This is a genomic window from Pseudomonas sp. S3_E10, assembly GCF_054667615.1.
The window spans coordinates 691,073-748,743 of sequence record NZ_CP162743.1 but is presented as its reverse complement, the minus strand read 5'-3'; the positions used below and the strand labels follow the sequence as shown (position 1 = coordinate 748,743).

Genomic DNA, 57,671 nt, shown 5'->3' with positions numbered 1-57,671 from the left:
AGGCATTACCGCCGATTACGCCGCGCTGATCGGGCAGGCGCTGAATGTCACGATTGAGGTGCGCCGATACGATACCCGTGACGAAGTCATCGAAGCCCTCAAGACCGGTGCCGTGGATTTCGTGGGGTCGTCCAACGGTTATGAGGCAGCCGATCCGCAATTGCTGCTGTCGCGCTCCTACGCCAACGATCAGCCCGTCTTAGTGACCCGCGCCGGCGAAAATCACGCGCTGAAAGCTGATCTTTCGGGCAAGCGCGTTGCGATGCTCTACCACTACATGCAGCCCAATACTGTCCAGGCGTTTTATCCCAAAGCGCGGTTGCAGTTGTTTGGCTCGACCTTCGAAGCCATCGGCTCCGTTGCATTCGGCCAGGCGGATGTCTACCTGGGCGACGCCATCAGCACTCGCTACCTGATCAACAAGAACTATTTGAACAACGTGCGCATGGCGGATTTTTCCGCGCTGGAGGTCAACCCCTTCGGTTTCGCGTTCGCCAAGGGCGATGCGCGTCTGTTGAATATTTTCAATGCCGCACTGGCGGTGGTGCCGGTCAACCAACAGATGGAAATCCTGCGTCGCTGGAGCGCCGGCAGCAGTGGTTTCCTGGAGGCCGGGCGGCTGCGCTTGAGTAACAGCGAACAGCGCTGGCTGGAGAAGCACCCCTGGGTGAGGGTGGCTGTGCTCGATAAATTGGTACCGCTGTCGTACTTCAATGAACAAGAGCAATTCGAAGGGCTGAGCGCCGAAGTGCTGTCGCAGATCAGCTTGCGCACCGGGTTGAAGTTCGAGGTGGTACGCGGCAGTTCACTGCCTCGGCAACTGGATGATGTGGACGCCGGCCGGGTAGATATGGTGGCGGCGATCACGCCGAGCGTCGAGCGTGCCGACAAGATGCGCTTTACCCGGCCTTACCTGTCCAACCCCTACGTTCTGGTGGTGCGTGCCGACAATGACCGCCTGATCACCCTGGAAGACATGGCTGGCAAACGGCTTTCGCTCATTCGCAGCAATAGCCTTGCCGCGCAGATCGCCCGGGATTATCCAGACATCGGGTTTGTCGACGTCGAGAATCCTGAGCAGGCCCTGGAGTCGGTTGCCAAAGGGCGGGCCGAGGCCGCGCTGTTGTCGCTGATCAGCGCACGCTACATGATTGCGCGTAACTATCGGGACCGCCTGCGCATCACCAGCACGGTGGGTACGGAGCCTGCGCGGATTGCGTTTGGTGTCAACCGCGGCCAATTGGAGTTGTACTCGATCCTCGACAAAGCACTGTTGAGCATAACGCCCGAAGAGATGGACGAACTGACCAACCATTGGCGCAGCGAGATCCTCATCGAGGACAGCTACTGGACGCGTCACCGCAACGTTATTATCCAGGGCTTTGGCTTGGCCGCACTGTTGCTGCTGATCACCCTGGGCTGGGTGCTTTACCTGCGTAACCTGATCCGCAAGCGCGCCCAGGCCGAACGGGCCTTGAGCGACCAGATGCGCTTTATGAGCGTGCTGATCGACGGCACGCCCCACCCGATTTACGTGCGTGATCGCCTGGGCCGATTGATGGCTTGCAACAACGCTTACCTGGACGTCTTTGGTTTCAAGTTAGAAGACGTCATCGGCAAGACCGTGGTGCAAACCGATACCGGCAACCCGCCCCAGGCCCGGTCGTTCCATGCCGACTACTTGCGTCTGATGGAACAGGGCGAGCCGCAGATTCATGACCGCATTCTCAAAGTGCCCAATGGCGATGTGCTGACTATTTATCAGTGGATGTTGCCGTACCGCGATGGCGACGAGAAAGTGGTGGGCATGATCGCCGGCTGGGTGGACGTGAGTGAGCGCCAGCGCTTGTTGGGCCAGTTGCAGGAGGCCAAGGAGGAGGCCGACGCCGCAAACCGTGCCAAGACGACCTTCCTGGCGACCATGAGCCACGAGATCCGCACGCCCATGAACGCGGTGATCGGCATGATTGAGCTGGCCCTGAAAAATGCCGAGCAAGGGCGCGCAGACCGCGATGCGCTGGAGGTGGCGTCGGTGGCGTCCCGGAGCATGCTGGAGTTGATCGGCGATATTCTCGACATTGCGCGGATCGAATCCGGCCACTTGTCCCTGAGCCTGGAGGCGGCCAATGTGCATGAGCTGCTGGCCTCGGTGGCGCGAGTGTTCGAGGGGCTGGCGCGGGACAAGGGGCTGGTCCTGCAAGTGGAATTGGACCCCTTGATCGACCGCCTGGTGTTGATCGACCCGCTGCGCTTTAAACAAGTGATTTTCAATGTGCTGGGTAATGCGATCAAGTTCACCGCCACCGGCCAGATACGCCTGCGCGCCCAGGGCGTACCGGCATTGTCCGACGACCATCTGAGCCTGCGGGTCTGGGTGGAAGACACCGGGATGGGCATAAGCGCTGAAGATCAGCAGCGTTTGTTCAATCCGTTTATCCAGGGCAGCAACAATGAACAATCGGCGCGCAGCGGCTCAGGCCTTGGTTTGGTGATCAGCCGCAACCTGTGCGAGATGATGGGTGGCCAGTTGCACCTGAGCAGCGTGCTGGGCAAGGGCACGCGGGTGGATCTGATGTTGACATTGGCGCTGACCACGGCAACGCCGGCGGCCCTGACCGTTCCGTCTCTTCCGCCGGCTCGTGCGTTAAGCATCCTGGTGGTCGATGACTACCCCGCCAACCGCCTGTTGCTGGAGCGGCAATTGAGTTTCCTGGGGCATCGCATCGTCACGGCGCAGGACGGCATTCAAGGGCTTGCCCTGTGGCAGGCCGGGCAGTTTGATGGGGTGATCACCGATTGCAATATGCCCCTCAAGGACGGTTATGCGTTGGCGCGTGATATTCGCGCGCAAGAGCGCAAGCGCGGCCTGATTCCTTGCCTGTTGCTGGGCTTTACCGCCAACGCCCAGTCAGAGGAGGCTGAGCGCTGCCGCCAGGCGGGCATGGATGGCTGTCTGTTCAAACCGACCGGGCTTGAGGACTTGCGCTTGGCCTTGGCATCGCGCACGACCGCCACGGCCACCGCTGAATCGGTCATTGATTTAAGCCTGCTGATTGCGCTGACCGGGGAGGACACGGCCGCGCTCGACGAATTGCTGGTGCCCTTGCTCGCCAGCCTGGAAGAGGACGGCGCGTTGTTGCCGACCCTGCAAAACCCGGTGAGCTTTGCCAAGCTGCATGACTTGGCCCATCGGGTAAAAGGCGGCGCGCGCATGGTTAAGGCCGAGGGGCTGGTGGTTTGCTGCGAGGCCTTGGAGGGTGTATGTGAACGGCGGGATGCCGAGGCGTTGGGCGTTTCGGTTGAGGCGTTGGGCGTGGCCATTGCGCAGGTGCATCACAGCCTGCTTCGGCAATGCAATCGGGCTTGACGGCAGTAGATAGCCATTTGGCGATTTTGGGATAAGTCCTACGCGAAGGGGGAACATCGCTGATTTTGTCTGCGGGATATGTCTGGAAAATGATCGCCTCTTACTGACGAGCGCTGCCAGCCCAGGGGTTTGCCATGCCGAACAAAGCACTGTCTATCCTGATTGCCGATGAACAGCACCTGCAACGACTGCACATCGAAAAAATGCTCAACCAGTTGGGGTACCACCGGATTGTCCCGGTACAAACCTTTGAAGAAGTCCAGATACTCACCGCCATCCCCGCTGAGCGTTTTGATGTGCTGATCATCAATGCGGGCTTGGCGGTCAATGCCTGTGAGCCGCAACCCCAGGTCCGCCACGTGCTGGTCTACGACCATCTGGACCTGGGCAAGCCTGCCGGTGCAACGCCGGCGGTGCTGGTACGCCTGCCCGGCGTGCCGGACAACGTCACCCTTGAACACTTCATGGACATCATCGACCCACCCGAGGCCACCAAGGGCCTGCGGGTGTTGCCGTGGCTGCGGGAATTATCCCGCAGGCCCGTGGCCGGGGTTTAGTCCCGCGTCGGTGCGATGGCCTTGGGGCTGAGCCAGCGATGGCCGCGCTCAAGCTCGGTTTCCCTGGCCATCAGCCCTGAGCCCGCAAGCGCTCGGCGGCACTGCGCAACAGCTGCTCGGTACCTGCCCAGCCCAGGCAGCCGTCGGTCACCGACACGCCGTATTTCATCGAGGGGCTCAACGGTTGGCAGCCTTCGAACAGGTGGCTCTCAAGCATCATGCCGATCAGCGAAGTATCGCCTTGCAGGCGTTGTTCGAGCACGTCGTTGAACACCGCCGGTTGGCGCAACGGGTCTTTGCCGCTGTTGGCATGGCTGCAGTCGATCATGATCCGCGGCGTGACCTTGGACGTGGCCAGGTCCTGCTTGATCTGCGCCACGCTCTTTGCATCATAGTTCGGCCCACGGTGACCGCCGCGCAGCACCAGATGTGTGTCGGGGTTGCCCGGGGTCTGGATGATCGCCGGGTGGCCCTGGCTGTCGACGCCGAAGTGGCGGTGCGGGTGCGACGCCGAGCGCATCGCGTCACAGGCGATTGAGACGCCGCCGTCGGTGCCGTTCTTGAAGCCCACGGGCATGCCCAGGCCGCTGGCCATTTCACGGTGGATTTGCGATTCGGTGGTGCGTGCGCCAATGGCGACCCAACTGAGCAGGTCATCGAAGTAGCCGGCGGCCATGGGCTGCAACAGCTCGGTGGCGACCGGCAGGCCCAGGCGCAGCATTTCGCGCATGAGCTCGCGGGACAGCGTCAAGCCGGCGGCCATGTCGTCACTGCCATCCAGGTGCGGATCGTAGGCCAGGCCTTTCCAGCCGATAGTGGTGCGCGGTTTTTCGACGTAGGCGCGGATCACCAGCAGCATCTGGTCGCTGACGTCGAGTGCCAGTTTCTTCAGGTTGCGAGCGTATTCCATGGCCGATTCCGGGTCGTGGATCGAGCACGGGCCGACAATCACCAGCAAGCGTGAATCTTCACCCTTGAGGATGGCGCGCACGGCCTGGCGATGGGCGTGGATCTGTTCATTGAGGAACGGGCTGAGGGGCAACTGATGCTTGAGCTCAAGAGAGCTGGGCAGGCGCTGGGTCAGGGCTTCATTGGCGCTGATCAGGTTCGAAACGGGCAGAGCGGCGATGGACGAGTTCATATTCAAGGCTTCCTGGGCAAGCGGCGGGTTGTTCCCGCGCGCTTGGCCTACTGGGGTGTTCGACAATTGGCCGTACTGGCCTGGTGTGTTGGCTTGCCACCAATAGGTGACCGATCGGAGGCGGCAGGCTGTCCCGAGCGGAGCTGGCTAAATCGCCATGCAGTGGAGGTGTCGCAGCGGTAATAGGTGGCGTAGTTCATGTCGTGAGTCCTTTTAAGTGTTCTTGATCAAACAAAATGTTCAGGGGCCTGGAAAAACAAAACCCCCGGTCGGGGAGCCGACCGGGGGTTAGATTTCTCTGGCAGGCGACCCCTTGAATGGTGGGCGCCGATTTCAGGTATCAGGCGCGCCAGTGGCTAAACCAATACCCAAAATAAAAGCTGACAGCTGCGCTCGAACCGTTCACACGGCTGGCCGACACCGAGCGCGGGGCGCTGGCGGCAGGGCAAACCTGAGTGTGGGTGAGTTGCAACATGGTGTGTCTCCAAATGATGCGGGGAGCTTACTAGAGGCACGCGGGGAGATTCAATCAGTAATTTCTATTGCGTGAAGGGACTTACGGCTATGGGGTGAGTGTCGATATGCTGGTCATACTTAGTTACCGATTGCTTGGACGCGACCATGACTGCCTTCACTGTTGCTGCAGCTCAATCCATCTCCATTGCGGGCGATGTGCGGGCCAATATCCAACGCCACTTGGCGTGTATGCGGGCGGCGGCGGCCGAGGGTGTGCAACTGCTGGTGTTCCCGGAGTTGTCGTTGACAGGCTATGAGCCGGCGCTGGCCGCTGCACTGGCGATTGCGCCAGAGGACCGGGTGCTGGCGCCCCTGCGCGAAATGGCGCAAGAACTGCGACTGACGGCGGTGGTGGGGATGCCGATTCGACTGGCGCCGGAGGCGGGTGTGTTTATTGCTGCACTGGTACTGGGTGCGGATGGCTCCCTGGCGGTCTACACCAAGCAGCATTTGCACGACGGCGAAGAGACCGCGTTTGTCCCAGGGCAGGGCGGTGCGGCCCTTGAATTCGAGGGGGAGCAGGTTGCACTGGCAGTGTGTGCAGACTTTTCCCATGCCAGCCATCCGCTTGCTGCAGCGCAAGCGGGCGCTACGGTGTATGCCGCCGGAGTGTTGATCAGTGAGGGAGGGTACGCAACGGACAGTGCGCTGCTCCGAGGCTATGCAGCTGAACATGCCCTGTTGGTGTTGATGGCCAACCATGGCGGCCCGTCGGGCGGTTGGGCGTGTGCCGGTCGCAGTGCGATCTGGGGCACCGATGGCGGTTTGCTTGCCGCTGTGCCAGGGCTGGGTGAGGCGCTGCTGATCGCCCGTCGCGATGGCGAGCGTTGGGCCAGCGAAGTGGTCGCCCTGTAAATGGCATTTTATCTACGCGCTGCGACGGACCAGGACCTGCCCTTTGCGCGAACGCTGACCCACGAGGCCATGACCCGTTACTACGTAGAGTACGGGTTGTGGTGGTCCAACGATGGCTTCGATACCGCCTGGGCCGGTCGGGAAAACTGGCTGATTTGCCGGGGCGACGTCGTTTTGGGATTTGTCAGCCTGAGCCGCGACAGCCGCGCGCTGTATATCCGCGAGTTGCATATGCTCGAAGCGTATCGTGGGGGTGGCGCAGGGAGCTGGGTATTGCAGCAGATGGCGCTCAAGGCGCAGGCGCTTGGCCTGTTGCGCCTGACGGTATTCAAGACGAACCCGGCGAAGCTGCTCTATGAGCGCATGGGGTTCAGTAACGTTGGTGAAGAAGACTACTTCTGGCGAATGGAGCGTGTCTGCCGCTCAAGCTAAACCCTGCGCACAGGCCGAATAAGCGCATACAGCTCTCAGGAGCCGACTTCCTGATCATTGTTTTGGCCATCAGCCTCAGCAAGGATGATCCCTTCTTTCATACCCAGAAGGACCGGGACCTTATGGGCCTCTCCACGCCGTCCCTTTTTGCGCCCCGCGAGCACTTGATAGGTGGTAGCCGGATCAACGCCATGCTCACGGGCGAACGCTTGAACTGACTTTCCTTGATGTTCCAGCCAGGCCTTGGCTTGTGCGGCAGTACGGATTCCGGGCATAGTTCAAAACCGTTCAAGTTTGTTTAATAAAGAGATGAGTGTGTCACCTCTTGGGGTGTGCCAGACAGGATAATACATCCAAATGAGTGGAATCGGTTCGCGTTTGAGGCAAGAAAGAGAGCGACTTGGCTTGTCGCAAAAAAGTTTCGGCGAGATCGGCGGCGTTGAAGCCAACGCACAAGGGAAATACGAAAGTGGCGGGCGCGCGCCTAAAGCGGACTATTTGTCTCGCGTCGCTGAACGAGGTGTGGATGTGTTGTACGTGTTGACCGGCACGGCCACGCCCATCCAACTGGAAAACCTGAGCCAGATCGAAGAAAAGGTGCTCGGCGATTACCGTGCGATGTTCAAGGAAGACCAGGATGCGATCCGTCGCCTGACGTCGACCTTGGCCAAACATTGCGTTGCTGTGAATGAAAAGGCCAAGCCGAAAGCCCAGGATTCCTGACTCTTCGCCCAACAAATTGAGCCGTCTGCCTCCCGGCGGATGGCTGCCGCTTACCCAAACTCCATATATATGACGCTTGCAGCTAGGTCTGCGCCTTGGTTTTTTGCTAAGGTGTTCAGCAACCTATAAGACCATTTCGCGAGGTGTCTGCTTGATTAGGGTGCTAGTAGTCGATGACCATGATCTCGTTCGTACAGGCATTACACGAATGCTGGCTGACATCGATGGCCTGCAAGTAGTCGGCCAGGCCGAGTCGGGGGAGGAATCCCTGATCAAGGCCCGGGAGTTGAAGCCCGATGTGGTGTTAATGGACGTCAAGATGCCTGGGATCGGCGGTCTTGGTGCCACGACCAAATTGCTGCGCAGCCATCCGGATATCAAAGTCGTGGTGGTGACCGTGTGCGAAGAAGACCCGTTCCCGACCCGTCTTCTACAGGCGGGCGCTGCGGGTTACCTGACCAAGGGTGCAGGCTTGGCGGAGATGGTGCAGGCCATTCGCCTGGTGTTCGCCGGCCAGCGCTATATCAGCCCGCAGATTGCCCAGCAATTGGCCATCAAGTCTTTCCAACCCACCAGCGACTCGCCATTCGACGCGCTGTCGGAGCGGGAAATCCAGATCGCCCTGATGATTGTGGGTTGCCAGAAAGTCCAATCCATCTCCGACAAGCTGTGCCTGTCGCCCAAGACCGTCAACACCTACCGCTATCGCATTTTCGAGAAGCTCGCCATCAGCAGTGATGTTGAATTGACCCTGCTCGCGGTGCGCCACGGCATGGTGGACGCCAGCGCCTGACATGACTACGCCGTTTGATCCGAGTGCCTTCCTCTCAACCTGCAGTGGCCGCCCCGGCGTGTACCGCATGTTCGACAGCGAGGCGCGCCTGCTTTACGTCGGCAAAGCCAAAAACCTGAAAAACCGCCTGGCGAGCTACTTTCGCAAGACCGGTCTCGCGCCCAAAACCGCCGCACTGGTGGCGCGTATCGCTCAGGTTGAAACCACCATCACCGCCAACGAAACCGAAGCGCTACTGCTTGAGCAGACGCTGATCAAGGAGTGGCGGCCGCCCTACAACATCCTGCTGCGTGATGATAAATCCTACCCCTACGTGTTTTTATCCGACGGCAACTTCCCACGGCTGAGTATTCACCGTGGTGCGAAGAAGGCGAAGGGCAAGTACTTTGGCCCTTATCCCAGCGCCGGGGCCATCCGTGAAAGCCTGAGCCTGTTGCAAAAAACCTTTTTTGTGCGCCAGTGTGAAGACAGTTTCTACAAGAACCGCACGCGGCCGTGCCTGCAATACCAGATCAAACGCTGCAAGGCACCTTGCGTGGGCCTGGTGGAGCCGGCGGAATACGCCGAGGATGTGCGCCATTCGGTGATGTTTCTCGAAGGACGCAGCAATGCGCTGACCGATGAGCTCTCCGCGGCCATGGAAGAGGCGGCCGGCACCCTGGATTTCGAGCGGGCCGCTGAGTTGCGCGACCAGATCTCCCTACTGCGTCGTGTGCAGGACCAGCAAAGCATGGAAGGCGGCACCGGCGATGTCGACGTGATCGCCGCCTTCGTCAATCCAGGTGGCGCCTGTGTGCACCTGATCAGCGTGCGCGGCGGGCGAGTGTTGGGCAGCAAGAACTTCTTCCCGCAAACCGGTATCGACGAAGACGTGGCTGAAGTGATGGCCGCGTTCCTCGGCCAGTACTACGTCAGCAGCCCCGAGCGCGACCTGCCGTCGGAGCTGATTGTCAACGTGGTGCATGAAGACTTCCCCACGTTGATCGAAGCGATCCACGAGTTGCGTGGCCGCGAATTGGACATCAGCCACCGCGTGCGTGGCACCCGCGCCCGCTGGCAGCAACTGGCCGTCACTAACGCCGAGCAGGCCCTGAGCGCGCGCCTGGCCAACCGACAGCACGTCGCCGCACGCTTTGATGCCCTTGCCGAAGTGCTCAACCTGGACGAGCCGCCACAGCGCCTGGAGTGCTACGACATCAGCCATTCCAGCGGCGAGGCCACCGTAGCCTCCTGCGTGGTGTTCGGGCCGGAAGGGCCGATCAAGTCCGACTACCGGCGCTACAACATCGAAGGCGTCACCGCCGGCGATGACTACGCCGCCATGCATCAGGCACTCACGCGGCGCTTCAGCAAATTGAAGGACGGCGAGGGCAAGTTGCCGGATATCCTGCTGGTGGATGGCGGCAAGGGCCAGTTGTCCATGGCCCGTGACGTGCTCAACGAACTGGCGGTGCCCGACCTGATCCTGCTCGGCGTGGCCAAGGGCGCCACGCGCAAGGCTGGTTTCGAGACGTTGTACTTGAATGATGCCGCCCATGAGTTCACTTTGAAGGGCGACTCCCCGGCACTGCATTTGATCCAACAGATTCGTGACGAAGCCCACCGTTTCGCCATTACCGGCCACCGTGCCCGTCGCGGCAAAACCCGGCGAACCTCAACCCTGGAAGGGGTGGCGGGGGTAGGCCCGACACGGCGTCGTGACTTGCTTAAACATTTTGGTGGCTTGCAGGAGCTGTCCCGTGCCAGCATTGACGAGATAGCCAAAGCACCCGGTATCAGTAAAAAGCTTGCTGAGTTGATTTATGCGAATCTGCACAGCGAATAGAATGCCTTTCCACCTCGTAGCCAGTTGTGCCGATGAATATCCCTAATCTGATCACCGTTCTACGCGTCCTGCTCATCCCGATCTTTATTTTGCTGTTCTATTTACCGTACGAGTGGAGCTACCTGGCCTCCAGTTCAGTGTTCGCCTTTGCGGCCGCCACCGACTGGCTTGACGGTTACCTGGCCCGCCGCCTGGAGCAAAGCACGCCCTTCGGCGCGTTCCTCGATCCGGTGGCCGATAAACTCATGGTGGCCGTCGCCCTGGTGCTACTGGTACAGGAACACGGCAACCTGTGGCTGACCCTGCCGGCTGCGGTGATTATCGGCCGCGAGATCGTCGTCTCGGCCCTGCGCGAATGGATGGCCGAAATCGGCGCCCGTGCCCACGTCGCCGTCTCCAACATGGGTAAATGGAAAACCGCCGCGCAAATGCTTGCGCTGGTCATCCTGCTGGCTAACCCGTCTGACTTCTCCTTCTGGGTCCTGCTGGGCTACGCCTTGCTGCTCGTCGCTGCGGGCCTGACCCTGTGGTCCATGCTCCAGTACCTGCGCGCCGCCTGGCCGCATCTGCGCACCACTGTTGAAAAGAAATAAAACTTTTTTGAATCAAGAGCTTGACGGGTGCGCTGGATTCTATAGAATGCGCATCACCAAGCGGGAATAGCTCAGTTGGTAGAGCACGACCTTGCCAAGGTCGGGGTCGCGAGTTCGAGTCTCGTTTCCCGCTCCAAGTATTAAAAAATGGATCTCTGAAAAGAGGTCCATTTTTTTCGTCCAAAGAAAAGTCTCCCTTTGACTTTTGCCGCGCCGTCCCGTGAAAACACTATCGGCGTATGAAGCGCAATGCTGGGCGCCTGACAAAACCTCCAGGAACAGAAGTGGCCAAAGCTGCCCACCTGTAGCGGGAAGTTCACAAAGATGCACTTCGGCGTTGCGTGCTACGTTTCGTAGCGTGGTGTTACGGCATACCGAATACCATAAGACATCACGATATTTCTGATATCGCTCTATCCCGCCGCTTTCCGAGCCTTCCGATATTATGGCGTGCATATTACTTGTCTGATGGGACTTACCCCAAGAGTCTACGTCATGGTCAGTTTCGCATTTCGACCCGGCATAACGTGCATCAGCCTACTTGGCTGGGCAACGTTAGTCCCGTGCGGAGCCATGAAGAACTTTCTACGTCGTTCGGTTGCGCCTTCCCATGTGACTCTGAAGCGTCTTCCCTCCTGCGTTGCCGCCAAGCAAAACGGCTTTTGGCAAATAGTCAGATAGTCCTTCCTAGAGAATATTTCTCGTACTTTCCGTAGCCCGCGATTGCGGTGCCTGCGCCTGGTTATTCATAGCTATCAGCGAGCCTTGCGGCTATTGCCTGGTACTCTGCAATTGGAAGAAACCTGATGACCCAAGACACGGCTTTGCTCGTGATCGACCTTCAGAAAGAAGACGGCTTCCCTCTGGAGCGGTTCGATCAAGTAATCAAAAACGCAACAGCGCTGGTTGATTGCGCTCGAAAAAACAACATCCCTTTGTTCTACACCCGTCATGTCAACGATGCCCAAGGTTTCGGCTTGGCGTTGGGCGAGCCCGTAGATGCCGAGGGCAAACCGACAAGCTATCGCGCTGGCACATCTGCCATAGAGATCATCGATGTGTTAGCCCCACAAACCGGCGACGTTGTCATTGATAAGCAACGCTACAGTGCTTTCCACGGTACTCGGCTGACTCCGATGCTGAAGGAGCGCGGCATCAAACATCTCGTGGTGATGGGCGTGCTGACTGACGTCTGTGTGATGAGTAGCCTGTTCGATGCCTATCAGAACGACTTCCACTTGAGCCTCGTGGCCGACGCTTGTACGGCGACAACTTCCGCAGCCCATTACTCGGCCTTGTTTATTCTCTCCAACTGGCTTTACGGACTGGACATGCTTTCTACCGAACAGCTGTTGCGGCGCTGGAGGGGCGAGCCAGCACCTTCACTTCGTACGATGGAACCAGACCACCTTGCCTTCCAGCCGGAAGAGTTTATGCAAGCCATTGCGCGCCTGGAAAGCTGCCTCGTTGCCAAGACTGAGCGGAGAGCATGATGAACGTAGAAAAAAGAAGCATCGATTTCATCCCGGAAACCGAACGTCACGGCGAACCCCGTTCTCTGTTCTTCGTGTGGTTTGGGGCGAACGCCAACATCACCACGATTGCGGCCGGTGTGCTGCCGGTCAGCCTGGGACTGAATCTGTTCTGGAGCGCTTTATCGATCCTGCTTGGTTCCTTGATCGGGGCGGTATTCATGGCTTCGCATTCTGCCCAGGGGCCGAGGTTGGGCATCCCGCAGATGATTCAGAGTCGTGCGCAGTTTGGGGTATTTGGAGCCATTGTTCCGCTGTTGTTCGTCATGCTCATTTACTTGGGTTTTTTTGTGAGTAATACCTTGTTGGCAGCCCAAGCGGTCGCCGCCTCAAGCCCCCTCAGCAGTGAGGCGAACATTGTGCTGCTTGGTTTACTCTGCTTTCTGGTAGCGCTGTTTGGCTACACGCTCATCCACCGCCTGCAAAAAGTGCTGTCGTTGGTTTCGGTTGTTTTTTTCGGGATCGCGACCCTGCTCGCCCTTGCACTGCCAGTCGACGCGGACCAATGGACGGCGCAGGGCTTCAATTTGGCGAGCTTCCTCGCCTCGGTGAGCATTGCGGTGACTTGGCAACTGTCCTACGCCCCTTATGTGGCCGACTATTCTCGCTATTTACCTACCTATACTTCTGCACGCCAGGTCTTTTGGTACAGCTACACGGGCACGGTTATTGGTGGAAGCTGGATGATGCTGCTGGGTGCGGTATTGACCAAGGGCGTCACAGGTTTCTCAGATAACGTTGGCCTCCATTTGCTCGGTGTTCTGGGGGGGAGCACCTTGCTGGCCGTGGCCTTCGTGCTCTATGGTCAGATCGCCATCAACGTGTTCAACCTCTATGGAGCCTTCATGTCGACGGTTACCGTTATCGAGCCTTTTGCTGCGCTCAAGGTCACTCCGAAGGTGCGCGCCAGCTTTATGCTCGTTATCTGTGCTGTTGCAACGGCGTTATGCACCATGGCTCAAGATGACTTCATTCAATTTTTCCTGAATTTCATCTTTTTCATGAGCTATTTTTTAATCCCTTGGACGGCAATCAACCTGGTCGACTACTACGCGCTACGCAAAGGCGTATACAAGATTGCGGATATCTTTGACCCGTCGGGGATTTACGGTCGGGTGAACGGGATTGCTATCTGCGTGTTCCTCGCGACCATCGTGTTGGAAATTCCATTCATGAATACTTCCCTCTACGTCGGCCCTATTGCCTCCGCACTGCAGGGTATCGATCTGGCGTGGCTTGTTGGTCTGCTGTTCCCGGCATGCGCTTACTACGGATTAATGAGTCGGCGCAGTATTGGGGTGATCAAACCAACCCATTGACGCCCATCGCCCGGTTGCGCAGTGACACCGTGCAGCTCAACCCCTCGCAGCGTGACGGAACATCCACTTCATGCCCGTCACGCAATGCGACCACCGAGCACTTCAGCCACCCAGTCGGCAATGTAGTGACCCGCATTGATACTGTTGTCGAAGCTCGAATGCTGCACGCCACCCTCGCGTTCGGTGAAAATTTTCAGTTCGCGCTTGGGACTGTTGACCAACTGCTCATAGGTGCGGTGTGCCCACTTCAAGGGAATCTGTGAATCCTTTTCACCGTGGGTGACCAGGAAAGGCACCTTGATGCGATCCAGGATGCCGTCCAGATGAACATCTTCGGCGATGGTCATGAATTCGTCGGTGTCCTTGGCGCCCCATACCCATGAGACGTGCGACCAGTAATGCGGAACCGGGAAGCTGCCTTCCTTTTCCAAGCGGCGTTTCTGCACGTCGCGCCAGTCATGGTTGGCTCCCCACACGACACCGCACGCGAAACGCGGCTCGAAGGCTACCGCGCGCGGGCAGTAGTAGCCCCCAAGCGACACACCTTCCAGACCAATGCGTTTGACGTCGACGTCGTCGCGGGTTTCCAACCAATCCACCACGCGACTGGCCCAATGTTCGCTGTCAAAACGCGCAGTCAGGTTATGTAGCCGGAGCGCTTCGCCTGTCCCGGGCTGGTCGATGATCAGCGACGACACGCCACGTTTGGCCAGCCAGGCGGGCAGGCCGACGCGGTATTTCATTTCTTTGGTGGAGTCGAGTCCATTGACCTGCACCAGAATCGGCGCCGGGCCGCTGACACCTTCGGCACGCACCAGCAGGCCGGAAATATGTTTGCCTTCGTAAGGGATTTCCACGCGCTCGCAGTTTTCTCGTGCCAGTTCGATACTGCGCTGGAACGTCTGCAGAAAGCGCTGGTACAGCTCCGTGCGGCCTGGGGCGCCATGGGCCTGCAGGCGTTCGCAGCTCAGGTAATACGTTGCGGCGCGGTTATATTTTTCACCGGCGGACAGCATCCGCCCCTTGCCTTCGTCTTCTTCCGCCAGGCTGCACAGCTTGTCGGCCATGTTTGCCCAGGTTTCACGGAAGGCCTTGCTACCGGCGGCGTCCGGTTGTTTGGCGGCCTCTTGCAGTGGCGCGCACATCTCTTCGATTTCGCCGATACGGGCGCCCATTTCAATGGCCAGGTCGACTGAAAGATTCCACACGTAATTGGTCGGGAAGTAGCGAAACATGATTGTTATTGTCCTTGTGCAAGCAAAGGCAGGCGGCCAGGTTCTGAACGGGAATCGCTAGACCTGACGGTTCGAAGCAGGCTAAGGGCAGTCCCATAGTTTGGCTAATCGCAAGTCGGGATGGGAGGTATTGCGAATGGAGATAGAGTCGACTACTGCTCCAGCTCATTGATGATCTGACTGATTTTTGCCCGCAGCCAGCGGTGCATCGGATCCCCCTCCATGGTCCGGTGCCAGAGCATGAACTCACGCATCACCGGGATTTTCACCGGGGGTTGCACGATGCGCAGCGGCAGGTAATTGGCGTATAGCCTGGCCATGCGCTGGAGCATGGTGGCGACGCGTTGGGTGCCGACGATCAACTGCGGCAGGGTGTTAAAGTCGTGGGTCACAACTTCCATGCGGCGCGTAAAACCATACTGGCCCATCAGCCATTCTTCGACGCTCAGTTGCCGGTTGCGCCCAAAAATCACCGAGACATGGCCCATCTCGATGTACTGATCGAGGCTGATGCTATCGCCAACCAACGTGTTGCCATCCCACACCACGCAAACGTGCTCTTCCTCAAACAGCAGTTGCGAGGGGTGACCTTCAATGAGGTAGTGCTCAGGCACGATCATCATGTCGGCCTCACCGCGCATCAGCATCTCGGTGGACGTGTCGCCGGGGCCCAGCAGTTCGAAGGTGATGTGCGGCGCTTCCAGGGAGATTTTCTGGATCACCCGGGCAAACAGGACGCTGATCAGATAGTCCGACGTGATCAGGCGAAAATGGCGCTTGCTGGTGGCGGGGTCGAACACCGGTTTGGCGGTGATCGAGGACTGGATCGTCAGCAGCACCTGGCGCACCGGCGCCGCCAGTTCACGGGCATAAGGCGTGGGCTGCATCTTGCGTCCGACCTGCGCCAGCAGCTCATCTTCGAAGTAGAGGCGCAGCCTGCCCAGTACACCGCTGGTGGCGGATTGGGTCATATGCAGGCGTTCGGCGGCGCGGGTGATGTTCTGCTCTTCCAGTAACACATCCAGCGCCACCAGGAGGTTGAGGTCCAAGTGGTTAAAACGCATGGCGGTCTCGATTTTTGTATTTATTTTGTAAATACCTTCCGACCTTCCCATCGCGGCGTCAAGAGGCGTGAATGGGCGAATCGGGCGGTCCGTGTTCGATTTTCAAGCCCTTTGCGCTTCGCGGCCAGGTATCGCATTTGCCGATAGGTCACATCCTGACAAGCGATTAGTCAGTGAGTTTTTAGCCCTTCACTATCAGCCCACAGTCGGTTGGCCGTGGCGCTTTATCGGCTCCAAGACCCGCCTCGGCAGCGTACCGCCGGGCACTGCTCCCATAGCGGGACGCCAGGCCTGCGCTGAATAATGACAATGGAGTGGTAACTCAATGAGCATCATTGGCCTAGACGCGCTTATTTTTGGTGTCGACGACATTCAAGCCTGTACCGATTGCCTGCGTGACTACGGCCTGCTTCCTGTCGATGTCGACAGCGAGGGGGGCCGTTTTGAAGCGCTGGACGGCACTGCCGTGATTATCCGCCGGGCAGACGATGCCAGCCTGCCGGCGGCCATCGGGCCGGCGCCTTCGATACGTGAAACGGTGTATGGCGTGGCCAGCGAGGCTGATCTTGAGGCCATCGCTGATGAGCTGGGGCGCGATCGCCCGGTGACCCGCGGTGCCGATGGCTCCGTGCACAGTGTGGACGATATGGGCTTTGCCCTTGCTTTCCAGGTCAGCGTGCGGCGTGCGTACAGCGCGCCAGCCGATCTGACCAATGCGCCGGGCCATGCGCCTCAACGCCCGGTCAACCAACCTGGCATCAATCCCGACATGCAGGCGCTGCCACGGACCCTGTCCCACGTGGTGTATTTCGTGCCGAATGCAGCTAAGGCCGAGGCTTTTTACAAACGCTTGGGTTTCGTCACCACCGACACCTTTGTCGGCGCCGGCCCGTTTATGCGGCCGGCCGGTTCCGATGACCATCACTGCCTGTTCATGATCCAGACGCCGCCGCACATGAAAGGCTGCGAGCACTTCACCTTCCACATGGGCAGCGGTACGGAAGTGCTGCTGGCCGGGCGGCGCTTCGAGCAGCAGGGCTGGACCAGTTTCTGGGGGCCGGGCCGCCACCTCTTCGGTTCCAACTGGTTCTGGTACTTCAACAGTCCGCTGGGCTGTCACATCGAATACGACGCCGACATGGACAAGCACGATGACGCCTGGCAAGCGCGCCAGGCACCGTTGTCGGCGGATAACTCGCAACTGTTCCTGTTCACGTCCCGGGAAAAATGGTTCCCGAGCGGCCCGCCGCCCAAGCAGGGCTGAATGCGGAGGTCGTCCATGAGCCACGACGCGATGGTTCTCTGTCGCCTGGATGAGTTGCTCGAAGGGCAGGCTCGCGGGTTCGACCCTCTGGAGTCGGGCAAGGACAGCGTATTTGCCCTGCGCCATGACGACCAGGTGCGGGTGTATCGCAACAGTTGCCCGCACTTGGCGGTGCGCCTGGAGTACCGCAAGGATCGTTTCCTCAGCGCCGATGGCCGCCAGATCGTCTGTTACGCCCATGGTGCGCGGTTTCTTCCCGGCACAGGCCTGTGCGTCTACGGGCCGTGCCTGGGGGAACGCCTGAGTGCGCTGAAATGGCGTGCCGAGGCCGATTGGCTGGTGCTCGAAGCGGGTCAGCTGGGGGCCGATGCATCGTGATTAACGTATCGCGGTTGCTGATACATCGTATCCCTACATGCGATTAGTCAAACGCCTGCTTTGCCGAGAAAGTGAACACAACGCGTTAGCGAGTGCGTGCAAACACAGCCGGTGGTGAAGCCTGGGGTTGCCCCGGCAGAACGCTGGCGTGAATAACAAGAATAAGAGTGAGACAAGCATGAACGCAGACGGATTCTCGACGTCACGGCTGCGCCCATCTGAGGCGCCGACAAACCTGAAACTCACTCTCCCATAGATGCTTCATGCCTGTGCAGGCTTGGCCCGGTTCGACTGCGGGCGCCGTTTCACCAGAAGAGCTGACATACAACAACAATAAGAGGGTTACTTCGATGGCTACTCGCAAGTTCGCTGCGTCGCGGCGCGTCCCCTTCACCCTGACCCTTGCGGCAAGCCTGGGGCTTGGCGCTTCGGCAGCCCAGGCGTTTCAGATCGACACCGGCAATCCCGATCTCAGCTTGCGCTGGGACAACACGCTCAAGTACAGCGCGGCCTGGCGCCTGAAGGCGCCCAGCAGCAAACTCAGCGAGGGGCAAACGGCCCTGAACCAGAATGACGGTGATCACAACTTCGGCAAGGGGTTGATCTCCAATCGCCTGGATATTCTTTCCGAGCTGGACATCGGTTTTCACAACTTCGGTGCCCGTGTGAGCGGTGCCGCCTGGTATGACACCGTCTACCAGGAACGCAACGACAATCACGACGCGGCCAGTGCCAACCAGCGCTCGGTGGGCTTCGATGAATTCACCAGCGATACCCGTCAACTGCACGGTGGTGATAGTGAACTGCTGGATGCCTTTGTCTACTGGAACGGTGAACTGGCCGACCGTGCCTTGTCGGTACGTGCGGGGCGCCACGGTCTGATCTGGGGCGAGAGCCTATTCTTCGGCGGCAACGGCATTGCCGGTGCTATGGCACCGGTGGACGTGGTCAAGGCGCAATCGGTGCCCAACACGCAATTCAAGGAAATCACCCGGCCGGTCAACCAACTGTCTACCGCCTACCAACTGACCGACGATGTGTCGTTGGGCGCCTTCTATCAGTTGGAGTGGGAAGCCACCCGCTTGCCGGGCGCCGGCAGCTATTTCTCCACCAGCGATACCATCGGTGATGGCAATGAAAGGCTGATCACCGGAGCGCCGTTCCCGGATTTCCTGGGCGGTAATGCCAACAGCCCGGCTGCGTTTTTCCATGGCAAAGACAAGAAAGCCAGGAACTCCGGCCAGGGCGGCCTGCAGCTCAAGTACAACACCGGGACGACGGATTACGGCCTGTACGCGCTGCAGTATCACGAAAAAACGCCCACGTTGTACTTGAAGCCGAATGCCACCGGGCCGAACTTCAGTACCGGGCAAATCGGCGAATATTCCTGGGTCTACCCGGAAGACATCCGGGTTCTGGGCGCCAGTTTCGCCACCTCCGTGGACGAGTACAGCTTTGCCGGCGAGGCATCGATGCGCTGGAACATGCCGCTGGTCTCCAACGCCCAGACCGTCCTGGCGGGTGTCGACGCGGACAACAACGATGACGCTCTGTACGCCGTCGGCCGAACGGCTCACGTCAACCTCAACGTCCTGGCATCGCTGGGGCCTTCCTTCGTCGCCAATGAAGCCAGCCTGACAGCGGAGGTGGCCTGGAACCGCCTATTGGCCGTGACCCGCAATCGCGCAGCCCTGGACCCCAACGCCACCGATGACGGCCTGGGCTTGAAGCTGGTGTACACGCCAACCTACCGCCAGTTCTTCCCAGGCATTGATATCAGCCTGCCGGTGGGCATCAGCTATTTCCCCATGGGCAAGTCGGCGGTGATCAGCGGGTTCGGCGCCGACAGAGGAGGGGACATGAACATCGGCGTCTCCGCCACCTACCTGGACCAAGTGACCGTGGGGCTGACCTACACCCACTTCTACGGTCCCGAGGACACCAGCCTCAACGCCGCCAACCAATTCAATTACAAGCAGTCGTTGAAGGACCGGGACTACCTGGCTTTCTCCGTCAAGACCACGTTCTAAGAGGATTTGCGCATGACCATTCAGTTCACTCTAAAGGCCTTGTGCTTAACCCTGCTGGTCGCCGCCGCGCCGATGGCCTTGGCCGCCAGCGCCGAACAAGCGGCCGCGCTGGGCAAGACCCTGACGCCCTTCGGTGCCGAGAAAGCCGGCAATTCCGACGGCAGCATTCCGGCCTGGGACGGTGGCTACACCAAGGTCGATCCGGCTTATGTTCCGGGCGGCAAGCGCGGCGATCCGTTTGCCGCAGACAAACCCTTGTTCAGCATCACCGCCCAGAACCTGGCCAAGTACGCCGACAAGCTCAGCGACGGCACCAAGGAGCTGTTCAAGCGCTTTCCGGACACCTATCGCATCGACGTGTATCCGACCCGGCGCACGGCGGCCGCGCCGCAGTGGGTTTATGACAACACGCTGAAGAATGCGACCCGCGCCAAGCTGGTCAATAGCAGCGCCGGCCTGATCCCGGATGGCGCCTATGGCGGGATCCCGTTTCCGATTCCACAAAACGGTACCGAAGCCATCTGGAACCATGTGCTGAACTGGCGCGGCACTTCGGTGGCGGGGCATTTTCGCCACTATCTGATGACGGCCGACGGCAACCAGGTGATGACCAGCGACGGCCTGTTGACCCAGGAAATGCCCTACTACTTCCAGGAGGGCGGCCCTGAAAACTACTCGGGCGACTACTGGCAGGTGCACTTTGTCAATCTCGGCCCGGCGATTCGTGCCGGCGAGCAAATCCTGGGGCGCGAGAACATCAACGGTGACAAATCCCAGGCCCATGTCTACCTGAGCGGCCAACGCCGGGTACGCACGCTGCCCAACGCTTGCTGCGACACGCCGACGCCGTCCACCGCTGGGGTCATGTCCTTCGATGAGTTGAGTGTGTGGGGGGGGCGTACAGACCGGTTCGACTGGAAGCTGGTGGGCAAGCAGGAGATGTATGTCCCCTACAACACCAACAAGGTGCAAAACGCTGCCCAGCCGCAGGACCTGCTGGGCAAGCACCATCTGAACCCCGATTACGTGCGCTGGGAATTGCACCGCGTCTGGGTGCTTGAATCGACGGTGGCCGCCGGCAAGCGTCACCAGCTGCCCAAGGGCCGTTACTACCTCGATGAAGACACCTGGCAAGCGCTGCTCGGCGATCGTTGGGATGCCAGCGGCCAACTGGCCAAAACCCTCTGGTCGCTGCCGTCGGTATTGCCCGACCTGCCGGGGCTGGTGCAGCTCTCTTCAGGTTTTTATGACCTGACGTCCGGTGCGTGGTTTATCCAGAACCTCTATGCAGGGTTGCCGGAGCAGTACCGCGCGGTGGATCGCTACAAGGCCTCGGAGTTCTCGCCGGCAGCGATGGCGGGGCGCGGCGTGCGTTAGACCTGAGCCGAGCGTGAAGGGCAGGCCGGTCGCCTGCCTTTGGGATACGAGTGTTTGTCCGAGGTAGGTTATGAACAGAATCAATCAGGCGAGCGCGTTGCTCCTGGCCCTGTATTTGCCCTTCGCCACGAGCGAGTGCCTGGCCGGGTCGGCTGCGGTGGGCGTGCCGCTCAATACCCCGGCCATGCGGGTACCGGTTGCACAAAACGGCGTGTTGATCGACCTGGCGCGTGCCGGCACACGTCTGGTGGCCGTGGGCGAGCGCGGCCTGGTGCTGTTCTCCGACGACAACGGGCAAAGCTGGCAACAGGCTGGGGTACCGGTTTCGGTCAGCCTGACGGCGGTGCGCTTCGTGGATGCGCAAAAGGGCTGGGCAGTCGGTCACGCGGGCGTGGTGCTGGCGACGCTGGATGGCGGCGAGCACTGGACGCTGCAGCTCGACGGCGCGCGCGTGGCACAGCTGGAGCTGGACTCCGCCAAGGCGGAGCAAGCCACGGCTGCCGACCCGGATGCCGCCCTGGCGCGGGTACAAAATGCCGAGCGTCTGGTGGCCGATGGTCCGGACAAACCCTTTCTGGCATTGGATTTCGTCGACGCGCACCGTGGGCTCATCGTCGGCGCCTACGGTGTGGCGCTGCAGACCACCGATGGCGGTGCTACCTGGCACTCGCTGATGGGGCATATCGCCAACCCGAACGGGATGCACTTGTACGCGATCAGTCACCAGGGCACCCGCTGGTTCCTGGCTGGCGAGCAAGGTTACCTGGCCCGTTCGGACGATGACGCCGTGTCGTTCAGTCAGTTGGACAGCCCTTACGAAGGCAGCTATTTCACGCTGCAACGTCGTGACGATGGCGCGCTGGTGGTTGCCGGGCTGAAGGGCAATGCCTTTGTCTCCCGCGACGCCGGCGTCAGTTTCCAGCGTCTGTCGGTGCCCGTACCGATCTCCTTCAACGATGCCACCCGTTTGGCCGACGGCCAGCTGTTGCTGGTCAATCAGGGCGGCATGCTGTTTCGCCACAGCGAGCAGACCGGCGCGGCGATGCTGCCGTTGGGAGCGCCCTTGGGCAAACCTGTTTCAAGTGTGATCGAGGCCGCCGATGGCAGCCTGATCGTTGCCGGTTTCACCGGGCTGCAGCGTCTTGCGCGGCCAGCCACTGCCGCTTCGGAGTGAGGTTATGACGTCTCCTGGTAAGTTTTTCCAGCCCCCTGCCAATGCGCTCGATGATTTTGATCCGCGCTCCGGTTCGATGCTCGAACGCGCATTGTTCAACCATCGTCTGTGGGTGTTGCTGCTGTGCCTGGCGACCACGCTGGTGCTGGGCTGGCAGTCCGCTCGCGTTGAACTCAATGCCAGTTTCGAAAAAATGATCCCCACCCATCAGCCCTACATCGCCAACTACCTTGAGCACCAGAAGGAGTTGAGCGGGTTGGGTAATGCGGTGCGCATTGCGGTGGTCAACAAGCAGGGCGACATCTACGACAGCGCCTACCTCAAGACCCTGCAGGCGTTGAGCGACAAGATCTACCTGCTGCCCGGTGTCGACCGGGCGTACATGAAGTCGCTATGGACGCCGGCCACCCGCTGGGTGGCGGTGACCGAGGCGGGCCTGGAGGGTGGGCCGGTCATTCCGGATAACTACGATGGCGGCGCAGCGAGCCTTGCGGCATTGCGGCGCAACGTGCAGCTGTCCAACGAAATCGGCCAGTTGGTGGCGTTCGACCAGGCCTCGAGCATCATCCAGGTACCGCTGTTGCAGCGCACCCCCGACGGCAAACCCTTGGACTACAGCCAACTGTCGCAACAGTTGGAATCGCTGCGCAGCCAATACCAGAGCGACAGCATCGACATCCGCATCACCGGTTTCGCCAAGAAAGTCGGTGACCTGATTGCCGGCCTGCGGCAAATCCTGATGTTCTTCGCCGTGGCGATCCTGATCACCACGGTGGTGCTTTATTGGTACACCCGCTGCATTCGCAGCACTCTGTTGGTGGTGTTCTGCTCATTGGTGGCGGTGGTTTGGCAGCTCGGCTTGCTGCCGCTGCTCAATTATCAACTGGACCCCTATTCGGTGCTGGTGCCGTTCCTGGTGTTTGCCATTGGCATGAGCCACGGCGCACAGAAGATGAACGGCATCATGCAGGACATCGGGCGCGGCATGCACCGGGTGGTCGCCGCACGCTTTACTTTCCGCCGCCTGTTCCTTGCCGGGCTCACCGCGCTGCTGTGTGATGCGGTCGGTTTCGCGGTGCTGATGATCATCAAGATCCAGGTGATCCAGGACCTGGCGATGATCGCGAGTATCGGCGTGGCGGTGTTGATCTTCACCAATTTGATCCTGCTGCCGATATTGCTTTCTTATGTCGGGGTCAGCGGCCGCGCGGCGCAACTGAGCCTGAAAAGCGAGCACGCCGAGCTGGCTGGCCACAATCGCCACGGGTTCTGGCGCTTCCTCGACCTGTTCACCCAGCGCCGGTGGGCGGCGCTGTGCATCGCGCTGAGCCTGGCGCTGGCGACGCTCGGCTTCATCGTCAGCCTGCAACTGAAAGTGGGTGATCTGGACGCCGGCGCGCCCGAGCTGCGGGCCGACTCGCGCTACAACCAGGATGATGCATTCCTGACCCGGCATTACGGCGCCAGCAGCGATCTGTTCGCGGTCATGATCAAGACCCCCGCCAGCGCCTGTTCGCGCTATGACATCCTGAACAAGGTCGATGCCCTCGATTGGCAGTTGCGCACCTTGCCAGGGGTGGATTCGACCAATTCCCTGGCACTGCTCAACCGCCGCATGCTGGTTGGCCTGAGCGAAGGCAGCCCGAAGTGGTATGAGCTGCAGAACAACCAGGCAATGCTCAACATGGTCACCGCCGGGGCGCCGCGCGGGCTGTACAACGAAGATTGCAGCCTGCTGACGCTGTACGTCTACCTCTCCGACCACAAGGCGCAAACCCTGAACCGTCTGGTGGATCACGTCGAACAATTCGCCGCGGCGAACAATACCGACGAGGTCCAGTTCCTGCTGGCCGCGGGCAATGCCGGGATCGAGGCCGCGACCAACATCGTCGTCAAGCAGGCCAATCGCGAAATGCTGTTCTGGGTCTACGGCGCGGTGATCCTGCTCTGCTTGATCACTTTCCGATCCTGGCGCGCCACGATTTGCGCGGTGATTCCGCTGATGCTTACGTCGATCCTCTGTGAGGCGTTGATGGTCTGGCTGAACATCGGCGTCAAGGTCGCGACCTTGCCGGTAATCGCCCTCGGCGTGGGCATCGGCGTCGACTACGCGCTGTATGTGATGAGCATCCTGCTCGGTCATATGCGCCAGGGCACAAGCCTGTCGCAGGCGTATTACCGGGCACTGCTGTCCACCGGCAAGGTGGTGATGCTGACCGGTGTGACCCTGGCGATCGGCGTAGCGACCTGGATGTTTTCGCCGATCAAGTTCCAAGCTGATATGGGCGTGCTGCTGGCCTTTATGTTCGTCTGGAACATGGTGGGCGCGCTGGTCCTGTTGCCGGCCCTGGCTCACTTTCTGTTGCCGAGCAAGCGGATAAGTACAGGGCCGGCCGAGGCCAACCCCAGCCATTCGACGAGCTTGCCGCTGATGCCTGCCGTAGCCGAGGAGGGGGCTTGCGTGAAGCACTCGCTACGCCTGACTTCAGAGCACGATCAAACGATAAAAGACGCCAATCCCGTCGCGTCATAACAACAAGAAAGGACGTTCCCATGCCTCGTGTGCATTTGTTCCAGCGGTCCCTATGGCTTGACCTCTTCGCCGGTCTGAGCGCCTTTGGCATGGCGTTTTGCGCGGCGCAACCTGCGGAGGTGCACGATGAGCGTTGAGCGCCAGGCAGGTTTGCCACAATCATTGTTGCTGTTGCTCGGCAGTTGCCTGCCAGTGCTCGGTGCGGTGCTGCTGGCCCCCGTCCTGCCGCTTATGCAGCAACACTTCGCCGACACACCGGGTGTGGCCGTGCTGGTGCCCATTGCCCTGACGCTGCCGGCGTTGATGATTGCGTTGTTGGCTCCCGTGGCCGGAATCATCGCTGACCGACTGGGGCGCAAACCGTTGTTGATCGGTGCGATGGTGCTCTACACCGTCTGCGGCGTGCTGCCGCTATGGCTGGAGTCGCTGCAGGTCATCGTGATCAGCCGCGCCGGCATCGGTGTGGCCGAAGCGGCGATCATGACCTGCTGCACCACGATGATGGGCGACTACTACAGCGGCGCGCGACGTGAACGCATGTTCGCCCTGCAAATGGTCGCGACCTCATTGTCGGCGGCGATCTTCATTGCCATCGGTGGAGTGCTCGGCGAGCACGGCTGGCGTACCCCGTTTGCCCTGTATGGGCTGGGGCTGGTGTTCCTGCCGCTGATGGCATGGTTGCTGTGGGAGCCGCGTGCGCAGGCGGCCACCCTCACAACGGCGGGCAGGGCATTCCCCTGGCGCCCGCTGGCACCGTTGTATGCCCTGGCATTCCTGGCGGGCCTGAGCCTGTTCATCGTGCCGGTACAAGTCGGTTACCTGCTTAACCTGCTGCATGTCGAAGGTTCGCAGCAGATCGGCCTGACCATGGGCGCCAGTCAGTTCGGCGTACTGGTCGGCGCCCTGAGTTTTCGTCTGTTGAGCGGTGTGCCGGCGCAGCGGCAGATGCTCCTGGCCTTCGTCGCGGCCGGGATCGGTGGCGGGCTGCTGGCGGTAGCCGACAGTCACGGGCTGGTGGTGATCGCCGTCCTGATCAACGGTCTGGGCATCGGCCTGATGATGCCGACCCTGCTCACCTGGATCATGAGCCAGGTCGACTTCCAACAGCGCGGCCGCGCCGCCGGCGGCTTCACGGCGATGTTCTTTGCCGGGGAGTTCGCCAGCCCGCTGGTGGTGCTGGCGATCACCGGCGGCGTAATCGGCGCCTTGCCAGCGGCCTTGGGCATCGTCGCGGGCGTTCAATTGATGGTAGCCCTGGCCTGTCTCCGGTTGCGTGGCAGCGGGTCTGTTTTTGCCACGGCGGTGGCCGCAGACCCTGAGCACTGACCTGCCCATTCGACGCTTCAACACAATAAGAACAACGAGGAGAACCGCATGAGTTATTTGCTCAATACCTGGTACATCGCTGGATGGGCAGACGAGCTGGCGCAAGGTGGCATGCTGGGCAGAACCATCGTCGAGCAACCCATTGTGTTCTTTCGCGATAGCCACGGTGTGATCCAGGCGCTCGCCGATCGTTGCCCGCACCGTTTTGCCCCGCTGCATAGGGGCAAGGTTGTCGGCGACAGCGTCCAGTGCCCGTACCACGGCCTGCGTTTCGATGGCAGTGGCCAATGCACGCACAATCCCCATGGCGAAGGAAACATCCCCAAGGCCGCCTGTGTTCGCGGTTTCGCGGCCGTTGAGCGCCACGGGGCGATCTGGGTCTGGCCGGGCGATCGTCACCTGGCCAGCGATGCCTTGATTCCTGATTTTTCCTTTTTCGAGCAGGCGCCCACCCATGCCAAAGGGCATGGGTATTTGCCGACCCGTGCGCACTACGAGTTGCTGTCCGACAACATCATGGACCTGAGCCATGTTGATTTCCTGCACCCGGATACGCTCGGTGGCGGGGCGTTGTCACACACCCGAGCCACCATCGAGGAATTGCCCAACGATCGCGTACGCATCAGTTGGTGGGCGCCGGACGATGTGCCCCCGCCGGCTTTCGGCGCTCACCTTGAAGATCCGAGCCGGGCAGACGTCTGGGCCGAAGTCATCTGGCACGCCCCCGGCCTGATGCTGCTCGGCAGTGGCGCCACGGCGCCAGGGCGCCCCAGGGCGGAGGGACCAGTGACATGGAACCTGCATCTGATGACGCCGCAGGACGCGGCCAACACCCATTATTTCTTTGCCAACACGCGCAGTTTCGAGCAGGACAATGCGCAGTTGAATGCCTTCGTCCAGGAGATGTTGATCGGTATTTTCGCCGGTGAAGACAAACCCATGGTCGAGGCTCAACAGCGCCAGATTGGTGAGGTTGAACTGCTTGGCCTCAACCCTGTGTTGCTGCCAGTCGATGCAGGGGCCGTGCGCTGTCGACGTGTTCTGCGTCGATTGATGGAAGCCGAGCGAGCGGAGACGCAAGCCAGTCGGTCATCAAACTATGAAAAAGAGGAACTGCGATGAGCTTTCTACGCAACGTCTGGTACGCGGCCGCCTGGGGAAACGAGATCAAGGCTGGCGAGTTGTTCCAACGAACCTTGCTCAATGAACCCGTGGTGTTTTTTCGCGACACCCAAGGTAATGCCCAAGCCATTGCCGATCGATGTCCCCACCGTTTCGCGCCCCTGGGCATGGGCATCCTCAAAGGCGATGCGGTGCGTTGTCCGTACCACGGCCTGGAATTCGATGGCAGTGGCGCCTGTGTGCATAACCCCCACGGCGATGGTGCCATTCCCAAGGCGGCTAAGGTCAAGGCCTACCCGCTGGTTGAACGCTACAGCTTGCTGTGGATCTGGATGGGGGATCCTCACTTGGCCGATGCGGCGCTGATTCCGGATTTCAATTGCATGGATGAAGACCATTGGTATGTCGGCAAACGCTACCTGCACGCAAAAGCCAACTACGTGCTGGAAACCGACAACATCATGGACCTGAGTCATATCGAATTTTTGCATCCGTCTACGTTGGGTGGCGATGGCGTCAAGGGTGCATTGACTAGCGTGCAAGAGGAGGACAACACCGTTTGGTCCAACCGCCAGACGGTTGCGGAAATTATGCCAGAGTTCCTCTACACCGCCTGGAACATCCCCCAAGGTACGCCGGTGGATCGTTGGATCGATGTACGTTGGGATGCGCCTGCGAACATGTTGCTGTTTTCCGGTGCAGTGGCGACCGGTCTCCCAAGAGATAAGGGCGTTTCCACACCGATTCCGCATCTGTTCACTCCAGAGACCGAGACCACGACTCACTACTGGTTCTCAGTCTGTTTCCCCAAGGCAATGGGCAAATTTGCCGAGCGATTCGCTGATGAGCAGGCGGCCGCGATCAGCCGGCCCTTTGCCGATGAAGACTTGCCAATGCTCGAGGCGCAGCAGCGCATGATGGGCGCTGCATCGTTCTGGGACTTGAAACCGGTGCTGCTGATCGGTGATGCAGGAGCGGTCCGGGCGCGGCGTGTACTCGACCGCATGATTGCTGCCGAGCAGCCTGCGGGTGCCAAGTGATGATTGAAGTCATCGTCACTCGCAAGCGCCTCGAAGCCGAAGGCATCTACAGCTTCGAACTGGCCCCCGCCGAGGGCTCCATGTTGCCGGCTTTCAGTGCCGGCTCGCATATCGACGTGCATCTGCCCAATGGCCTGGTGCGCCAGTACTCGCTGTGCAATCACCCGCAAGAACGCCACCGCTACCTGCTGGGGGTGTTACTCGACCCGGCGTCTCGCGGCGGTTCGCAGGCCATGCACGAGCAGGTGCACGAAGGCAGCCCACTTCGCATCAGCGAACCTCGCAATCTGTTCCCGCTTGAGCATGGGGCCGGGTACAGCGTGCTGTTCGCCGGCGGTATCGGCATCACGCCGATCCTTTGCATGGCCGAGCGCCTGGCGCGGATCGGCGCGCCTTTCGAGCTGCACTATTGCGGCCGCTCGGCCGGGCGCATGGCCTTTATTGAGTACCTGCGTCATTCGGCGTTCGCCGATTGCGTGCACGTTCATATGGACGATGGCGAGGATGCCCAGCGCCTGGACAGTGCTCGGGTCCTGTCCACGCCGGCCAGTGACCGTCATCTGTACGTCTGTGGCCCCAACGGTTTCATGGACCACGTGCTTGGCACGGCGCGCGCGCAAGGCTGGGCCGAGGCGCAACTGCACCATGAGTACTTTACCGCCGCCGCTGCCCCGGTGGGTGAAGCGGGCGGGTTCGAGGTGCAACTGGCTAGCACCGGGCAGTGCTTCCAAGTGCCGGCCACGCTCAGCGTTGCCCAGGTATTGCTGGAGGCTGGCATCGACATCCCGCTGTCTTGCGAACAGGGCATCTGTGGCACCTGCATCACGCGCGTGCTGGACGGCGAGCCGGAGCATCGTGACATGTTCCTGACCGATGCCGAGCGAGCCCGCAACGACCAGTTCACGCCTTGCTGCTCCCGTGCGAAGAGCGCGCGGCTGGTACTCGATCTTTAAGGTTTTTTCATGAATTCATCGTTACCCGCTGGCGCGTTTCGCCAACAGATTGAGGACTCGAATATGCAACAGCTTCCTGGTTTCAAACGCGTGGTAACCGGGCACGATGCCCAGGGCCAGGCGGTGGTCGCGCTCAGCGGGCCAACGCCGAACAGTTTCCCGCTCAAGGCCGTGCCCGGCACGGTCTTCCATGAGATCTGGAACAGCGGCGCCAGCCCGGCCGTGCTGGATAACGGCGACGACCCCACCCACCAGCCGCTTCAACTGAGCCCCGCGCCATTGGGCAGTGTCATCCGCGTGGTGGATATTCCCCCGGACAGTGTGCAGAACCAGGTCAGCGCCGAGGAGGCCGCGGCGGCCTTCGCCGAAATTGGCCAGGCCCATGCCGGCACGGGGCAGGCGGATTCCAGGCACAAGCTGATGCATCGCACCCAAACGCTGGATTACGGCGTGGTCACCGAGGGTGAGGTCTGGCTGGTGCTCGATGGCGAGGAGGTGCATCTCAAACGCGGCGACATCGTGGTGCAGCGCGGCACCAACCACGCCTGGAGCAATCGCACCGAGCAGATGGCCCGCATGCTCTTTGTGCTGCTCGATGGCCGCTTTGCTCCTGAACTGCAAGGAGAACACCCATGAAGCTCAGCACCCTCAAGAACCTAAATCGCGACGGTCGCCTGGTGGTGGTGTCGCGCGACCTGGCCTGGGCGGTGGATGCCGGCGATATTGCCGCGACGCTGCAGGAGGCCGTTGAGCGCTGGGCGCATGTCGAAAGCGTTTTACGCGCGCGGTATGACGCCTTGAACGAAGGCACGCTGGCCGGTGCCTTCGCCTTCGATCCTCAGCAAGCCGCCGCGCCTCTGCCACGTGCCTGGCAGTGGCTGGACGCCTCGTCTTTCCTCAGTCATGGCGAGCGCATGCAGAAGGCTTTTGGGCTGGATCCGATCGAAGGTGTTGAACATACGCCGCTGATGTATCAGGGCTGTGGCGACGACTTTCTAGGCGCCCACGACGACATCGAGCTGCCCAGCGAAACCCACGGTATCGATTTCGAAGGCGAGTTTGCGGTGTTGGTCGATGAGGTTCCCATGGGCTGCTCGGCGCAAGACGCCGTCGAGCATATTCGGCTCATTGTGCAAGTCAACGACGTCAGCCTGCGTGCGCTCGCCCCCCGAGAAATGAAGACCGGCTTCGGTTTTATCCAGGCCAAGTCCGCGTCCAGTTTTGCCCCGGTGGCGGTCACCCCCGACGAGTTGGGCGAGGCCTGGCGCGACGGGCGCGTGCACTTGCCGTTGAAGGTTGAATGGAACGGTCAGTGGTTCGGTCATGCCCAGGGCGGTGCCATGCATTTCGGCTTTCATCAGTTGATTGCTCACGCGGCGCTGACCCGGCGCCTCAGGGCGGGCTGCCTGATCGGTTCCGGCACGGTTTCCAATGCTGACCCCACTGTGGGCGCTGCCTGCATCGCCGAACGTCGTGCCGTTGAGATGATCGAGCACGGCGTACCACGGACGTCCTTCATGCGCTTTGGCGACCGCGTGCGCATGGAGGTCCTCGATCTGCAAGGTCAGTCGGTGTTCGGGGCGATAGACCAGTGCATCGTGCGCGGAGGCCTCCCATGCGCGTGATGATTACCGGGGCCAATGGTTTTGTTGGCCGGACGCTGGTGAAACGGTTGCTCGAAACCAATGCGTTACAAGGCCGCTCGATCAGCGCGTTGATCCTGCTGGATAAAGAGTTGGTGGGGTTTGCCGAGGACAAGCGCCTGCGCCGGCATTGCGGCAGTGTCACCGACGCCGCGTTATTGCGCCGCGCCTTGGCCGATGGCATCGATGTGGTTTTTCACTTGGTCAGCATTCCGGGGGGCGCGGCCGAGCAGCATTATTCATTGGGCTATCAGGTCAATTTGCAGGCGAGCCTGGAGTTGCTTGACCAGTTGCGCGAACAGCCAGGCGCGCCGGTGCTGGTGTACGCCAGCAGCGTGGCGGTGTACGGCGGCGACCTGCCAGCCCGCATGGATGAGCGTGCCGTGCCGCACCCGCAGTTGAGTTACGGTGCGCACAAGGCGATGGTGGAAATGGCGATCAATGACCTTGCCCGACGAGGCGAGGTGGACGGTCGCGCCGTGCGTCTGCCCGGCATCGTTGCCCGTCCACGTGAACCCAATGGGCTGCGCTCGGCGTTTATGAGCGACGTGCTGCACGCCTTCGCCGAAGGCCAGCCCTATTGCTGCCCGGTGTCGCCGCAGGCGCAGGCATGGTGGATGTCGGTGCGGTGTTGCGTGGATAACCTGCTACGGGCCGCCGAACTGCCGTCTGCCCAGCTCGGCGCGTCACGCGTCTGGCAACTGCCGCTGTTGCGCCTGTCCATTGCCCAGGTCATCGATGCCCTGGCCGCTGCCTACGGCCAGGAACGCCGCGCGCTGATCAGCTTCGCACCGGACGCGGGGCTGCAAGCGTTATTCGGCAGCTTTCCCGCAATGAAAACCCCTCTGGCCCGTGCCCTTGGCTTTCGCCATGACGGCTCGGCAGCTGCCTTGATACGTAACAGTTTGAATGCCGCTACCCCGACGCGTCGTGCGCGTGGGCGGGTGGGACTTGGAGTGAGCGAACATGCAATCAACTAAACGCCGCCTGGTGGACCTGTCCGTGACCCTGGACAACAACCCCTACACCGATCCGCCGCCGTTGCTGCCGAAAATCGACTACATGGACCATCAGCAAGGCTGGCCGGAGATGGCCGCGATGTTTCCCGGCTTGTCCAAGGCGCAACTGCCTGGTGACGAATCCTGGGCAGCTGAGCGCCTGCAGATCACCACCCACAGCGGTACGCATATGGACGCTCCCTGGCACTACGCCTCGACCACGGACGGTGGCAAGCCGGCGTTTGGCATCGACGAGTTGCCGTTGGACTGGTGCCTGCAACCCGGCGTGAAGCTGGACTTTCGTCATTTACCGGATGGCCATGTGGTCAACGCCGCCCAAGTGCAAGCCGAGCTGGAGCGTATTGGCCATGTTCTACAGCCGTTGGACATTGTCCTGGTCAACACCCGTGCCGGCGCGCTGTTCGGTCAGCCAGGGTATCTGGACGCCGGGGTAGGCATCGGCCGCGAGGCCACGTTGTACTTGCTGGAACGCGGCGTGCGCGTGGTCGGCACCGATGCCTGGAGCTGGGACGCGCCGTTCAAGTACACCCGCGAACGCTTCGCCGCCACGGGCGACGCCTCGATCATCTGGGAAGGGCACAAGGCCGGACGCGACATCGGTTACGGCCAGATGGAAAAATTGGCCAACCTGGAATCCCTGCCGGCCCACGGCTTCCAGGTGTCGTGTTTCCCCTACAAGATCAGGCACGCCTCGGCCGGCTTCGTCCGCGCCGTCGCGATTTTCGAGGAATGAACGCGCCGGCGGCCGGTGAAAAAAAGCGCGCCAGCCTGTCCCGGGGGCTTGAGGCGCTGCTGTCGGAGCACATTGTCGCGGGGCGACTGCGCGGCGGTGAGCAGTTGCCCACCGAGTCGGCCCTCATGCTGGAGCATGGGGTCAGCAGGACGGTGGTGCGCGAGGCCATGTCGCGTCTACAGGCCGCTGGAATGGTTGAGACGCGCCACGGTATCGGCACGTTCGTGCGCGGTAGCACCCTGTCGCTGAAGGCCTTCATCGACCCTGCGACGATCGGCATCCTGAATGATTCGCTGGCGATCATGGAATTTCGGATCGGTCTTGAGGTGGAAGCCGCCGGGCTCGCCGCCCAGCGACGTGGCCCGGATCAGTTGGCGGGGTTGCGGGCGCTTCTCGATCAGCTCGGGCAGCCCAATGTCAGCGTCAATGACCGGGCCGCGTTGGATTTTCAGTTCCATTTGGGTATTGCCCAGGCGACCGGCAATCACTACATCGCCCACACATTGCGCAACCTGGGCGAGGTGATCATCCCGCGTAGCCGGCTGGATTCTGCGCGCCTGTTTCACGATGAGCCTCTGCACTATGAGCAGCGGATGCAAAGCGAGCACGAACAGATTTACCAGGCGATCTTCCATCAGGACACAGAATGCGCACGCGCTGCGATGCGCCTGCACCTTCAAGACAGTCGCGAATACTTGCATCAGGCCCGCCAGGAGCTGATGACATGACGAGCGTCGATAGGCCTGACAACGCCTCGCCCTCTCCGGCATCCGCTCTGACAATAATCGATGCGCGCTGGACCTTGTTCGTCCGGGTCGTGGCGGCTGGCAGCCTGAGCAAAGCGGCCGTACTGCTGGACATGCCGCAGTCCATGGTGAGTCGCAACATTGCGTTGCTTGAATCGCAATGTGGGGAGCGGCTGTTTCATCGTACCGGGCGCGGGGTGGTCCTGACCGAATTTGGCGAGCAGTTGTTGCCCTGTATATCGGCGCTTTTGGCGAACGCTGAAAGCCTTGCCGATGACATTCGCAACCTGCGAGGCAAACCGGTGGGGGAGGTGGTCGTGGGCATGTTGCCTTCCGCGGTGCGTCGGTTTGCGGGGACGCTTTTTGCTGCGGTGCGTGCCCAGATGCCAGGGGTGAGGTTGCACCTGATCGAAGGCGCGAGTGCTCAGCTCGAAGAGCAGTTGCACGATGGTCGTCTGGATATGGCGCTGGTGCTGCGCGAGAGCGAGGCGAGCATCGGCCAAGCTCATCTGTTGGCCAGGCTACCGCTGCACCTGGTCGGACCCGCCGCCGATCCGCTGTTCGGCAATCGAGATATTGCACTGGAAAATCTATCTGGGTTGCCATTGGTCGTGCCTGGGCGGCCGCATCTGCTGAGGGCCAGGCTCGATCATTTGGCTGCGGAGCAAGGCGTGGAACTGTGCGTGGCTGTGGAAGCCGACTCGGTCCAGCTACAGTACGAAGTCGTCGCGGCCGGCGGAGGCTATGCGATTGCCTCGGTGTTGCCGGGCTCGCTGGATCACCGACTTATTTCATCGCGCATTATAGAGCCCGTGTTAGAGCGCTTTGTCGTGCTGGTCGAATCGCCCCGGCGCCCCTTGACCCGTGCTTCCCGTGAAGTGCGACGGCTGATTTGCAATCTGTCCATGCCATCGATTTAAGCGATAGCTGCTTTGCATCCCCAGCAGTATTCGGTGGGGGGCGCGCCTCGTAGGGTGTCAGTCAACCAACGACTGATCCCCGATTGCGAGGTTTGCGCCATGCATCACGCCCAAGAACTCCAAGTCATTGCCCCGACGCTTTTTCTCAGTGACGCCGATGTGGCCTCGCTCGCCGACTGGAGCACCGCCGTCGCCGCGCTCGCCGAGGCGTATGCACGCCCTGCATCGGATGCCATGGTGCCGCCTCGCTCCATGGCCCGGGGCGATGGCATCTGGCTGCGCAGTTTGACTGCCGTACCTCCGGCTGGCGGCCATATGGGCTGCAAGTTGATCGCAGCCTCCATGCGGGCGCGCTGCGCCAGCTACCTGATTGCGTTGTTCGATCAGAAAACCATGGCGCTCAGTGCCCTGATCGACGGCAACCGGGTGACAGGTTTGCGCACCGCGGCAACCGCTGCGCTGGCAGTCGATTTACTGGCGCCCAAGCGCGCGCTGCGGGTGGGGGTGATTGGCTCGGGGTTTGAGGCCCGTGGCGCATTGGACTGCCTCAAGTCCGTGCGCGATGTGGCGCATGTCCGGGTATTCAGTCCAACGCCCGCTAGCCGCGAGCGTTTTGCCGAGAGCTTCAGGCCAGGGCTGGAGATCCAAGCGGTGAACAGCGCGCAAGAAGCTGTGCAGGATTGCGACGTGGTGATTTGTGCCGCCCGCAGTCGTGACGAATCTCCGGTCCTGCAAGGCGCCTGGCTTTGCCCGGGGGCCACGGTTGTGTCGTTGGGTTCCACCTTGCCTGAGCAACGGGAAGTTGACCCGGTCACGATGGAGCGAGCCGTCTGCATCGTCGCCGATATGCCGCAAGAGGTGCTTCACGATACCGGTGACGCCATTGCGGCGATCAGTGCCGGCGTTTATGTCGCCGACAAATTGGTCGCGCTGTCGGACCTCGTCGCGGGCCGTGTCATACCGCGCCAGCACGCAAGCGACATCGTTCTCTACAAGTCTGTTGGCTCGGCGCTGCAGGACGTCGTCATCGCCCAAGCGCTGTACGAGCGCGCCCGGCAACAAGGCCTCGGCATCGAGTTGCCCGCCAGCATTGTCCCTGTCTCGAAATAACTCCCTTCACTGTGCAAAGGAACATCATCATGGCCACATACAAGAAAGCGGATGCCCGTGCCTGGGCGCGGGAAAACCTGGTGGGCTGCTCGGCTGTCACCATCCCAAGTTTCAGTGCTGATTTGAAGCGTCTCAATGAGCGTGGCATACGCCACGACATCGAACATACGGTTGGCCTGGGCTACAGTGCTACGTTGCTGTGCAGCGAGCTGGCGATTTCTATCCAGGAGAATGCCCAGTTCACTGCCTGGGCCCGTGAGTCAGGGAAAGACCTGATCCTGTTTTTCCATGCGGCCTTTGGCACGCTTGCCGAGAATATCGAGGCGGTGAAGCTCGCCGAGAATGCCGGTGCGGACATCGTCCTACTCTCCTATCCACCACAGTTCTGGCCGACCAGCGAGCAGGAAATCTACGCCTACACCAAGTCGTTCTGTGACGCGACGGACCTCGCCGTCATGCTCTTCCCGATTCCGCTCTGGGGCTTTGAGCGCGTGCATCCGGCAGGGATGTCCTTGGAGTTGGTCAGTCGGCTGTTGGCCGATTGCCCGAATATCGCGGCCATCAAGTCCGAGCAAGGGTTCCCGCTGCCGGCGGGCATTTGCGAGATGTATTACCACTTCCGTGACCAGGTGGTGATCAGTTGCCCGATCGAAGGCGACGCAATCCCCTTGATGAGCCTGATGAAGTTGCAGTTTTCCGGCACCAGCAACACCGCCTGGATGAGCGACTACTACCCGAAAGCGTTCGAACTGGCACGCACGGGCCGCTTTGAAGAGGCGATGGAACTGTACTGGAAGGTCAATCCGGCACGCAGCGCCAACGGCGCCGCCGCGCAAAGCTATGCTGGCGGCACTGGTGTGCTCAATCGCACGATGTGGAAATACCAGGACTGGCTCGCCGGCTTCAACGGCGGCCCACTGCGTGCCCCGGCGATGCGCGTGCCGGATCGCTTCATGAAGTCGCTGCGTCAAGGGTTGGTTGCGTCGGGGTTGCCGGTGACTTCGGATCCTGACAGCGCCTTCATGATCGGGCGTCATCCGTGCTGATCAGGAGGGTTGCACAGTGAAGCATTTACTTAAAGATCCCACGCTGTGGCGTGACGGTGCCTATATCGCCGGTGAGTGGCTGACCGAGACGCCGCACGGTCACTACACGCTGCGTAATCCGGTGGACCAAACGGTGCTGGCCGAGTTGCCGCGTTGTCGTGAAACTGAAGTTCGGCACGCCATCGACGCGGCGAATGAGGCCTTTGGCCCATGGCGTCGCCTGACGGCCAAACGCCGTGGCGAGGTGTTGCGCCGCTGGTATGAGTTGATGGTTGAACATCGGGAGGACCTTGCCACGCTGATTACCCTGGAGGAGGGCAAGCCACTGGAGGAGGCGCGGGGTGAAGTCGATTACGCGGCGTCTTTTGTGCGCTGGTTTGGCGAGGAAGCCACACGGGTGCGCGGTGATCTGATTCCGGGCGTAAAGGACACTCAGCGCATCGTGGTCCTGCGCGAACCCATCGGCGTCTGCGCGGCGATCACGCCCTGGAATTTCCCCGCTGCGATGATTACACGCAAGGCCGCTCCGGCCCTCGCGGCCGGTTGCACGATGGTGGTGAAACCGGCCAGCCAGACACCGCTGACCGCGCTGGCACTCGCCGAACTGGCGCAGCGCGCTGGCGTGCCCGCCGGCGTTTTCAGTGTGATCACTGGCAACGACACCCGCGACATTGCCGGTGAGCTTATGGCCAACCCGCTGGTGCGCAAGCTCACCTTCACGGGGTCCACGGAAGTGGGCCGGCTGCTGCTGTCGCAAGCGGCGCAGACGGTCAAGAAATGCTCCATGGAGTTGGGCGGCAACGCCCCGTTCATTGTCTTCGATGATGCTGATCTGGATGCTGCGGCTGACGGGGTGATGTTGGCCAAGTTTCGCAATGGTGGACAGTCCTGTATCGGCGCGAATCGGGTGCTGGTGCAGTCCGCGGTTTATGACGCACTGGCCGAACGCATCGTCGAGCGCATGGCACGCCTGAAGCTGGGCAATGGCCTGGAGCCGGGTGTACAAGTCGGGCCGTTGATCGATGACGCGGCGGTACGAAAATCCCAGGCGCTGGTTGATGATGCGCTGGCCCAAGGCGCTCGACTGCTGTCTGGCGGCAAGCCCCATGCGCTGGGCGGGTGTTTTTTCGAGCCCACCTTGTTGGCTGATGTGACCCATGGGATGCGGGTTGCTCGTGAGGAGATCTTCGGCCCGGTCATGCCGCTGGTGCGTTTCGACACCGATGACCAAGCCATTGCCATGGCCAACGACAGCGAGTTTGGCCTGGCCGCGTATCTGTTCAGCCGTGACGCGGCGCGTATCTGGCGCAACGCCGCGCGCATCGAGTCGGGCATGGTGGGCATCAACTGTGGCTTGATTTCAAATGAGGTCGCACCTTTCGGTGGCGTGAAGCAGAGCGGTCTTGGGCGAGAGGGATCTCACCTGGGAATAGACGAGTTCCTAGAGGTTAAATACCTCTGCTGGGATGGCTTGGAAAGCGTGTAAACAACCGTCGTTAAAGGCCGGTGGCCGGCGGTTCGTGTGAGCCGTCGTTCATCGGCTTTTGTATTTGTTCTGCCGCAAAGACAGGCACTCCGAGCAATGCCCCCGGCTTACCTGCGCGACCCATCGCCGCCAGCGATACCTCGGATTGTGCAAAGCGATTTCAGCCCTGATAGCCGATTCGATAGTCTCGTGGCTGATCCGGCATTTTTCGTCGGCATTCCATGTTGCTGCGGCATTGACGCAATGACGCCGCAGCGCTCGTTGGTGCGCCATGCAATGTCTACCCGAGTGAATAAGAATAACTAGGAGAGCGTGATGATTGCAGCAGTCAACAAGGTCCTGGTGATCGGGGGAGGGTTCTCCGGTATGACCGCGGCTATCCAGCTCGCCCGCCAGGGCGTCGAAGTGGACCTCGTCGAAATCGATCCATTGTGGTGTCCTTTGGGAGCGGGGATTACGCTCAGTGGGCCCACGCTGCGAGCGCTTGATACGGTTGGGATTTTGGAAAGGGTCGCCGGGGAAGGGTACCTGTCGACCAATTTCGATGTGTTTTCACCGGTGGGCGACCTGATCGTGCAATTGGCGCTTCGACCGCCGGTCAGCGATAAGCCGATTCCCTGTGGTGGCGGCATCCTGCGCCCGGTACTGGCTCGAATATTTGCCGACAGGACGCGGGAAGTGGGGACCCGCGTGCGCCTGGGCATCACCTACGACAGCGTCATCGAGCTTGATGATGGCATTGATGTGTCTTTCACCGACGGGACCACTGAACGCTATGACCTGGTCGTCGCCGCTGACGGCGTGCATTCGCGCACGCGAAAGGAGTTTTTCCCGGAAGCACCCTCGCCAAAACCCATTCATCAGAGCGTCTGGCGCGCGGTGCTGAAGCGTCCGCCGGAAATCGTGCGCCCCACTCATTGGCTGGGTCGCACCAAGGTTGGCGTCAATCCAATCTCCGAAACGCACATGTACATGTTCCTCATGGAAAACCGCGAGTTTTCCGAGTGGATTGATCCGGCCAGTTGGCCGGGTGAAATGGCGCGCCTGCTGAGTGAGTTCCCAGCCCCGATCCTGCAAGCGCTGGTGCCACAACTGCACGAGGCGGGCGCCAATATCGACTATCGTCCGCTGTCCAATCTGTTGGTGCCGCTGCCCTGGCACAAGGGCCGTATCGTGCTGATCGGCGACACGGTGCATGCCACCACGCCGCATCTGGCTTCCGGGGCTGGCATCGGTATTGAGAGCGCCATCGTGCTTGCCGAAGAGTTGCTCGCCAGTAGCAATCTACAGACGGCCCTGAACCGGTTCGAAAAGCGGCGTTGGGAGCGTTGCCAACTCGTGGTCGAGAACTCCGCGCGTCTGTGCGAGATAGAGAAAAGTGGCGGGGACAAGGAAGAGCATGCGCAGATCATGCGTGAGTCCACTGCGACGCTGGCTGAGCCTATCTGATTGATTGCGACCCTGCTGGATGAGAAGGGTCGCGCTTCTGGTCGTTAGGAGCAGTGATCGAAAATAACGACCTCTTTGACGTAAGCGAAAAAAGACGCCGACGTCAGCGCCACGCCGTCCTCGGCAAGTTTTTGAAACAGCGCTCGCTGATACTGCCGAAAGGTCGAAAAATCCGCTTCATTTTCAAACCACAGGCTAGAGGCGCCTTCGTATACGGCGATGTTTGGCCCGAAATAGGCCGTCACCTTGTCACCCTCGGGCAGATACCGGGAGCGAACATACCGGCGTAGGGCGTTCTGGAAGTCGGGCTGTTCGCGGGTAATGCTCTCGTGAGCTGCGTCCCAAGCGTCGAAAAAACGATCGAGCGCCATGGATGGATTTTTCTTCAGCAGGATCATCACTTTCCATGGGAGAGGCGCTGTAGCGGTGCTAGCCGTCTCCGCTTCATCCATCAATTGAGCGAGCTGCTCGGAAAGGTCAGCGAAGTTCTTTGCATCAGGGCCCACGGTTTGCTGGGTATAGGGATCGCTGAAGGTGCGAATCAAGCCTGGCACGTCTTCAAAAAACAGCTCCGTAATGGAGTCTTTGTGGAAGGACTGTGCGTAGGCACTGTCGGCGTCAACCCCGAAAGCCGCGTCGATGACATGGTTCTGCACGTACCGTTTGACGCCTAACGGTTTGGCTTTAGCGATTTCTCCGTGGGTGTGCTCTACATAGTTTATAAACTCGGCATGCGTCATTCCTGGTTTTCTGCGTACAGCGGCTAGGATTTTGATCATGAGGCGTTCTCGCTATTGGCAGGGTTAACGGATCTTTGACTTAAATGCACTTTAGTGCGTCGTTATTCATCTGATTGTTTTTCAACACCCAAATATAAGGCCGTGGATATCCCGCAAACCAATCGGTATTCGTGCTGGTAGGTATCGCGCAAAAACATGGTCAAAGGCGGGACGATGCAGACCAGGGGGCGTGACGCAAAGCAAAGGCGTGTTACTGACGACGGTTTACTGCTTTGTTGTCAGTTGGAGCATTCTCAACGTGATCAAACAAACACCGTGGCGTGTATTTGTTGGATACTCCTCCGGCCAGGCGCTATGGTCGGGCTGATGCTCGGACGAATCACGGGTTGGCAAGGCCAAGCTCTGAGGCCCTGATCCAAGCGACGATCAGTCCAGTGTGTTGTCAATGGTGGCGTTAGGAATATTTTAATGGTGAGTTCCAATTCACCCCGGTCGATGCAGGATTTCAGTCAAAACCTGCGCCTTCTCTGCGGGTACTATAAGTCGGTGGCGATGGTGTGCCGCTCCCTCGATATCAACCGCCAGCAGTTCAACAAATACTTGGGCGCGCAGGCGGCTCCCTCGCTCTTCACCCTTCGTAAGATATGCGCCTTTTTTGGGGTAGATGAGGACGAGATCTTCTCCGAACATGAGTCCTTCCGGGCTTTGCTCAGCAGGCAGCGCGCGGCGCGCGAGCCGGACAGCGCGGTACCGGCCGATTTTTTTCCAAGCTCCGCACAGGCGCTGTCGAAGTATCAGGGTTACTACTTTGTCTATTTGATGTCGCCCTCCGGGTCTGGCGAAGTCATTAAGTCGATTACCCGCTTGTCCCGTTCCGGCAACAAGATCCTCAGCAAAACCTACGAACGAATGAGGTTAGGTGATGACCAACTGAAGAGTTTTGGCATCAATAAATATCGGGGGTTCTGCTTTGCTTCATCCGATTTGATTTACATCGTCGAGCGTGAGTACCTATCGTCTCGAGGCTATATCTGGTCGGCGCTTTACCCCTCCTATCGCAGTCGTTTCCGCTTTCTCAATGGCTTGGTGCTCGGCGTATCGGGCGACAATTTTCGCCGTCCTTTTGGTGCTCAGATTGTGTTTGAACATCTGGGCGAGTCGATTGATCTGCGTAACGCACTCTCCAGTTGCAGCTGCTTCCCGATTGATTCCCCTGAAATCCCCAGCGAGGTGAGGGCGCGGCTGCTGATTCGCCCATCCGAGGGTGAGTTCAACCTCGTTCCGCCGTTGTTCTGACTCAGCTTTAAAAATAGACGCTAGGTGACGCTTTCAAGCGTCATCAGGCGTTATTTTTTTAGCGCTCGCGAAATTGAGCTGGCCGTGAGGCAGATGAATAATGGGTCACACCGCTTAACAGGCAGTTTTACGAACGGCCCGTCTTGTCGTTTATTCCAGTTGGATTACTGCCTGTTTGTGCAAGTGACCCGCTGCGCCCATCATAAAAATAAGAGGAACACCGATGAACTTCAAAAGAACATTGATGGCAGGGTTGATGGTGCTGTCCGTTTCTGCACCGTTGACCAGTGGCTTGGTGTGTGCGGCAAACAATACCTTGGTTGTCGCTGATCGGGCCTCTTTCAAGGATTGGGACCCGGCCTCGGCTTTTTCGGAAGAGGTGCGAGTGCTGGGCAATATCTACGAGACACTTCTCGTCTATAACGCGCCCGGCAGTGCCGAGGAATTTTCCCCTGGGCTCGCCACGTCTTGGGAAAGCAGCGACAACGGCAAGACCTGGGCCTTCAAGCTGCGGCACGGTGTTAAATTTCATGACGGTTCGCCCTTCAACGCCGCGGCGGTCAAAAAATCCATTGACTACGTCAAAGCGCTAAAACAAGGCGCTGCGTATGTATGGAAAGCGCTGGATTCCATCGAGGTCGTCGCTGATGACACCGTGGTGCTCAAGTTCCAGAATCCCACTCCGGCCAATCTGATCGCGGCAGGTCAATACGCTGCTTATATCATTGCCCCGGCGGCGGTGGATAAGGGGCATGACTGGATGATGGCTCCCAACGCTATCGGTACCGGTCCCTATAGGCTTGGGCAGGTCGAACAGGGCCAGCAAGTGGTGCTTGAACGTTTCGATGGCTACTGGGGGGGCTGGAAAGAAGGGCAATTCGATCGGGTCATCGTGAAAGTCGTGTCCGAAGCCTCGACTCGTACCCAGATGATCAAGAATGGCGAGGCCGGTGTCGCTTGGGATATCCCTCTTGATCAGCTCAAGGCGTTAGGAGAGAACCCTGTGATCAAGGTGAGTACCGCGCCTTCGTGGAAGAACTTCCAGTTCTTGATCAATACCCAGAAGTACCCTACGGATAACGTGGCATTTCGTCAGGCGCTGCAATACCTCTGGGACTATGAAGGTGTCACCAACGATATTCTGCATGGCTACGGCAGTGTCCCCAAGGGACCTTTGCCCAGTAGCATCTGGGGGCATGCCAGCGTGCCCATGGCTTCTTACGATCTGGAGAAAGCCCGACAATTATTGGAAGCCTCTGGTGTGCCCAAGCAGGACTGGAAGGTCTCGATGCAGTACATCAGTGGCATCTATGCAAACGCCGCTGAGCTGTTCCAGGCAACGGCGTCTCAGGTTGGCGTGGAAGTGGAATTACGCCCCGGAGAGTGGGGTGTGATCTGGGATAAGGCGAAGAAGCTGGAAACTGCTCCCAACCTGCAATCCATGGCTTGGTGGCCGACGTATCCGACGCCGAGTGATTGGCTATTCAGTGAATTTCATACAGAGAAAACGACGCTGTTCAATCTGTCTCATTACAGCAATCCAAGTTTTGATCAGTTGATCGAAGAGGCGGCGGCGTTAGAAGGCAGTGATCGGGCTCAGTCCACTGAAAAGTACCAGCAGGCCCAGCAGATACTGGCGAAGGACGCCCCGGCGATCTGGTACGCAGACGTGCAGCAGATACGTGTTTCCCGCAAAGACATCAAGGGCATAGAAAAGAGCCTGAATCCGGCTTATGAGGCGATTCTCTACTACAACTTAAATCGTTGAATGCTGAGTTGTTCTCGATGAAGTTATAGGTGTAATGCCTAATTTGCCCTGTAATCCGATAGTTGGTTGATTGGCTTGGTCATTCCTCAAAAGTTAATTCGCTTTTGAGGATTTATGCTGGGCGTAAGAAGTCAGGGTCAAGTTTATTAGCCACAAAAGGTAGTATAAATGGCGAAGTATATAGCTCAGCGATTGATAGTCATGTTCTTCATTCTTTTGGGTGTGTTGACTATCACCTTCGTTTTGAGCCGAGCTCTTCCCGGTTCTCCGGTAGAGATGATGCTGGGGAACCATCCCACGACGGAGCAGATAGCCGTCGCGCGGGAAAAACTGGGGTTGGATAAACCTCTGCCTATCCAATACTTCAATTACATTGGCGATCTTCTCCAGGGTGATTTTGGCACCAGTTTGCGCACCGGGCGGCCGGTGGCGGAGGAGGTCATCAGGCGGGTAGGCGCGACGTTTGAACTGACATTCCTTGCGATGTTCTGGGTGGTGCTGCTCGGGGTGCCTATCGGTGTCATCTCGGCGGCGCGGCAGAACTCAGTGGTCGACAATGTGTCACGAGCGGGGTCCATTGCCGGGACGGCATTTCCCGTATTCATCCTGGCCATGGGCTTGCAATTGCTGTTCTACGGCAAGCTCAATTGGTTGCCCCTGCAAGGACGTATCGATGCCTCCATTCTCCTCGATAGCCCCTTCGAGCGTGTGACCGGTTTTTACTTGATCGACACGCTGCTGGCCGGCAATTTCGGAGCACTTTGGAGCTCCATCAAACACCTGGCGCTACCGGTGCTCACCCTGGTGGTCGTGACGTTAGCCACTGTCACCCGTATCACTCGCAACATGATGGTCGAGGTGCTCTCCGAGGAATACATCCGTACGGCCGTTTCCTACGGCGTACCCAAGTGGCGTATCCATTACGCCTATGCCCTGAAGGCGACAATGATTCCGCTGCTGACCGTGGTGGGCCTGACCTTCGGCTACCTGCTCGGCGGTGCAGTCGTTGTCGAGTTCGTTTTCGATTGGCCCGGCCTGGGCGGTTTCGTGGTGTTTTCGATTGCCCAGAATGATTTCCCCGCTGTGATGGGGGCCACTCTGGTGCTGGCCACGACGTATCTGTCGATCAACCTGATTGTTGATCTCTTGTATCACCTTGTTGATCCGAGGCTGCGAGTCCAATGAGTATCCAAGACGTATCCCTGGCCATGGCCTCGCGAGCCCCCTCGTGGCGCATCAAGGCCCTGGCTTTTGCCTGCGATAACAAGTTGTTTGTATTTGGCGCGCTGTTGCTGCTGCTGATCATCCTGGCGGCCATCTTCGCCCCTTGGCTTGCGCCTTATGAACCCAACAAGATTGTCTTTTCCCAAAAATTAATGGCACCCAACTGGGCACACTGGATGGGCACCGACGAGTTTGGTCGCGACATTCTTTCACGGGTGCTTTATGGCGCACGCACCTCGCTGATCATCGGAGTGAGCGTGACCCTGATTGCGATGCTGATCGGGATTCCGATTGGGCTTGTTTCCGGTTACTTCGGTGGTCGAATTGATACGCTGCTGATGCGTGTCTCGGACGTATTCCTGGCTTTTCCGCCGCTGTTGTTACCTATCGCTATTACCGCTGCGCTCGGATCGGGATTGGCCAACGCCATGTTAGCGCTCGCCGTCTCCTGGTTCCCTTGGTACGCGAGAATCATGCGCGGTGCGGTAGTAGGGGTTCGTTCAGAAACCTATATCCATGCCGCTCGCTCCATGGGAGTCAGTCATTTCCGTATCTTGCTTCGCCATGTACTGCCCAATGCCACCACGCCTGTGATCGTGCAGGGCTCCATGGACTTTGGATACACCATTCTCGCCGCTGCCTCGCTGAGCTTTATCGGACTGGGGGCCAAGCCGCCCATGGTCGAATGGGGGCTGATGGCCGCGGCGGCGCGCTCGCAATTGCTCGAAAATCCCTGGACGGTGCTGTTTCCCGGCGTTGCGATTTTTGTCCTGGTACTGGCCGTCAACCTGGTGGGTGACGGGCTGCGCGATGTGCTCGATCCAAAGAAGGGGACGCGCTGATGATCAACGAATCCTTGCAACCGTCTACTCCCGAACGTCTCGCTGATTCGAATAACGACGCAGCTCAAGAGTTGGTGCTGGAAGTGGAAGGGCTGACGGTGTCCTTCCCTGGTTTGTTCAAGACCGTAAAGGCCGTACGCGGCATCGACCTCAAGGTAAGGCGCGGCGAGATCCTTGGATTGGTCGGGGAGTCGGGCTCGGGCAAGTCCATGACGGCCATGTCCTGCTTGGGATTGATGCCTGAGGCCGCTCGGCTGGGCGGCAGTGTCAAGGTCGCCGGACAGCAGGTCAACGGTGCGTCGGTATCGCAGCTAGCGGATTTGCGCGGCGGAGGGGCGGCGATGATCTTTCAGAATCCGATGAAGGCGCTCAACCCGTTCTTCACGGTCGGACGACAGATGTTCGATGTCATCGGTTGCCATCGGCAACTGAGCAAGGCCCAGATTCGCGCCGAGGCGCTGAGCTCGCTGGAGGCGGTGAGCATGCCCGATCCTTATCTGGCGCTAGGCAAGTATCCGCACCAGATGTCCGGCGGCCAGTTGCAACGAGTGGTGATTGCCATGGCGCTGGCCTGCCGACCGAAACTGCTGATCGCCGATGAGCCGACCACGGCGCTGGACGTCACCGTGCAGGCTCAAATCATCGCCCTGCTGCGCAAGCTGGCGCAGGAGCAGGACCTTGCGATTCTGTTTATCACCCACAACCTTGGCGTCGTGGCTTCGCTCTGTGACCGGGTGGCGGTGATGTATGCCGGCGAAGTGGTGGAGAGCGGTCCGGTGGGCCAGGTGTTCAAGCGACCAGCACACCCCTACACCCTGAAATTGCTGGGCACCGTGCCAAAGTTGGGGCAGGGATCCCAGCCCCTGGGCTTCATCCCCGGGCAGGTGCCGAACATGGCGGCTCCTCCGGCAGGCTGCGCCTTCAATCCACGCTGTGAACGCGCCACTGGACGATGCGTTCAGGCTGCGCCGAGGGTAGAGATCGGCGAGGGACACTGGGCGGCTTGTCACAACACGTTGGTCAAGGTGTGAGGCTTCTTTGAAAGGTAAACGGCTATGAATAACAACAAACAGCCCGCACTGCTGAGCGTCACTCAGCTGCACAAGACCTACGCCAGCCGCGACGGCCTGGTGACCGCCATCGACCACATCAGCCTGGAGGTGCAGGCCGGTGAGACGGTCGCGCTGGTGGGGGAATCCGGTTGTGGCAAAAGTACGGTTGCCGCGACCTTGCTCGGTCTGCTGCCAGCCGACAGTGGGCAGATTCTGGTCGAAGGTCGGCCGCTGCCGACTGATGCCAGGGCGCGGGGCAGAAGCTTGAGCATGGTGTTCCAGAATCCCTACGCCTCGCTGAATCCAAAAATGACAATCAAGGCGATTGTTGCCGAGCCGCTGAAGGTTGCCTTTGGTTTACGCGGCAGCGCCTTGCACGCGCGCATCCTTTCGCTGTTGGGAAATGTTGGAATGGGCGAGGAACACATGGAGCGCTATCCCCATGAATTTTCTGGAGGCCAGTTGCAGCGTATCGCTATCGCCCGGGCCTTGGCGCTGGAGTCTAAACTGCTGATCCTTGATGAGCCTACGGCGGCGCTCGACGTGTCGGTCCAGGCCCAAGTGCTGCAATTGCTCAAGACGCTGCAGACCGATAATGGACTGAGCTACCTGTTTATCAGCCACGATCTTGCGACGGTCGAGTACCTGGCGCAGCAGGTGCTGGTGATGTACTTGGGGCGCATCGTCGAGGCCGGGCCTGTGGGGCAGGTGTTCGGTCGACCGCGTCATCCCTACACCCGTGCTCTGCTCGATTCAGTGCCCTCCATCGACCCGGAACGCCGTGACCAGTTGCAAATCCTCAGCGGCGAGATCCCGAGCCCCTTGAACAGGCCTACCGGGTGCCATTTCGCGCCCCGTTGCCCGAGGGCTAGCGATCGTTGTCGCCGAGAGGTGCCAGCCGAGATCGAGGATCACGGCCACCGCTTTTCTTGCCACCACCCTCTGAACGATGAGAACTGACCCCTATGTACAATAAAAACGACATGACCGCTCCTGGTATTGGTTATCAGGACCTAAGGCTGATGCAGGGCTATCCGCCACCCCAGGAAAAGCAGGTCCGTCAGCATAATTGGGACAGTCCGCCGTATAACCGTTGGTCTTTCCAGCATATGAGCCAGCTGTTTCCGGTGGCAGCCATTCATCGCGGTCCCGGACCGGTCAGTGAATTCAAGCGCAATGAACGCTCCCTGGACAATGTCACGTTCCAGCGGGTCGACGGCGGACAAACCGATCTGGCGACCTTCCTCACCGATAGCTACACCGATGGTTTCTTGGTGCTGCATCAAGGCAAGGTGGTTTCCGAGCAGTATTTCAACGGTATGCAGCCGCACACGTTGCATCTGTTGCAATCGGTATCCAAGACCGTCGTCGGCAGCCTGGTCGGCAGGTTGATAGGCCAGGGCAAAATCGATCCCCAAGCGCATGTCAGCCACTATGTGCCCGAGCTGTCGGCAAGCGGCTACGGCGACGCCCGCGTGCAGGATCTGCTGGATATGCGAACGGGCGTGAGATTCAGGGAGGACTACACCGATCCAGATGCTGAATTCATCCAGTTGGATATCGCCTCGGGTTGGCGTGAACGGGGAGAGCGAGAGTCTCCTGACAGCATTTACGGTTTGTTGAAATCACTGAGTAAAGATCGTGAGCATGATCAGTTCTTCGAGTATCGCTCGGTGGATACCGACATGTTGGCCTGGGTCTGTGAGCGGGCCTGCGGCGAGCGGCTCCCCGTTTTGCTGAGTCGGGAGATCTGGTCAAGACTAGGGGCAGAGCAAGACGCGAATATCACCCTCGATTGTGTTGGAACTGCATTGGCCGACGGCGGGATGAGCGCCACGCTGCGTGATCTCGGGCGTTTTGCCCAGATGTATTTGCAGGGTGGACATTTCAATAGCCAGCAGATCGTCCCAGAGACGTTTGTGCGTGCATGCGGACGTGGTTCCACACCCGCTTTTGAAGTCCTATACGGCTACTACACCAAGCACTTTCCGACTGCGGCTTACAGTAATCAGTGCTGGGTATTGGACAGTGAGCAAGGCACCTACTCGGCGCGCGGAGTATTTGGTCAGAGTATCTATTGGGATCCGGCTGCTGAAGTGGCGATCGTAAAGCTTTCCAGCTGGCCGGACTTCATCAATCCGGAGTGGACGTTGGATACCTTCCGTGCTTGTGCCGCTGTAGTTGAAGAACTTCAACGCAACTGACGCCGAAGTTTAAACGACTGCGGCTTCTTAAACAGCGTTTAGCCCGCTAGCACCTGGACGCTGTTCCAGCTTCAGTCTCGGCGGGCCATACCTATTTCATCCAGACCGCGCTTTGCCGTGGCCGGGATGGTTGTTGCCAAAAATAAAACTTAAAGACGGAGCGACCATGAAATTGAACACCACTCGGGCCTTGCGCTCATTGATCCCGCTGGCGCTGTCGGGTGCACTTTCCATCCACGCGCAGGCGGTCCAGGTCACCGACAATCTCGATCTCGGTGGCGCTGTCCGGGCGCGTTGGGACTATGACCCGGATCGCGATATCCAGAAGTTCAACTTTGATACCGTGATCCTTTCCGCCAAGTATAACTCCGACACTTGGATCGGCCAGGTCAAGTACCGTTTCTACGGCCGAGCCTACCCTTACCAGTACACAGAAAACGTCGGGGACGTCCAGTTCGCCGAGTTCGCCTGGATCGGCTACAAGTTCAACCCCGACCAGCAGGTCCAAGTCGGCCTGAACCAAGTACCGTTCGGTTTGCAGCCGTACTTCGGCAGCACGTTTTATCAAACCCTGGGCAACGTCGTGGGGCTGGAAGACTTGGAAGAACTGGGCGCAAAGTACATCCAGCAAAGCGGTGACTGGAACATCCAGGCTGGGTACTACCTTCGCCCGGCCTCGCAGGGCAAAGGTACGAGTAAGGGGGAAACCTACTCCAGCGTTGTCTCTGAAGCGGACAGCTATGTCATCGACAGCAGCAACAACCAGGAACGCAACACCTTGGTACTGCGGGTGGCCAAGGCGCTGGACCTGGGGCCGTGGAAGTCCGAAGTCGGGATTTCTGGCCTGACCTCATCCCTGGAGAACCGCGACACCAACAACGACGGCCGGCGCAATGCCGTGGCGGTGCACTACATCGGTAAAAACGGACCATGGGGCGTGCAACTGCAAGCTGCGCGACAGCAGATGTCACCGCGCAACCCCGGCACTGATGAACTGGTGACTTTCGGCGGTTACGACGCCACTTACAACGTCGCCAGTCGCGGCAACTTGTACGTGGCGGATGTGAGCTACGACGTTGGCGGCAAGTACCTGTTCGATCAGATCAGCGGTGTGCAGCTGTACGCCAACTACAGCGCCTTCGATAAATCCGCAGACGATTTCAAGACCTCGCAACGGATGATTTTCGGCACCTCGTTCTCCCTCAGCAAACTGTGGATCGCCACGGAATGGTTGTACGGCAAGAATGATCCGGTCATCGGTGGCAGCAGCCTCACCCAGAGTCTGGGGGCTGGTGGTAGTGATCAGTGGGAAAACCAGTTGTACATGAACATCGGTTATTACTTCTGATCCGGATTTTTGGCAACAACCCTAAAGTCCTTTCCCCGAGCGGGCTCGCCCACAGGTTTAGCGCACAACCTGTAGGCGAGCCTGAATTGGTCAAGTAAGTCCGGACACCGATTACGGTGTTTATGCCGCTTTTTACTCCATGGCTATTGGCGACAGTTAGCTGTTGTAGCTGTGGAGCCTGGTGCGGTTGCCTGGGTATTTAATTTGGGTTTCTACACAGCCCTTGGTTTAACGAATCCTCTTTCACTTCGAGGTAAAATCATGACGGATTTGCTTGCACAAAAAGATGTTGAAAATCACCTCCACCCTTATACGGATGCTCGACTTCATGAAGCGGATGGCCCCCTCATCATCGAGCGTGGAGAAGGAGTTCATGTATATGACAACCAAAATAAGCGATACATCGAGGCGATGTCAGGGCTATGGAGTGTAGCGCTTGGTTTCAGCAACCAACGGCTGATAGAGGCTGCCGAAAAGCAACTACGTACACTACCGTTCTATCACGTGTTTTCCAGTAAGGCACACCGTCCCAGCATTGAGCTCGCCGAAAAATTGGTGGAGATGGCTCCGGTGCCGATGAGCAAAGTGTTTTTCACCAACTCCGGCTCTGAGGCAAACGACACGGTAGTTAAGCTTTTGTGGTACCGGAACAATGCTCTGGGCAACCCCGCCAAGAAAAAGTTCATCAGTCGGCAGAACGCATATCACGGTACCACTACCATAAGTGCGAGCCTCACTGGGCTGCCGGCAAATCAGCGCGGTTTTGACGTTCCCCTGCCGGGCTTCCTGCATGTCAGCTGCCCGCACTTTTACCGATATGGTCGAGCGGGTGAAACAGAAGAGCAGTTCGCCGATCGCCTCGCCCGAGAACTGGATGATCTGATCATCAAGGAAGGCCCTGAGACGGTCGCAGCGTTTTATGGCGAACCGCTGATGGGCGCAGGGGGGGTGATCGTTCCGCCGAAAACTTACTGGGAAAAGATCCAGAAGGTGTGCCGCAAGCATGACGTCTTGATTGTCGCGGACGAGGTCATCTGCGGTTTCGGTCGAACCGGCAATATGTTCGGTTGCGAAACTTTTGATATCAAACCAGACGTCATGGTTGTATCCAAACAGCTGTCGTCCTCCTATCAGCCCATTGCAGCCATATTGATTAACGATGCCGTTTACCAAGGTATTGCCGACCAGAGCCAGTCGATTGGCACCTTAGGTCATGGCTTCACTGGTAGCGGGCACCCGGTAGCTACTGCAGTCGCCCTAGAGAATCTTAAAATTATCGAAGAGGAGGGCCTGGTTCAGCATGCTGCTGAAATGGGGATTATCCTTCGCAAAGGGCTTCAGCAGTTTGCTGATCATTCAATGGTTGGGGAGGTTCGTGGTGTGGGGTTGATTGCTGCCGTTGAGTTGGTAGCCGACCGGCACACAAAAGAGCCTTTTGAGGCTGTTGGCAGACTCGGGCGGTATCTGTCCTCTCAGGCCCAGGAGCGCGGAATGATCAACCGAGTCATGGGAGATGCATTGGCATTCTGTCCTCCGTTGATCTCAACGGAGAAGGATATAAATGAAATCCTTGGAGTTTTTGCGGCTTCTTTGGATGCGACACAGCACTGGTACCTCAAACACGCTGCACAGTAGTTAACGCCGCTCACTACAGGCAGAGCCGGAATGTGGAGTCCTCCGGCCTGCCGCTTCGTGCTCGCTTTAGGACTCGTCTCGAATTGGTCCTACGCAATTGATACCGTCGGCCGGACGACTGCTCTTCCGAGTGCTGTAGGTAGAGCTCGCTAGCATGGCTTGGAGTCATCTTTTTTTGCTCTTGATACACCCTGAAAACAAGTCCAGAATCAAGTCTTTTCCGCCCCGGCAAGAAAAGAAACCCCTTAGATTTCAACGAGTCGGACGCCAGATAAGAGTCTCGTTTCCCGCTCCAAGATTCAGAAAAAAGCCACTCAGATGAGTGGCTTTTTTTTGTGCCTGAAAATTGCTTTCGCCCATGCCTACAGGTCTTTCCGGCCCATGCTGTGTAAAAACGCAGTCCCAGAATGCATGGCACGCCAGCACCGACCCCCAAAATCCGCCGGGTCTGCGCGCAGTGGGCATGTTAAGACTATGCTAATCGCCACTGCAGGCCATGTACTGGTTTGAGTTGTCGTCCGCCAAGGAAAGGAGTCTGTACGTGTCTGGTTCTTCATACCCGGTTTTATTATCGCAATGGCCTCATGAGCCGTCCGGCCCGCCGAAGAAGCGTTGGCCGGCAGCGCCGCAGTGGCCTCACCCACAGGCAGTCAATCCCAGGCACGATGGAGATCGGTATGAAGGCTGACCCGATCTACACAGTCCTCTGGCGCTTCGCCGCCTGCATGGGCGGGTTGCTGATGATTGCCGCCAGTCCGGCCCACGCTGCCGACAGCGGTATCGCCGGCGGCCCGACCGCAAGCCATAGCATTGCCTTCAGCAATTCATACGCGGGCAGCGATTTTCGTAAGGTGATGGTGCGCAATTGGCAGGAGATAGCAGCGCAAGCGCAAAAGGAGGGTTTGATCCGTGAGGCGCCGGTGGTCAGTGCCAATAATTCGGCGTCGGAACAAGCGGCCCATATCCAGGACTTGATCGTCAGGGGCGTCGACGCCATCGTCATCCTGGCCGCGTCCGACACGGCGCTCGATGGGGTGATCCGCGATGCGTGTAACGCCGGCATCGTGGTGGTGGTCATGGCCAGCCTGGTCACCGAAGGCTGCGTCTATACCGTGGACTACAACTGGTCCGCCATGGGCCGCATAGAAATTGATTACATTGCCAAGCGCCTCAAGGGTAACGGCACGCTGCTGGAGATCCGCGGCATTGCTGGTGATGCCACCGATAAAAATATCAGCGACGGCATTCGCCAGGCCGCCAGTGAATATCCGGGCCTGAAGTTCGCCAAGACCGTGTACGGGAACTGGACAGGCGCTGTGGCGCGCAAGGAGGTGGCGCTGGCGCTGCCGTCGCTGCCCGGCATTGATGCCGTCGCGACCCAGGGGGGCGACGGGTATGGCGCGGCGATGGCGTTCAAGGCGGCGGGCCGACCATTGCCGATCATCGTGATGGGTAACCGTCAGGATGAACTTGCCCTGTGGAAACAGGAACGCGATGCCAATGGCTACGAGACCGTCTCTGTTTCGGCTTCCCCCAGTGTCTCCCAAGTGGGGTTCTGGGTCGCCCAGCAGGTTCTGGCGGGCAAGCAGGTGCCCAAATTCGTCGAGGTGCCTCTGGTGCGTATCGATGCGAAAGACTTGGACGCCTGGCTTGCCGACATGCCGGTGGGGGGGGCCGCCAATCCGTTCTACAGCCAGGCTTCCGTTGCGGCAATGATCGACGCGGCCATCAACCATACGGCGCCGCCGGCGCCTTTGCCGGAGGTGATGAAGCAGTAATGGCGGGCAGGGAGCGAGGATGCGGGGCGCCATGTTGACATTCAAACCGGTCGTGGACCGGCCCATTGCCGTCAAAATTGGCCTGGCGGTCGCCGCATTGGTGTTCCTGATGCTGGCGGTTTCGCTAGTGAACCTCTACGGGCTGCGAGGCATGGTGCGCGCGGTGGATTCTGCCAGCCATTCCGCAGAAATTCTGGCGTCGGTCAACGCGGCCACCGGTCGCGTGGAAAACTTCATCGCCACCCGCGACCAGCAAAGCCTGGCCCAGGCCGAAGGCATGGTTGCGACGGCTATCGCCGGGCTCACCGCTATTCCGGTGGCCGAAGCGCAGTCGCTCAACGGCAGCCTGGAGCGGCTCGCCGCAGCGATCACGGCCTTGCGCGTGGCGAGCCTGACCATGGATGGCGAAACCGAGAACATGACCGCCCATTACGGCCGGATGCGAGAGGCAACGACCCTGGTCGAACAGGGCATCGCCGATGGGTTGAAGGGGCTCGACGCTCGCGCCGTTGAGCACAAGGCGCGGGTGAGCGACATCGACAGTGCCCACCGCATCCTCAATGTCCTGCGCAACGGCGAACGGATCATTACCGCCAATGTCGCCAGGGTGCTGGTGACCGGGGATGCGGCAGCCGCCGCTGCGGCGCATAGCGCTAGCGTCGCGCTCCAGCCCGTGGTCGAACAATTGCGCGAGGTGATGGGGGCGCCGCAGCAGAGCGAGGCCCTCGACCAGTTGGCCGCAGCGCTCGCGGCGGCTGGCGTGGCGGTTGAGCGCCTTGGCGAGGCGCCCAGGCTGCGAGGGGGCGAAGCCTTGCGGCATCTGGCCGCCGTCGCAGATGTGGCGGGACGCCTCGAGACGATGTTGGATGATGTGGATGGCGACGTCGCCCACGACGCCAGCGATATTCAGGCGGCCACCGGCTTGCTGCACAATGCCGCCGCGCTATCCAAGCGTTTCGCCGAGCGCGTGGCGACCTTGGAGGCGCAGACCTTGTCGTTTCGTCTGTCACCGTCGGCCGAGGTCGCCAAATCCGTCGTCACCCTCCTGGACGAGCTATCCCGTCTCTCTCGGGTGCTTCCATCCTCCGTGGGGCTGCAAGCCACGGCGACGCCGCTGACGGTCAGCGAACAGATTGCCGGCTATCGGGCGGCATTCGCCAGGTTCCATCAAGCGAGCAACGCCTTGAGCGACGCGCGCGACCAGGTTCGCAATGAAGCACGCAGCGCGGGCCTGTTGGTTGCTCGTTTTGCGGGCCAAGCGCGCTCCGACGCCTTGGTCCACAATGATCGCGGCATGCTGGCGACGATCATTGCGGTCGCCGTCGCTATCCTGCTGGCCGGCGCCATTGCCTGGAGCACCTCACGATTTATCGCGCAGCCCATTGTGGCCCTGGCCTCGGTCATGCGCCGGCTTGCGGCGGGCGACCTGCACGCCGAAATCGCCAGCGCCGGGCGCGGTGATGAGATTGGCATCATGACCCGCGCCGTTCGGGTGTTCCAGGAAACTGCCCTGCGCATCCGCGTGCTGGAGGCCGAGGCCGAAGCCGAACGACAGCAAGTCCAGGCCTCTTTGGAGCGCATGGTCGCCGAGCGCACCGACACCCTGCATCACCAGACCGAGGTGCTGGAGGCGCAGGCCGTCGAGCTTATTGAGGCGCGCAACCAGGCCGATACGGCCAACCAGGCGAAAAGCGATTTCGTGGCCACCGTCAGCCACGAATTGCGCACCCCCTTGACGCTCATTCTCGCGCCTCTGGAGCAGCTTTCGGCGGCGGCCACCCCGCCCGCAGACTGGCGAGTACAGATCGAGCGCGCCCAGCGCAATGCGCTGCGCTTGATGAACCGGGTGAACGACATCCTCGATTTCTCCAAGGCCGAAGCGGGCAAGTTCGAAGTGTGCCCAGCGCCCGTCGACTTGAACAAAGCAGTGGGCGTGTTGGCCGAGGATGCCGCCCTGGTGGCCGAGAGCAAAGGCTGCACCTTGACGTGCAGCATCGATCCCTCGCTGGGCACGGTGTTCCTGGACCCCCGGCACTTCGAGAAGATCCTGCTCAACCTGGTGAGCAATGCCATCAAGTTCACCCCCGCTGGCGGCACGGTGCACGTGGCAGTCACGCCGATCGATGGCGAGCGATTTGAGCTGGCGGTGCAAGACTCGGGGATTGGCATTGCTGCCGACAAACTGCCGCTGCTGTTCCAGCGTTTTTCCCAGATCGATAATTCCGCCACGCGCCACTACAGCGGCACAGGCATCGGCCTGGCGCTGGTCAAGGATCTGGTCGAATTGATGGGGGGCGAAGTCGGCGTCAACAGCGAACCCGGACGCGGCTCGTGTTTCTTCGTTCGACTGGCGCTGGGGGTTGAGAAAAACACCGTGCCGACCGACGCCGGCACGCTGCGCGAGCAGTCTTCACCGAGCGCGACAGGCTCGGCCGAGCAGCGCCAGCTGCGTTTCGACGACGGCCGCCAGGACGGTTCGACGCATGACGCAGACGACGAGCAGCTGCCGGAACACGCCTCGCGATCCAGAGTGCTGGTGGTCGACGACAGCCCGGAAATGCTCAGCTATCTGCGCGAGCTGTTGCACGACGACTACCTCGTCGCCACCGCCACGGATGGCGAACAGGCGTGGGCACTCCTGCAGCGTCGACCCATCGATGTCGTCGTTTCGGATGTGATGATGCCGCTGCTCGACGGCTTCGGCCTGACCGCCAGGATCAAAGCCAGCGCGGGTTTTGCCCATTTGCCCGTGATCCTGGTGACCGCCCGCGGCGGTAGTGATGCCTGCGTAACCGGGTTGGAAAGTGGCGCCGATGACTACCTCGCCAAACCCTTCTCGCCGCTGGAACTCAAGGCTCGCGTCCGCGCGGCGCTACGCATGAGCCAGGTACAAACCGAACTGCACGCAAAGTCCCGCCAGGCGGGCATGGCCGAAATCGCCACGGCGGTGCTGCATAACGTCGGCAACGTTCTTAACAGCGTGAACGTCTCGGCAGACCTGGTCAGCAACCAGTTGCGCGCTTCGAAAGCCCAGGGCTTGAGCAGGGTGGCTCAGTTGATGAGCGAGCACGCCAACGACCTGGGCGACTTTCTCACCCAAGACCCCAAAGGCAAGATGCTGCCCGATTACCTGGTCAAGCTGGCGCAGGCGGTGACGGCAGAGCAGCAAGGCATTGTCCAAGAGCTCGGGCAACTCACCAAGGGCATCGACCACATCAAAACCATAGTTGCGGCCCAGCAGTCCTACGCCGTTGCTGTCAGTGTCGTGGAGGCAGTCTCGGTCACGGCGCTAATCGATGATGCCTTGCGCATGAGTGCCGGCTCACTGGAGCGCCAGGGGGTAGCGGTGGTTAAGGCGATTGCCGAGTTGCCCCTGCTCTCGCTGGACCGGCACCGGGTGCTGCTGATTTTGGTGAACCTGATCGGCAATGCCAAGCACGCGTTGGAGGGCGTGGTCGATCGTAGCCCGAGCGTCACGCTCCAAGCGTGCCTGGATGACGCATCAGCACTGCGCATTTCAGTGGCCGACAACGGCAGCGGAATTACCCCGGAGCACCTGGCGCGGATTTTTTCGCATGGCTTCACCACTCGCAAAGACGGTCACGGCTTTGGTCTGCACAGCTGCGCACTCGCGGCACAGGAAATGGGGGGGCGCTTGACTGTACACAGCGACGGCGCCGGGCAGGGCGCGACGTTTACCCTGGTTATTCCCCTGGATGCTTCGCTGAGTCAGGGATAAAAACCGACTCACTCGCGGCGTTGTATCTGCTCCAGTATCAGGCTGTCGGTGATGTTCATGTCGTCCAGTAACAGAAACATCTTGCTCAGCACCTCGGCCATTTTCTGATCGGTGTCGGCAAACGGCAGGTAGAACTCCTTGACGCCGCTGCCGACGGGCACGATGCACAGGTAATTGCCGGGCTCGATATGGATGGCTGCGCTGCCCAGATGAATGCGATAGTTCGCGCGCTGCCCGGTGATGTACAGAAAATGCCCTGCGCATTTAACGTTTCTCAACCCTAGCCCCTGAATCAATTCGCCGACCAGTTCGGCGCGGCGTTGCAGGGTTTCGTTGCTGCTGCTGTAGTCGTCTGCGGCGTGGGCCACGGAGACCAGCAGGTCGGCGTCACGCATGACTTCCGAGAACAACAGCGGCGGCACTTGCTCAAGGGGGATAGCTTTATGGTCGCGGTAGAACGCGATCGTGTCGAAGGTGACGTGCTCGGTTTCCGAGAGGTAATGGCCCGTGTCCAAAAAGTTGAACAGGGCGTAAATGCCGTGCTCCTTGCTCTCGTAATAGATGTCTTCGACGCTTGAGGTCGACCAGTTACGGACCTGCAGCAGCCGGGCGGCGACTTTGCTTTTGAGGCGATGGCCGGCAAAACGGTGGGTCCACAGGCCGCTGTCTCGCTCGGCAGGCGTCAACAAGTACAACTCGCGAAAGGCCTGTTTGAACGGCTGCACGCGGCGATGGGTGATCACT

47 protein-coding genes, 1 tRNA gene and 2 pseudogenes (2 of these 50 running past the window's edge) are annotated in these 57,671 nt (G+C 59.9%); 44 read left to right on the top strand and 6 right to left on the bottom strand.

The genetic code is table 11. The features are described from left to right. Positions 1–3,367: the 3' portion of a transporter substrate-binding domain-containing protein gene (locus AB4N98_RS03045; RefSeq protein ID WP_135196840.1), read on the top strand. 242 nt of this gene lie to the left of the window's left edge; only the last 3,367 of its 3,609 coding nucleotides appear in the window; its start codon lies beyond the left edge, outside the window; it ends in the stop codon at positions 3,365–3,367. 134 nt (positions 3,368–3,501) lie between these two features. Then, positions 3,502–3,924 carry an ANTAR domain-containing protein gene (locus AB4N98_RS03040; RefSeq protein WP_065878639.1) on the top strand — a complete coding sequence of 141 codons (423 nt, stop codon included), beginning with the start codon at positions 3,502–3,504 and terminating at the stop codon, positions 3,922–3,924. Between the two features lie 70 nt (positions 3,925–3,994). Here the strand turns inward: AB4N98_RS03040 and AB4N98_RS03035 are convergent, their stop codons facing one another. Beyond that, complete coding sequence (locus tag AB4N98_RS03035; protein ID WP_065878637.1) at positions 3,995–5,065, bottom strand: 3-deoxy-7-phosphoheptulonate synthase; 1,071 nt, start codon at positions 5,063–5,065, stop codon at positions 3,995–3,997. Between the two features lie 621 nt (positions 5,066–5,686). On the opposite strand from AB4N98_RS03035, the gene AB4N98_RS03030 reads away from it, so the two are divergent. Then, a complete protein-coding gene (locus AB4N98_RS03030; protein WP_065878635.1) occupies positions 5,687–6,436 on the top strand; it encodes a carbon-nitrogen hydrolase family protein in 750 nt (249 codons plus the stop codon). Then, complete coding sequence (locus tag AB4N98_RS03025; protein ID WP_017530519.1) at positions 6,437–6,868, top strand: GNAT family N-acetyltransferase; 432 nt, start codon at positions 6,437–6,439, stop codon at positions 6,866–6,868. Between the two features lie 35 nt (positions 6,869–6,903). On the opposite strand, the gene AB4N98_RS03020 is transcribed toward AB4N98_RS03025, so the two are convergent. Continuing rightward, positions 6,904–7,143, bottom strand: a complete 240-nt coding sequence (locus tag AB4N98_RS03020) for a DNA-binding protein (RefSeq protein WP_065879546.1) — start codon at positions 7,141–7,143, stop codon at positions 6,904–6,906. 82 nt (positions 7,144–7,225) lie between these two features. On the opposite strand from AB4N98_RS03020, the gene AB4N98_RS03015 reads away from it, so the two are divergent. The 7 genes from AB4N98_RS03015 to AB4N98_RS02985 all read left to right on the top strand — a co-directional run bounded on the left by AB4N98_RS03015 (position 7,226) and on the right by AB4N98_RS02985 (position 13,653). After that, positions 7,226–7,591, top strand: coding sequence for a helix-turn-helix domain-containing protein (locus AB4N98_RS03015; protein ID WP_017530521.1), 366 nt, complete (start codon positions 7,226–7,228; stop codon positions 7,589–7,591). A gap of 151 nt (positions 7,592–7,742) precedes the next feature. Further along, entirely contained in the window at positions 7,743–8,384 is a 642-nt protein-coding gene (gene gacA / locus AB4N98_RS03010; RefSeq protein ID WP_017530522.1) for a response regulator transcription factor GacA, read from the top strand. 1 nt (position 8,385) lies between these two features. Further along, a complete protein-coding gene (uvrC, locus tag AB4N98_RS03005; RefSeq protein WP_017530523.1) occupies positions 8,386–10,209 on the top strand; it encodes an excinuclease ABC subunit UvrC in 1,824 nt (607 codons plus the stop codon). 32 nt (positions 10,210–10,241) lie between these two features. Then, the gene (gene pgsA, locus AB4N98_RS03000) at positions 10,242–10,802 is read left to right on the top strand and encodes a CDP-diacylglycerol--glycerol-3-phosphate 3-phosphatidyltransferase (protein ID WP_017530524.1); all 561 of its coding nucleotides are present in this window, start codon (positions 10,242–10,244) and stop codon (positions 10,800–10,802) included. Between the two features lie 60 nt (positions 10,803–10,862). After that, positions 10,863–10,938, top strand: a tRNA-Gly gene (locus tag AB4N98_RS02995). 670 nt (positions 10,939–11,608) lie between these two features. Continuing rightward, the gene (locus AB4N98_RS02990; protein WP_137220219.1) at positions 11,609–12,295 is read left to right on the top strand and encodes a cysteine hydrolase family protein; all 687 of its coding nucleotides are present in this window, start codon (positions 11,609–11,611) and stop codon (positions 12,293–12,295) included. Beyond that, positions 12,295–13,653 carry a purine-cytosine permease family protein gene (locus tag AB4N98_RS02985; RefSeq protein ID WP_042727907.1) on the top strand — a complete coding sequence of 453 codons (1,359 nt, stop codon included), beginning with the start codon at positions 12,295–12,297 and terminating at the stop codon, positions 13,651–13,653. The genes AB4N98_RS02990 and AB4N98_RS02985 overlap by 1 nt, the downstream gene beginning before the upstream one ends. 77 nt (positions 13,654–13,730) lie before the next feature. On the opposite strand, the gene AB4N98_RS02980 is transcribed toward AB4N98_RS02985, so the two are convergent. Both AB4N98_RS02980 and AB4N98_RS02975 read right to left on the bottom strand, forming a co-directional pair. Continuing rightward, positions 13,731–14,888 carry an alpha/beta hydrolase family protein gene (locus AB4N98_RS02980; protein ID WP_042727902.1) on the bottom strand — a complete coding sequence of 386 codons (1,158 nt, stop codon included), beginning with the start codon at positions 14,886–14,888 and terminating at the stop codon, positions 13,731–13,733. A 152-nt stretch (positions 14,889–15,040) separates the two neighbouring features. Continuing rightward, positions 15,041–15,952 (bottom strand): LysR family transcriptional regulator, encoded by a 912-nt coding sequence (locus AB4N98_RS02975; protein ID WP_003173128.1) that lies wholly within the window; start codon positions 15,950–15,952, stop codon positions 15,041–15,043. A 325-nt stretch (positions 15,953–16,277) separates the two neighbouring features. On the opposite strand from AB4N98_RS02975, the gene AB4N98_RS02970 reads away from it, so the two are divergent. From AB4N98_RS02970 to AB4N98_RS02875, 20 genes are all read left to right on the top strand, one after another. Further along, positions 16,278–17,216 (top strand): VOC family protein, encoded by a 939-nt coding sequence (locus AB4N98_RS02970; RefSeq protein ID WP_042727901.1) that lies wholly within the window; start codon positions 16,278–16,280, stop codon positions 17,214–17,216. A gap of 15 nt (positions 17,217–17,231) precedes the next feature. Then, on the top strand, positions 17,232–17,594 hold the full coding sequence (locus AB4N98_RS02965; RefSeq protein WP_042727900.1) for a Rieske (2Fe-2S) protein: 363 nt from the start codon (positions 17,232–17,234) through the stop codon (positions 17,592–17,594). A gap of 350 nt (positions 17,595–17,944) precedes the next feature. Then, positions 17,945–19,624 carry a DUF1302 domain-containing protein gene (locus AB4N98_RS02960; protein WP_042727899.1) on the top strand — a complete coding sequence of 560 codons (1,680 nt, stop codon included), beginning with the start codon at positions 17,945–17,947 and terminating at the stop codon, positions 19,622–19,624. Positions 19,625–19,636: 12 nt separating this feature from the next. Then, positions 19,637–21,001 carry a DUF1329 domain-containing protein gene (locus AB4N98_RS02955; RefSeq protein ID WP_042727898.1) on the top strand — a complete coding sequence of 455 codons (1,365 nt, stop codon included), beginning with the start codon at positions 19,637–19,639 and terminating at the stop codon, positions 20,999–21,001. A gap of 70 nt (positions 21,002–21,071) precedes the next feature. Further along, on the top strand, positions 21,072–22,175 hold the full coding sequence (locus AB4N98_RS02950) for a WD40/YVTN/BNR-like repeat-containing protein (RefSeq protein WP_042727897.1): 1,104 nt from the start codon (positions 21,072–21,074) through the stop codon (positions 22,173–22,175). A gap of 4 nt (positions 22,176–22,179) precedes the next feature. After that, a complete protein-coding gene (locus AB4N98_RS02945) occupies positions 22,180–24,708 on the top strand; it encodes an efflux RND transporter permease subunit (protein ID WP_042727896.1) in 2,529 nt (842 codons plus the stop codon). Between the two features lie 126 nt (positions 24,709–24,834). Next, positions 24,835–26,034 (top strand): MFS transporter, encoded by a 1,200-nt coding sequence (locus tag AB4N98_RS02940; protein ID WP_042727895.1) that lies wholly within the window; start codon positions 24,835–24,837, stop codon positions 26,032–26,034. Positions 26,035–26,082: 48 nt separating this feature from the next. Next, a complete protein-coding gene (locus AB4N98_RS02935) occupies positions 26,083–27,156 on the top strand; it encodes an aromatic ring-hydroxylating dioxygenase subunit alpha (RefSeq protein ID WP_003173136.1) in 1,074 nt (357 codons plus the stop codon). Beyond that, a complete protein-coding gene (locus AB4N98_RS02930) occupies positions 27,153–28,196 on the top strand; it encodes an aromatic ring-hydroxylating dioxygenase subunit alpha (protein WP_042727893.1) in 1,044 nt (347 codons plus the stop codon). Before AB4N98_RS02935 ends, AB4N98_RS02930 begins: the two co-directional genes overlap by 4 nt. Continuing rightward, positions 28,196–29,149, top strand: coding sequence for a PDR/VanB family oxidoreductase (locus AB4N98_RS02925; protein WP_042727892.1), 954 nt, complete (start codon positions 28,196–28,198; stop codon positions 29,147–29,149). Before AB4N98_RS02930 ends, AB4N98_RS02925 begins: the two co-directional genes overlap by 1 nt. Positions 29,150–29,212: 63 nt before the next feature. Next, entirely contained in the window at positions 29,213–29,785 is a 573-nt protein-coding gene (locus tag AB4N98_RS02920) for a cupin domain-containing protein (protein ID WP_042727891.1), read from the top strand. After that, the gene (locus tag AB4N98_RS02915; protein WP_042727890.1) at positions 29,782–30,774 is read left to right on the top strand and encodes a fumarylacetoacetate hydrolase family protein; all 993 of its coding nucleotides are present in this window, start codon (positions 29,782–29,784) and stop codon (positions 30,772–30,774) included. Before AB4N98_RS02920 ends, AB4N98_RS02915 begins: the two co-directional genes overlap by 4 nt. Continuing rightward, complete coding sequence (locus tag AB4N98_RS02910; RefSeq protein WP_042727889.1) at positions 30,765–31,772, top strand: NAD-dependent epimerase/dehydratase family protein; 1,008 nt, start codon at positions 30,765–30,767, stop codon at positions 31,770–31,772. Before AB4N98_RS02915 ends, AB4N98_RS02910 begins: the two co-directional genes overlap by 10 nt. Continuing rightward, positions 31,759–32,544, top strand: coding sequence for a cyclase family protein (locus tag AB4N98_RS02905; protein WP_003173143.1), 786 nt, complete (start codon positions 31,759–31,761; stop codon positions 32,542–32,544). Before AB4N98_RS02910 ends, AB4N98_RS02905 begins: the two co-directional genes overlap by 14 nt. Further along, the gene (locus AB4N98_RS02900) at positions 32,541–33,272 is read left to right on the top strand and encodes a FadR/GntR family transcriptional regulator (RefSeq protein ID WP_042727888.1); all 732 of its coding nucleotides are present in this window, start codon (positions 32,541–32,543) and stop codon (positions 33,270–33,272) included. The genes AB4N98_RS02905 and AB4N98_RS02900 overlap by 4 nt, the downstream gene beginning before the upstream one ends. Beyond that, positions 33,269–34,210 carry a LysR family transcriptional regulator gene (locus AB4N98_RS02895; protein ID WP_042727887.1) on the top strand — a complete coding sequence of 314 codons (942 nt, stop codon included), beginning with the start codon at positions 33,269–33,271 and terminating at the stop codon, positions 34,208–34,210. The genes AB4N98_RS02900 and AB4N98_RS02895 overlap by 4 nt, the downstream gene beginning before the upstream one ends. 99 nt (positions 34,211–34,309) lie before the next feature. Further along, a complete protein-coding gene (locus AB4N98_RS02890) occupies positions 34,310–35,320 on the top strand; it encodes an ornithine cyclodeaminase family protein (RefSeq protein ID WP_065947812.1) in 1,011 nt (336 codons plus the stop codon). A 29-nt stretch (positions 35,321–35,349) separates the two neighbouring features. After that, entirely contained in the window at positions 35,350–36,366 is a 1,017-nt protein-coding gene (locus AB4N98_RS02885; protein WP_042727885.1) for a dihydrodipicolinate synthase family protein, read from the top strand. A gap of 16 nt (positions 36,367–36,382) precedes the next feature. Beyond that, complete coding sequence (locus AB4N98_RS02880) at positions 36,383–37,852, top strand: NAD-dependent succinate-semialdehyde dehydrogenase (protein ID WP_460149218.1); 1,470 nt, start codon at positions 36,383–36,385, stop codon at positions 37,850–37,852. A 315-nt stretch (positions 37,853–38,167) separates the two neighbouring features. Further along, complete coding sequence (locus tag AB4N98_RS02875; protein ID WP_460149217.1) at positions 38,168–39,301, top strand: FAD-dependent oxidoreductase; 1,134 nt, start codon at positions 38,168–38,170, stop codon at positions 39,299–39,301. A gap of 44 nt (positions 39,302–39,345) precedes the next feature. Here the strand turns inward: AB4N98_RS02875 and AB4N98_RS02870 are convergent, their stop codons facing one another. Continuing rightward, complete coding sequence (locus tag AB4N98_RS02870) at positions 39,346–40,080, bottom strand: EthD domain-containing protein (protein ID WP_042727883.1); 735 nt, start codon at positions 40,078–40,080, stop codon at positions 39,346–39,348. Positions 40,081–40,509: 429 nt separating this feature from the next. Between AB4N98_RS02870 and AB4N98_RS02865 the strand changes: the two genes are divergently transcribed. The 13 genes and pseudogenes from AB4N98_RS02865 to AB4N98_RS02805 all read left to right on the top strand — a co-directional run bounded on the left by AB4N98_RS02865 (position 40,510) and on the right by AB4N98_RS02805 (position 56,927). Further along, positions 40,510–41,337 carry a helix-turn-helix domain-containing protein gene (locus AB4N98_RS02865; RefSeq protein ID WP_042727882.1) on the top strand — a complete coding sequence of 276 codons (828 nt, stop codon included), beginning with the start codon at positions 40,510–40,512 and terminating at the stop codon, positions 41,335–41,337. Between the two features lie 223 nt (positions 41,338–41,560). Further along, on the top strand, positions 41,561–43,105 hold the full coding sequence (locus AB4N98_RS02860) for an ABC transporter substrate-binding protein (RefSeq protein ID WP_068936469.1): 1,545 nt from the start codon (positions 41,561–41,563) through the stop codon (positions 43,103–43,105). A gap of 201 nt (positions 43,106–43,306) precedes the next feature. Then, complete coding sequence (locus tag AB4N98_RS02855) at positions 43,307–44,290, top strand: ABC transporter permease (protein WP_241665018.1); 984 nt, start codon at positions 43,307–43,309, stop codon at positions 44,288–44,290. Next, positions 44,287–45,171, top strand: coding sequence for an ABC transporter permease (locus tag AB4N98_RS02850; protein WP_460149216.1), 885 nt, complete (start codon positions 44,287–44,289; stop codon positions 45,169–45,171). The genes AB4N98_RS02855 and AB4N98_RS02850 overlap by 4 nt, the downstream gene beginning before the upstream one ends. Beyond that, positions 45,171–46,202: an ABC transporter ATP-binding protein gene (locus tag AB4N98_RS02845; RefSeq protein WP_460149215.1), complete on the top strand. Its 1,032-nt coding sequence runs from the start codon at positions 45,171–45,173 to the stop codon at positions 46,200–46,202. The genes AB4N98_RS02850 and AB4N98_RS02845 overlap by 1 nt, the downstream gene beginning before the upstream one ends. Positions 46,203–46,226: 24 nt before the next feature. Further along, entirely contained in the window at positions 46,227–47,183 is a 957-nt protein-coding gene (locus AB4N98_RS02840) for an ABC transporter ATP-binding protein (RefSeq protein WP_042727877.1), read from the top strand. A 5-nt stretch (positions 47,184–47,188) separates the two neighbouring features. Continuing rightward, positions 47,189–48,427, top strand: a complete 1,239-nt coding sequence (locus tag AB4N98_RS02835) for a serine hydrolase domain-containing protein (RefSeq protein WP_052497342.1) — start codon at positions 47,189–47,191, stop codon at positions 48,425–48,427. A 166-nt stretch (positions 48,428–48,593) separates the two neighbouring features. Then, complete coding sequence (locus AB4N98_RS02830) at positions 48,594–49,775, top strand: hypothetical protein (RefSeq protein WP_137220214.1); 1,182 nt, start codon at positions 48,594–48,596, stop codon at positions 49,773–49,775. A gap of 261 nt (positions 49,776–50,036) precedes the next feature. Continuing rightward, positions 50,037–51,410 (top strand): aspartate aminotransferase family protein, encoded by a 1,374-nt coding sequence (locus tag AB4N98_RS02825; RefSeq protein WP_042727875.1) that lies wholly within the window; start codon positions 50,037–50,039, stop codon positions 51,408–51,410. Positions 51,411–52,087: 677 nt separating this feature from the next. Then, on the top strand, positions 52,088–53,188 hold the full coding sequence (locus tag AB4N98_RS02820; RefSeq protein ID WP_116079650.1) for an ABC transporter substrate-binding protein: 1,101 nt from the start codon (positions 52,088–52,090) through the stop codon (positions 53,186–53,188). A 19-nt stretch (positions 53,189–53,207) separates the two neighbouring features. Further along, positions 53,208–55,484 (top strand): annotated as a pseudogene (locus tag AB4N98_RS02815) (sensor histidine kinase); the annotation flags it as partial. Beyond that, positions 55,476–56,066 (top strand): annotated as a pseudogene (locus AB4N98_RS02810) (response regulator transcription factor); the annotation flags it as partial. The pseudogenes AB4N98_RS02815 and AB4N98_RS02810, both read left to right, overlap by 9 nt. After that, a complete protein-coding gene (locus tag AB4N98_RS02805; protein ID WP_370737732.1) occupies positions 56,067–56,927 on the top strand; it encodes a sensor histidine kinase in 861 nt (286 codons plus the stop codon). 8 nt (positions 56,928–56,935) lie between these two features. Here AB4N98_RS02805 and AB4N98_RS02800 read toward each other — a convergent pair whose 3' ends face one another. Beyond that, positions 56,936–57,671, bottom strand: partial view of a DUF4132 domain-containing protein gene (locus AB4N98_RS02800; RefSeq protein ID WP_065878631.1) — the 3' portion only. The gene runs 2,153 nt beyond the window's last position; the window shows 736 of its 2,889 coding nt (coding positions 2,154–2,889); its start codon lies off the right edge, out of view; the stop codon is at positions 56,936–56,938.

Coding starts and splice junctions, on each gene's coding strand:
- AB4N98_RS02875 (WP_460149217.1), top strand. CDS start 38,168: ATGATTGCAGCAGTCAACAAGGTCCTGGTGATCGGGGGAGGGTTCTCC.
- AB4N98_RS02985 (WP_042727907.1), top strand. CDS start 12,295: ATGAACGTAGAAAAAAGAAGCATCGATTTCATCCCGGAAACCGAACGT.
- uvrC (WP_017530523.1), top strand. CDS start 8,386: ATGACTACGCCGTTTGATCCGAGTGCCTTCCTCTCAACCTGCAGTGGC.
- AB4N98_RS02805 (WP_370737732.1), top strand. CDS start 56,067: ATGAGCCAGGTACAAACCGAACTGCACGCAAAGTCCCGCCAGGCGGGC.
- AB4N98_RS03020 (WP_065879546.1), bottom strand. CDS start 7,143: ATGCCCGGAATCCGTACTGCCGCACAAGCCAAGGCCTGGCTGGAACAT.
- AB4N98_RS03035 (WP_065878637.1), bottom strand. CDS start 5,065: ATGAACTCGTCCATCGCCGCTCTGCCCGTTTCGAACCTGATCAGCGCC.
- AB4N98_RS02860 (WP_068936469.1), top strand. CDS start 41,561: ATGAACTTCAAAAGAACATTGATGGCAGGGTTGATGGTGCTGTCCGTT.
- AB4N98_RS02920 (WP_042727891.1), top strand. CDS start 29,213: ATGCAACAGCTTCCTGGTTTCAAACGCGTGGTAACCGGGCACGATGCC.
- AB4N98_RS02905 (WP_003173143.1), top strand. CDS start 31,759: ATGCAATCAACTAAACGCCGCCTGGTGGACCTGTCCGTGACCCTGGAC.
- AB4N98_RS02965 (WP_042727900.1), top strand. CDS start 17,232: ATGAGCCACGACGCGATGGTTCTCTGTCGCCTGGATGAGTTGCTCGAA.
- AB4N98_RS03030 (WP_065878635.1), top strand. CDS start 5,687: ATGACTGCCTTCACTGTTGCTGCAGCTCAATCCATCTCCATTGCGGGC.
- AB4N98_RS03015 (WP_017530521.1), top strand. CDS start 7,226: ATGAGTGGAATCGGTTCGCGTTTGAGGCAAGAAAGAGAGCGACTTGGC.
- AB4N98_RS02835 (WP_052497342.1), top strand. CDS start 47,189: ATGTACAATAAAAACGACATGACCGCTCCTGGTATTGGTTATCAGGAC.
- pgsA (WP_017530524.1), top strand. CDS start 10,242: ATGAATATCCCTAATCTGATCACCGTTCTACGCGTCCTGCTCATCCCG.
- AB4N98_RS02845 (WP_460149215.1), top strand. CDS start 45,171: ATGATCAACGAATCCTTGCAACCGTCTACTCCCGAACGTCTCGCTGAT.
- AB4N98_RS02820 (WP_116079650.1), top strand. CDS start 52,088: ATGAAGGCTGACCCGATCTACACAGTCCTCTGGCGCTTCGCCGCCTGC.
- AB4N98_RS03040 (WP_065878639.1), top strand. CDS start 3,502: ATGCCGAACAAAGCACTGTCTATCCTGATTGCCGATGAACAGCACCTG.
- AB4N98_RS02850 (WP_460149216.1), top strand. CDS start 44,287: ATGAGTATCCAAGACGTATCCCTGGCCATGGCCTCGCGAGCCCCCTCG.
- AB4N98_RS02910 (WP_042727889.1), top strand. CDS start 30,765: ATGCGCGTGATGATTACCGGGGCCAATGGTTTTGTTGGCCGGACGCTG.
- AB4N98_RS02975 (WP_003173128.1), bottom strand. CDS start 15,952: ATGCGTTTTAACCACTTGGACCTCAACCTCCTGGTGGCGCTGGATGTG.
- AB4N98_RS02840 (WP_042727877.1), top strand. CDS start 46,227: ATGAATAACAACAAACAGCCCGCACTGCTGAGCGTCACTCAGCTGCAC.
- AB4N98_RS02885 (WP_042727885.1), top strand. CDS start 35,350: ATGGCCACATACAAGAAAGCGGATGCCCGTGCCTGGGCGCGGGAAAAC.
- AB4N98_RS02865 (WP_042727882.1), top strand. CDS start 40,510: ATGGTGAGTTCCAATTCACCCCGGTCGATGCAGGATTTCAGTCAAAAC.
- AB4N98_RS02890 (WP_065947812.1), top strand. CDS start 34,310: ATGCATCACGCCCAAGAACTCCAAGTCATTGCCCCGACGCTTTTTCTC.
- AB4N98_RS02980 (WP_042727902.1), bottom strand. CDS start 14,888: ATGTTTCGCTACTTCCCGACCAATTACGTGTGGAATCTTTCAGTCGAC.
- AB4N98_RS02935 (WP_003173136.1), top strand. CDS start 26,083: ATGAGTTATTTGCTCAATACCTGGTACATCGCTGGATGGGCAGACGAG.
- AB4N98_RS02950 (WP_042727897.1), top strand. CDS start 21,072: ATGAACAGAATCAATCAGGCGAGCGCGTTGCTCCTGGCCCTGTATTTG.
- AB4N98_RS02955 (WP_042727898.1), top strand. CDS start 19,637: ATGACCATTCAGTTCACTCTAAAGGCCTTGTGCTTAACCCTGCTGGTC.
- AB4N98_RS02870 (WP_042727883.1), bottom strand. CDS start 40,080: ATGATCAAAATCCTAGCCGCTGTACGCAGAAAACCAGGAATGACGCAT.
- AB4N98_RS02940 (WP_042727895.1), top strand. CDS start 24,835: ATGAGCGTTGAGCGCCAGGCAGGTTTGCCACAATCATTGTTGCTGTTG.
- AB4N98_RS02915 (WP_042727890.1), top strand. CDS start 29,782: ATGAAGCTCAGCACCCTCAAGAACCTAAATCGCGACGGTCGCCTGGTG.
- AB4N98_RS02945 (WP_042727896.1), top strand. CDS start 22,180: ATGACGTCTCCTGGTAAGTTTTTCCAGCCCCCTGCCAATGCGCTCGAT.
- AB4N98_RS02960 (WP_042727899.1), top strand. CDS start 17,945: ATGGCTACTCGCAAGTTCGCTGCGTCGCGGCGCGTCCCCTTCACCCTG.
- AB4N98_RS02825 (WP_042727875.1), top strand. CDS start 50,037: ATGACGGATTTGCTTGCACAAAAAGATGTTGAAAATCACCTCCACCCT.
- AB4N98_RS02930 (WP_042727893.1), top strand. CDS start 27,153: ATGAGCTTTCTACGCAACGTCTGGTACGCGGCCGCCTGGGGAAACGAG.
- AB4N98_RS02900 (WP_042727888.1), top strand. CDS start 32,541: ATGAACGCGCCGGCGGCCGGTGAAAAAAAGCGCGCCAGCCTGTCCCGG.
- AB4N98_RS02970 (WP_042727901.1), top strand. CDS start 16,278: ATGAGCATCATTGGCCTAGACGCGCTTATTTTTGGTGTCGACGACATT.
- AB4N98_RS02895 (WP_042727887.1), top strand. CDS start 33,269: ATGACGAGCGTCGATAGGCCTGACAACGCCTCGCCCTCTCCGGCATCC.
- AB4N98_RS02990 (WP_137220219.1), top strand. CDS start 11,609: ATGACCCAAGACACGGCTTTGCTCGTGATCGACCTTCAGAAAGAAGAC.
- AB4N98_RS02855 (WP_241665018.1), top strand. CDS start 43,307: ATGTTCTTCATTCTTTTGGGTGTGTTGACTATCACCTTCGTTTTGAGC.
- AB4N98_RS03025 (WP_017530519.1), top strand. CDS start 6,437: ATGGCATTTTATCTACGCGCTGCGACGGACCAGGACCTGCCCTTTGCG.
- AB4N98_RS02830 (WP_137220214.1), top strand. CDS start 48,594: ATGAAATTGAACACCACTCGGGCCTTGCGCTCATTGATCCCGCTGGCG.
- AB4N98_RS02925 (WP_042727892.1), top strand. CDS start 28,196: ATGATTGAAGTCATCGTCACTCGCAAGCGCCTCGAAGCCGAAGGCATC.